Source organism: Aquimarina megaterium XH134, from assembly GCF_000520975.1.
Classification (GTDB): Bacteria; Bacteroidota; Bacteroidia; order Flavobacteriales; family Flavobacteriaceae; genus Aquimarina; species Aquimarina megaterium.
In genome coordinates, this window is record NZ_JACB01000016.1 from 57,672 (window position 1) to 114,969 (window position 57,298).

Consider the following 57,298-nt stretch of genomic DNA (forward strand, 5'->3'; position numbering starts at 1 on the left):
GAATGATTCCCCTCTGGGAATACCTACTCCTTTTTGTAAGGATACTATCGAATCATACATTCCTTGATCCTCATCAGAAGCATCTGCCAAAACAGATACAAAATCAAACTGTTCTAACAACTCCAGAATAAAGGGTAGTTTATCTTTTTCGACATCTACAATTATACGTTTCATCTTTGCTTTTTTTAATCACCTAAAAATACTAAAATAAAACTACCCAACTTTCGGTTTGCCAGAATTTAACGTATTTTAAGTTCTGTTTGGTTTTTAATAGGATTATGCACTAATTCTACAATACCACTATCAAAAAGTCTTATCACTTTTAGTATCATTACTCTTTATAGTTTGTATTTTTGTGTGTGCAAAAAGAAAATTATGAGTAAAGGAGTTCTCCTTGTTAATCTTGGATCACCAGATAGTACTGATCCAAAGGATGTAAAAAAATATCTTGGTGAATTTTTGATGGACCCCAGAGTAATCGATGTTCCGTTATGGGCGCGAACATTACTGGTAAAAGGGATTATCTTAAATACCCGACCAAAAAAATCGGCTGAAGCTTATAAAAAAATCTGGTGGGACGAAGGTTCTCCTCTAATTGTACTATCAGAAAGATTACAGAAAAAAGTAGCAGATCGCACTTCGATCCCTATTGGTTTAGCAATGCGCTATGGTTCGATGAATATCAAAAAAGGATTGCAGGAATTACACGACAAAGGCGTAAATGAGGTCATGATTATTCCGCTTTACCCTCAATTTGCTATGGCAACTACCGAAACTATTTTAGTTCTTGCCGAAAAATTGCAAAAAGAACATTTCCCAAATATGAAACTTGTTGATGTTCCTGCTTTTTATAATAAATCCGAGTATATTGAAATCTTATCCAAAAGTATAACCGAAAAACTAGAAGGTATCGAATATGAATATCTTTTATTTAGTTACCATGGGGTACCCGAGAGGCATATTAGAAAAAGTGACATTAGCAATGGAAATTGTAAAATGGATGGCAAATGTTGCTTTAAAAAAGGATCAGAACAACATAAGTTTTGCTATCGTCATCAATGTGAAATGACAACTGTACAAGTAGCAAAAAAACTTGGGCTTAAAAATGGAACTTACTCTACTTCCTATCAATCCCGCTTAGGCTTTGATCCATGGTTAAAGCCTTATACCGATCGTACTATAGAACGTATGGGAAAAGAAGGAATAAAAAAAATGGCTATCGTAACTCCCGCATTTGTATCAGATTGTCTGGAAACTTTAGAAGAAATAGCCATGGAAGGGGAAGAAATTTTTCACGAAGTTGGGGGCAAAGAATTCACAACCATTCCTTGTCTTAATGATCGTGATGATTGGGCAGATCTACTTGCAAATTGGGTAAATGAATGGGTTACTGTTAAAACCCAAACGGTATAATGGCAAAAATAACTTCTGAAGCTCTGGGGATAGAGCCTATTGGGAAATTACTAATAAAACAAGCAGTCCCAGCATCTATTGGGATATTGGTGATGTCACTTAATATTCTAATAGATTCGATCTTTGTTGGTAATTGGATCGGTTCTATCGCCATTGCAGCTATTAATGTAGTACTTCCCGTATCCTTTTTTATTGCTGCATTAGGGATGTCTATAGGTGTAGGAGGTTCTAGTATAATTTCTAGAGCATTAGGCGCTAATAATAAAGAAAAAGCGCTCAAAACCTTTGGAAACCAGATTACTCTTTCCCTGCTTTTTATGGTTTCTTTGGTTGTCTTAGGTTTGGTTTTTGTCGATGATATTATTCCAAAATTTGGTGGTAAAGGAGATATTTTTGAACCCGCAAAAATCTACTATACTATTATTTTATATGGTGTACCCATCCTCGGTTTTGCTATGATGGGTAATACGGTGATCAGAGCAGAAGGAAAGCCCAAATTTGCTATGACGGCTATGATCATCCCTACAGTTGGTAATCTGTTTATGGACTATCTTTTTATTAACGTAATGGATATGGGAATGCACGGTGCTGCATGGGCGACAACAGGCTCATATCTTGCTTGTTTTTTATATATTTTTTGGTTTTTCAGTTCTAAAAACTCTGAATTAAAGATTAGTCTTCGTCATCTTGGTCTACAAAAAGAGATCGTTTCAGAAATTGCTTCACTTGGTGGAGTAACCCTGGCCAGGCAAGCCGTAGTAAGCATTACCTATTTATTAATGAACAATATTTTATTCGACCTCGGGCAAGAAGGCTTGGTAGCTGTATATGCTATTATTGGTCGAATGCTAATGTTTGCTTTGTTTCCTGTATTTGGAGTTACACAAGGGTTTTTACCCATTGCTGGATATAATTATGGTGCGCAACATTATCCTCGTGTTAGAGAATCTATTAATACCGCAATCAAATATGCTGCGATTTTGGCATCATTAGTTTTTATTGGGTTAATGATTTTCCCGGCAGAAATAACAACTTTATTTCTGAGTAACAACCCTAATCTAGCTCCCAAAGAATTAGCTCTAAATCAATATGTATTATCTCATACTGCAGAACCTATGCGATGGGTGTTTGCAGCTACTCCTATTATTGCGCTTCAGCTTATAGGAGCAGCCTATTTTCAGGCTGTAGGAAAAGCAATTCCTGCTTTATTACTTACCTTATCAAGACAAGGGTTCTTTTTTATTCCTTTGATTTTGATTCTTCCTAAGTTTTATGGTGAATTAGGAGTTTGGATTTCTTTCCCGATTGCAGACATATTAGCAACCATTGTTACTGGGTATTTCCTGAACCGGGAAGTGAGAACTAAACTTATTACAAAAAGTAATTAGTTATTTTTACTTTTTGGTTGTAGCAGCTTTGCTAATAATTTTCCACTCTCCATCAATCTTTTTCAGAAGAAAAATATCGATATATCGTACATCTTTACCTTCTATTAAAATTTCAGCTTTTGCCATAGCAATATCATTTTCTCTGTCTACAGATAATATTTTACCTGTTCTGCCATTAAATTTTCCTTGCTCCCTTTTTTCAAACCATGAAGCATATTCTTTAATGGGTACAATCCATAATTTTTTCTCTTTATGAGTAAGAAACAAATTCGCTTCATCATAAAAAGCTTCTTTAATCACTTCTGGTTGGCTGTATGAGGTTCCCTTCAGATATTTATTAATCGAAGAGCGTATATTATCATCTTCTGATTGTGCAATGGAGATGTTACAACTAACTAAAAATAGGGTTATCCAAAAATAGGTTTTCATGTGTTTTTGTTTATTTATATTAAGGTTATTGATTATTTTTTATTCTTAAGATTTTTCCATTAGATTCATCGGTTAGCAAATAAAGTTTTCCTTCTGGGCTTTGCGCTATTTTTCTGGATCGTATTCTATCGTTAGTAAATAATTCTTCGGTACTTTTTATAGTTTTATTTTCAATTCTAAATCTCCACATACTTCCTCTACTCAACCCAGGAACCAGTAAATCATTTTTCCATTCGGGAAATTCATCACCTGTATAAAATAGGAGTCCAGTAGGTGCAACAGTATGCTGCCAATACCAAATGGGATCAATAAATACAGCTCCTTCAATTTTAGGAGGATAATACTCTTTACTTCGATAGCCTCCTGTAGTTATAATAGGCCAGCCATAATTAGCTCCAGGTTTTAGCATATTAATCTCGTCCCCTTGTCGGGTGCCATGCTCGCTAAACCATATTTCACCTGTTTCTGGATGTGTTGTTATCCCTTGTGCAGCTCTAATTCCGATTGCATAAACTCCAGGAACCGCGGTTGTACCAAAATCAGGGTTATCATCAGGTATACTTCCATCAGGGTTTATTCGATAGATTTTCCCTCGTTTATCGGTTATATCTTGAGCAATAGGCATTTCGGGCTCATCAATTTCTTTATATAACCGTTCCCCTATGGTAATGTATAATTTACCATCAGGTCCAAAAGTCATCCCTCCTCCATAATGAAAATATTCTCTTGTAAAAGGTCCCGCTTCGAGCAATGTTTTTATAGTAACTAAGGAATCATTTTTTAGTACTGCACGCACTACTTTTGTGGCACTTCCTTCTCCTTTTCTTTTTGCAGCATACGAAAGATATACGTATTTATTGTTGTTGAAATCGGGATCCAACAATACTTCAAAAATACCAGAATTATCGCCTCCTGTAATGACTCTAATACTATCAGTAAGGTCACGTGGAAACCCTTTAATACTTCTTTTTTCTTTTGAAATAAGGTTTACTTTAACCAAATCTCCATCCTTTTCAGATATCAGAACTTCATCTTCTGATAAAAAAGCTATACTCCAGGGATGCTTAAGGCTATCTATTATGATTTCTTTTGTTGGATGTGTTTTTGTTTGTAAAACTTCTGAAGGTTTTTCAATTTTAGTGCAAGCTATCACAATCAAAAACAGTAAGAATATTGATTTATTCATTGATGTCATTTTAAATTTTTCTGAACGCAAAATCCAAAAGACTAGATCAAAATCCTTTAAAAAACACGATCTTTAAAACGAAAAAATCAATTAAGCAGCACTATATTGAGTTCTATACTGTGAAGGTGTAAGCTTAGTTTCAGCCTTAAAAGCAAGATTAAAAGATGTAACATTACCAAAACCGCAATCATAAGCTATGGTTGCAATTTTTTCTAATGCATACTCAGAATCTACCAGCAATTTTTTGGCTTTTGTTATTCGAAAATGATTTACAAACTCAGAGAAATTCTTTTGCTCATTCTCATTAATCACCTGAGATAGTTCTCTAGAGGGAACTGATAATTTTTCTGCTATAGTCTTTAACGAAATACTACTATCTAAATAAATCTTCTCATTCTCAAATAGTTCCTTTACCCGATGAAGTAATTCTTTAGAGGTTTCTCGATCAATTTTAGAGTTGCTATATTTTTCTAAAGCAAAAACATGTCTTTTTAAAAGCAAGTAAGAAAACATATATATTAAAAATGAAAAAGAAATAGCACCTAAAATATAAAATGGAATAAGCCTTAGGAAAATACCTACATACAGTGCCCAAATCAAGCTAACTCCAACCACAATATTTCTATACCATTTTAAAAGTTGAGGATTTGCGCCGTTTGTGATTTTTAAAATAGTTTTCCAGCAAATGAATAGATAGATACCAAAATGAAGGAGAACCAAAGAGTACGCAACAAATGAGAGCACATCCCCATTATTAGGAATAAAAGGACTACACAAAACAAATAATCCAAAAGGCAGTAAATGAATATAATGTTGGTTCGAAAATATTTGTTGTTTCTCAAAAAGAGCTTTTCCATAAAACCAAAGAAAAGGACCTACTGCCAATATAGTCGAAATCGCTAGATTCCTTAATCTGGGATCAACATCTATATAATTATGAAAAACAGATTTCCCTATTCTTATTGTTAATCCTAAGAGCACCAAAGCCAAAAATATATTCGCTTTTCTATTTCCTTTTTTAAGCGTAAAAAGATAAAAACATAAGAAAAGAGCCTGGATAACTCCCAAACAACTTAAGACAAGTATAAAACCTTCTATAACCATGCTTCAAAATTAGAAATGATCTCAATAGCTAAGGTTAAAATTACGTGAAAATCTTTTGGAATAATTTTTAATTCCTGACTTTAGTATCCCATCAAATCTATTTTATCTATAATTTCTCTGAAAATGCAAAGCTTTTAAATTAAATCTCAGCTAACTATGTATTCACAATTCGGTAGAGTTATTCTCATGCTCTTTTTTGCTTTCTCAAGTATTTTCACATCCAACTCTCAAACATATAATAAGGAACTTTATGACGCTCTAGAATATAGACTTATTGGACCGTTTCGTGGCGGTCGAAGTGCTGCGGTAACCGGAGTACCGGGAAAACCTAATCTATTTTATTTTGGAGCTACTGGTGGCGGAGTATGGAAAACTACAGACGGAGGACGTACCTGGAAAAATATCTCTGATGGTTTCTTTGGAGGATCAATTGGTGCTATTGCCATATCTAAAAGTGATCCTAATGTAATCTATGTCGGTGGTGGAGAAAAAACATTGCGAGGAAATGTATCTTCGGGTTATGGTATCTGGAAAAGTGTTGATGCTGGTAAAACGTGGATACAAGCTGGTCTTCCTAAAAGCAGACATATCCCGAGAATAACTATTCACCCTACTAATCCTGATATTGTATATGCTGCAGTCTTGGGTAATATATATAAACCTACTCAAGATCGTGGTGTATATAAAAGTATTGATGGAGGAACAACATGGAATAAAGTACTGTTTGCAAATCAGGATGCTGGAGCAGTAGATCTAACTTTAGACCCTAATAATCCTCGAATTTTGTATGCTTCAACATGGAATGCAAGAAGAACACCATATAGCCTTAGTTCTGGAGGAAAAGGTTCTGCTCTTTGGAAAAGTACAGATAGTGGACAAACATGGAATGAGATTTCGCAACACAAAGGATTCGCCAAAGATACTTTAGGAATAATGGGAGTAACTGTTTCTCCTGTAAATAGTGAACGGGTGTGGGCTATTGTAGAAAATAAAGAAAAAGGCGGGGTATATCGCAGCGATGATGGAGGAGACACCTGGAGCCAATTAAACAGCAGCAGAAGCTTACGTCAACGTGCATGGTATTATAGTCGTATTTATGCCGATCCTCAAGATATCGATGTTGTCTATGTCGTTAATGTATCTTATCATAAAAGTAAAGACGGGGGTAAAAATTTTAGCAGTTATCGCGCTCCGCATGGGGATCATCACGATCTATGGATTGCTCCAGAAAATCCAAAACGTATGGTAATTGGCGATGATGGTGGTGCACAAGTTACATACGATGGTGGCGAAACCTGGAGTACGTACCACAATCAACCCACTTCACAGTTTTACAGAGTGACTACCGATAATAGCTTTCCATATAGAATCTATGCAGCTCAGCAAGATAATTCTACTATACGTATCAATCATAGAAGTACAGGATGGAGTATTTCTGAAAATGATTGGGAAAGTACTGCCGGAGGGGAATCTGCCCATATTGCTGTCGATCCTAAAGATAACGATATTGTTTACGGAGGAAGTTATGATGGCTTTCTTACCCGGGTAAATCATAAAACAGAAACCGTACGCTCTATTAGTGTATGGCCAGATAATCCTATGGGCCATGGAGCAGAGGATATGAAATATCGTTTTCAATGGAATTTCCCAATACTATTCTCTAAACATAATCCAAACAGACTATATACATTCTCTAATCATGTTCATGTCACCGAAAATGAAGGACAAAGCTGGAAAGTGATTAGTCCCGATTTAACCAGAAATGACCCTGATAAACAAAAATCTTCTGGAGGTCCTATTACACAAGATAACACATCTGTAGAATATTATTGTACTATTTTCGCAGCAGCAGAAAGTCCTGTCAAAGAAGGTTTACTTTGGGTAGGAAGTGATGATGGTCTTGTGCATGTAAGTCAGGATGGAGGAAAATCCTGGAACAATGTAACGCCAAAAGGCATGCCAGAATGGATGATGATCAATAGTATCGAACCCAGTGCTTTTGCAGAAGGTACATGTTATATCGCCGGTACGAAATATAAATCAGGGGATTTTGCTCCTTATCTATATAAGACTACCGATTATGGTAAATCATGGACAAAAATTACAAACGGAATCAAAAACGAACATTTTACACGGGTGCTTCGTGAGGATCTCAATCAAAAAGGATTATTATATGCAGGCACAGAAACAGGTATGTATATCTCTTTTAATGATGGAGCAAACTGGGAATCTTTTCAATTGAATTTACCTATTGTACCTATTACAGATCTAACCATTAAGGATAATAATTTGATTGTTGCTACGCAAGGAAGAAGTCTCTGGATAATTGATGATTTAACAGTCTTACATCAGTTAAACAATACTATGAAAACTCAAAATCATATTCTATATAAACCTAAGAATTCGTATCGTATGGGTGGAGGAAGTGTTAAAGATTCTAAGACAGCAGGAACTAATCATCCCGCTGGTGTTATGACATATTTCTATCTCAAAAATTATGATACAGCAAAAGATACAGTTTCTTTAACCTATTTTAATACTAAAAATGATACCCTAAAATCATTTAGTACCAAAGCAAAAGAGAAAAAAGATCAATTAAAAATAGAGAAAAAAGGAGCACAACTATTTACCTGGAATATGAGAGGTGATGGAGCAGAAAAATTAGATGGTATGATTCTCTGGTGGGCAAATCTTAATGGTCCAAAAGCTGTCCCTGGCAACTATAATGTAAGCCTTGCAGTAAATGGAAAAGAAGTATCTAAACAACCTTTTATTATTGTTTCCGATCCCAGGACAGAAGCATCACCACAACAAATGAAATCACAATTTGATTTTATTACCAGTATTAATAAAACAGTCGACAGAGCGCATAAATCCATAAAGAAAATCAGAAAAATTAATGCTCAACTTAAAGCATTTTCAACACAGTACAAAGACAACTCTGCAACTGAAGATCTAGTTAAAAAAGCTTCAGATTTGCAAAAACAATTTGGAGAAATCGAAAAGGCATTATATCAAACCAAAAATAAAAGTAACCAGGATCCTTTAAACTTTCCTATTAAACTTACCAATAAACTAGGGCATCTAAATTCTTTGGTAGGGATGGGAGATTTTGGTCCTACAGAACAAGATATTGCTGTAAAAAATGAACTCACTAAAAAGATCAATGATCAATTAGTCAATTTTGACAAATTAATTACCGAAGAAATTAAACGTTTTAACACAGAGTTCAATACCTTGCAGCTTAATTATCTTTTTGTAGAAAAATAAATGCTCGAATATTATAATTATATAAAATCCCTGCACCTGATCTTTGTGATCACATGGTTTGCCGGGCTATTTTATATTCCCCGACTATTTATCTATCAAATAGAAGCTTCTCAAAAGCCTCTACCCGATCGAGACATACTAGGCAAACAACTTAAATTAATGGCTAAACGTCTTTGGTTTATTATCACCTGGCCTTCTGCTATATTAGCAACTTTATTTGCAATTTGGTTACTTATTTTAATGCCTGCTTGGCTACAACAACCTTGGATGCATGTTAAGCTTGGATTTGTAGTGTTACTTATTATGTATCATCTTAAGTGCCATCATATCTATAAACAACTGCAGCTTGATATAGTAAAATGGTCATCTGGGCAAATGCGAATGTGGAATGAAGGTTCAACAATTATTCTCTTTTCGGTCATTTTTCTGGTTATCGTTCGAGATGCAGTGAACTGGATATATGGAGTTGTAGGCATACTATCACTTGCAATTATACTTATGATGGGCATTAAACTTTATAAAAGAATTCGGGATAAGAATCCTGACGCATAATATCGATTGAACTTTATCTCGAAAACATATCATACCAAATTAGGAAAACCTCTTTTAATTAGAGAAGCAACCTCGGCAGATGCCAAGCAATTATTAGCATTAAAACTAGAGTATCTTAAAGATTCTAATACTATTCCTTTGTTTGATTACGAATACTCTAATACGATAAAAGAAGAAAGTGAGCTTATTCAAAACCTTCATCAACAATCCAATAGTTTATTATTAGTGGCCGAAAGTGACGGTGATATTATTGGAAACATAGACCTTACAGGTAGTTGGCGTAAAAAAATGCAACACACTGCCATGATTGGAATGGGAATTCATACCCAATGGCAAAACCAGGGCATAGGTACTCTTTTGATTCAAAATGTATTAGAATGGTCAAAAGAAAATGAAATATTAAAAGCACTATGGTTAGAAGTTTATGCCACCAATCTTCCTGGTATTAGTTTATATAAAAAAATGGGATTCAAAGAATCCGGAAATATTGAGAATTTTTTTCTAGAAGAGGAAAAATATATAGATAAAATCACGATGATTATTAATCTTTGAGATTACTTTTTCTCGAAGTTTGGTAGTAACACAAAAATAAAAAGACTGTCCAAAATATTTTTTTCAGACAGTCTCTTAATTTATTAGTGTATTCGATTAGTTACACAATCTGTTATTTCTATTGCTGTACATTCGTCTTACAGCTCTTATGTCAAAATTCGAAACATTATTAGCATTAAATACCACATTCGGGTTTGATCCAGAAGTCATAATCGAATTAGGATCTACATTAGGTGTTCCTGGTATTTGTGTGCCAAAAAATCCTTGTTCTGCATGAAGAAACCCAATATTATGCCCAATTTCATGAGCTAATATGTTCCCCCATTCTCTAGCCGTTACCGCATCCCCATCTATACTAGGTTCATTAAGGTTTAATATAATCAAACCTCCTTCTACTCCATTAGTAGGGAATTCTCCAAGACCCCAGCCTCCTATTTCACCAGGATTCGACAAACGAACCAAAATATCGGGATTGTTATTTACAGGTATCAAACGTAAAGTTGTTCTATTAACTCTATTCCATAAGTCAATACCTCTTTGAAACCCTCTTCCGGCGGCATTATTACCTAAAGCATTCTGAATACGAATATTACCCGCCCTGTTGCAATCAACAATGGTATAAAAAGCTTGTTTTTGAAAGTTATTTTCTTTCAATGTTTCTTCGGTGATAAAAATATCTCCGTCTACAATATATCCTCCTTTAGCGGATGCAACGGATGTTTTATCCGTGTCAAACCCCATACGCTGTAATTTTGATAAAATTTCGGGAGAGATATCCTCTTGTGTAATTGTAGTGTCTTGTTGAATATCATTTTCAACGTCACTGGAACATCTTGTCATACCGATAGCAATAACTACCAGCATAGCTAATTTAATAGTTTTCATAATGAGTATATTTAAGTTGAACCCTAAAACTATTAAAACACTAATTATAAAACAAATAAATTGTTACATATTTAACTTTTTTGGGTTATTTGTATATTTTTAAACACTTCGTTTTTAGCTAATCAAAAAAATAAAGACAACGGTCATGGATTATCAAACTTGGTTTTATGAGTTAAGATGCCGTTGTTAAGACTTTTCATTATCTTCGTGCAACTTTTAGCATAATTCTATGATCAAATCTATGACAGGCTTCGGGAAGTCTATCCTTCAGCTACCTACAAAAAAAATAACGATTGAGGTTAAATCACTTAATAGTAAAAACTTAGATCTTAATGCAAGAATCCCTTCACAATACCGCGAAAAGGAGCTTGAAATGCGAAATACTATTGCAAAAAAACTAGCAAGAGGTAAGGTTGATTTTGGATTATATGTTGAAGCGACAGGAGAAGAAACATCAAACAAGGTTAATGAAGCTATTGTAAAAGAATACATTAGGCAATTATCAAATGTACACGAAGGTGATACTATAGAGTTATTAAAAATGGCCGTTCGTATGCCTGATGCTTTAAAAACAGAACGTGAACAAATCGATGAGCAAGAATTTAATGCGATAAAAGATGAGCTTACCAAAGCGTTAACAGCGATAGAGAATTATAGAATCGATGAAGGAAAAGCATTAGAAAAAGATTTCAATATTCGTGTTAAAAATATAAGCGAACTTCTTGATAGAGTTATACAAATGGATCCCGAACGTATGGAAGCGGTTAGAGAACGACTACACAAAGCTGTATCTGATTTAAAAGAAGAGGTCGATCAAAATCGTTTTGAACAGGAGTTGATTTATTATCTTGAGAAATTTGATATTACAGAAGAAAAAGTTCGATTGGCAAATCATTTAGAGTATTTTACTACTACGTTAAATTCTTCGGATTCTAATGGAAAGAAGCTTGGTTTTATCACTCAGGAAATAGGTCGTGAAATTAATACTATTGGCAGTAAATCTAATTATGCTCCTATGCAACAACTAGTAGTTCAGATGAAAGATGAACTCGAAAAAATTAAAGAACAATTACTAAACGTGTTGTAAATGAACCAAGGTAAACTTATTGTACTTTCGGCACCTTCTGGAAGTGGAAAAACTACTTTAGTTAAATACTTGCTTAATCAAGAAGAATTAAATCTCGGATTTTCTATTTCTGCAGCTTCTCGACAGCCTCGCGGAGGAGAAGTTCATGGAAAAGATTATTACTTTTTATCATTAAGAGAGTTTAAAGACAAGATTAAAGCCGAAGAATTTCTAGAATGGGAAGAGGTATATCGGGATAATTTTTATGGAACATTAAAAACCGAAGTACAACGGCTTTGGGATAACGGCAAACATGTGATTTTTGATATCGATGTTGTGGGTGGTTTAGATATTAAAAGCATATATCCAGATCGTACGTTGGCAATTTTTGTAAAACCACCTAGTATTGAAGAACTCAAAATTCGTTTGAAGAAACGTAAAACTGAATCCGAAGATAAAATCAATATGAGAGTTGCCAAAGCCTCTACCGAAATGGCTACTGCTCCTCAGTTTGACGCTATCATAACGAATGATGATCTAGAAAAAGCTAAAAACGAAGTATATCAACTGGTTAAAAAGTTTCTTTTCAAATAGGTTTCCAGACGTAGGAGTTCTTGTTTTACAGGAATAAAAAAATGATTGTTTTCTATGAAAAAAATCGGATTGTATTTTGGGACGTTTAATCCCATTCACATCGGTCATTTAGCAATCGCCAATCATATGGCTGAGTTCTCTGATCTTGATGAGTTATGGATGGTGGTAACTCCTCATAATCCTCATAAGAAGAAAAGTTCGCTACTAGATAATCATCATCGCTATGAGATGGTATATCGAGCAACACAATCGTATCCAAAATTAAAACCTAGTGATGTAGAATTTAAACTACCACAACCTAATTATACCGTGCATACACTTGCACACTTACAGGAAAAATACCCGAAGGATCAATTTCATCTTATTATGGGAGAGGATAACCTAAAGAGTTTTCATAAATGGAAAAATCATGAAGTTATTCTCGAAAACCATAACATCTATGTATATCCAAGAATTGCTGAAGGAATTGTAGCATCTCAATTTACAGATCATCCCAAAATACATCGAATTGATGCTCCTATTATGGAAATCTCCTCGACATTTATTCGAAAAGCTATTTCTACAAATAAAAATGTAAGACCTTTACTTCCACATCCTGTATGGGAATATATTGATGAGATGAATTTCTACAGGTAGGAGAATATATTAATTAGGTAAAAAAAAGACCTCATGATTATATACTTATGAAGTCTTTATCCTTTTTATTCATCTAATTTATTTTCCTGGGAAATCAGCTCTACGTTTCTCTAAAAACGCTGTAGTTCCTTCTTTAAAATCTTCGGTACCAAAACAGTTTCCGAATTGTTGAATCTCTGTTTCATATCCATTTACACCATCTTCATACCCAGAATTTATAGCTTTAATGGCTGCACCAATTGCTACAGATGAGTTTCTCATAATTTTTCCTGCTAACTTTTCTGCTAATGGTATTAATTCATCCAGAGCGGTTACATAATTTACCAACCCGTATTGCAATGCATGATTAGCATCGATCATTCCTGCAGTCATTATCATCTCCATAGCTCTGCCTTTACCAACTAACTGTGGCAAACGCTGTGTGCCACCATAACCAGGTATTACTCCTAAAGAAACTTCTGGTAATCCCATTTTTGCATTATCACTAGCAATTCTAAAGTGCGCCGCCATAGCTAATTCTAAACCACCACCCAGTGCAAATCCATTTACAGCAGCAATTACTGGTGTAGAAAGATTGGCAACAAAATCAAAAAGTAACTCTTGTCCTTTTGTGGCCAGGTTCCCTCCTTCTGATACCGAAAAATCTGCAAATTCACTAATATCTGCACCTGCAACAAATGCTTTTTCACCACTTCCGGTAATGATAATAACTTTAGTATCTGTATCGAGATTGGCAACTCTAAAAGCAGCATGCAATTCCTGAATAGTTTCTTTATTAAGAGCATTTAATTTTGATGGACGATTGATCGTAATCTTAGTAACCCCGTTATCCTGAGATGTTAGAATATTATTATACATTGTAATTTATGTTGTTTATTATATGTTGTTTATTGTTTTATAAATCTCTTTCAAAATACAGGCAAAAATACATCCATATTCCAAAATCTTCTGTATCAGTAGATGATAACATTTGTATTAGAAATCATCGAAGTAAGGTATTATTCTTTTGGAAATCTAACTTTAAAAACAGTGCCTTTTCCTTCTTTTGATGTAAAGGTAATACTTCCATTATAGGTTTCCACAATATTTTTCACCATTCCTAATCCAAGTCCCATACCGCTGGTTTTGGTTGTGAATTTAGGTTCGAAAACCTTCTTCGTATTTTCTTCGGTTATCCCAATTCCATTATCAGCGACTGTAATAAGAACTTCTCCATTCTCTGAGAATACATCCACAATAATTTTGGGGATACGATCCTCGGGAATTGCCTGTATACCGTTTTTTACTAAATTGGTGACTACTCTTATCAATTGTGTTCTATCAAACTTAGCAATGATTTTTTCTTTTTCTGAAGGAAAAATAATATAGTCTTCGTTAAAAATATCCAATGCCAGCCCTATAATCTTTACCACATCTAGGGTCTCACTTTTTTGTGCAGGCATCTGTGCAAAATTAGAAAATGCAGAAGCGATAGAACTCATCGTATCGATCTGCTGGATCAAAGTATCGCTATATTCCTGAACTTTTTGTTGAATTTTAGGATCATTGGGATCAAATTTACGTTGAAAACTCTGCACTGTTAATCGCATTGGTGTTAAAGGATTTTTAATTTCGTGCGCTACCTGTTTTGCCATTTCTCTCCATGCTGCTTCTCTCTCGCTTTTGGCAAGCATTGCAGCACTTTGTTCAAGTTCATCGATCATACTATTATAGGCATTTACCAGTGAATAAATTTCTTCACTTGCATCACCAATATCTATTCGTTTATTTCGCTTATCTAATCGGGTCTGGTCTATAGTTTCGGAAATTGTCTTTAAGGATCTCGTAATGTACTTTGACAAAAAATAAGCCAGAACAATTGCCACTAAAAGCATTAGTAAATACACCTGCCCCAGACGTTGCAAAAACTCTAACAATTCTCTTGTGATTAAATCATCATCTTCAAGATATGGTAAATGTAGAATCCCTAAAGGTTTTGATTTAACATCTGTAATATAGGTATAGGATGTTAAAAATCGTTCTCCATTTTTTTCAGATTTTACCAAATACTTCTTATTATAAAGCGAAGCCAATGTATCTAAAATAATAGGGTTGATTTGGATATCGGTAGTATCTTTTGCAAATCCACCTTCTGATTTAACCAATAATTTTCCCGTAAGCCCATAAATATTAATAGGCATAGAATGTTCTTCAGAAATTTGATAAATACGATCTTTTTCTCTAAAAATTAATGCTATATTTTCCTTATTTACAGGATAAGTTGTCCTTTTTAATACATTATTAATTGTGATCTGAATTCGTTCTTCTTTTCTTTCTAATCGTCCCTGATGATATTCTTCTGCCTCTTCTTTATATTGATAGATCGTAACGGCAGCAATCAAAATTGAAGCTAGTAATACCAAGATAGTCATGGAAATAAAAATTCGTGTACGAAGAGAAAGTTTTAGTAGCCTCATAATATATTTTGACAGGTAAAGATAACAAATATCACACCAAAATAGTTGCAAAAAGAAATCTGTGAAAGCGTTGAATTTCCTAAATTTACCTAACGTTTAAGTTATGGATAATACTACACTGCTTTCTGTACAAAATCTTTGTGTCTCTTTTTTATCTGAAGAAAAAGAAAATCAAGTACTCTACGACATCTCTTTCGACATTCATAAAAATGAAATATTAGGAGTTGTAGGTGAATCTGGAAGCGGAAAATCTGTAGCTTCATTAGCCATCCTGGGGCTACTACCTAATAAAATTTCTAAAATCACTAAAGGGAATATTATCTATGATGGTATCTCTTTATTAAGTTTTAATGAAAAAGAATATAGGGCGATTCGTGGTAATGAGATCGCTATGATTTTTCAAGAACCTATGAGTTCTTTAAACCCTTCTATGAAATGCGGAAAGCAAGTTGCAGAAATCTTATTTCAGCACACATCACTGTCTAAAGCAGAAATAAAAACAGAAGTACTTTCTTTATTCGAAAAAGTAAAACTTCCTGAACCTGATCGGGCATACAAATCATATCCTCATCAATTAAGCGGAGGTCAAAAACAACGCATCATGATTGCTATGGCTATTGCTTGTAAACCAAAGCTTCTTATTGCAGATGAACCTACAACGGCACTTGATGTAACAGTACAAAAAGAAATTATCGGCTTATTAAAAAGCCTGCAGGAAGAATATAAAATGAGTATTTTATTTATTTCTCATGATCTCTCACTAGTTTCAGAAGTTGCAGATCATGTTTTGGTTATGTATCAAGGAAAGATGATAGAATACGGAACAACCGATACTATTTTTCACACTCCTCAAAAAGAATACACCAAAGCATTAATTAATGCAAGGCCCCCAATGAATGTTAGATATCAAAAACTACCAACTATTGCGGATTTTTTTGAGGATACAGATCAAAAAAAGGAAATCATTACTAAAGAACAGCGACAACAGCATCATCAAAACTTGTATAGTCAACCACCCCTACTAGAAGTTATAAATGTAGAAAAAAGTTATTTTTCTAAGGTTGGTTTATTTGGAAAAGCAGAATTTAAAGCTGTAGATGATGTGAGTTTTAAGCTCTATGAAGGTGAGACTTTGGGACTCGTAGGAGAATCTGGTTGTGGTAAATCCACTTTAGGAAATACCATTTTACAATTAGATAAAGCCAATAGAGGTCAGGTTATATACAAAGGGCAAGATATCACACAATTATCATCTTCTGAGATACGAAGTCTTCGAAAAGAAATTCAGTTAATATTTCAAGATCCTTTTGCATCGCTCAATCCAAGATTAACTGTTGGAAAAGCAATTATGGAACCTATGCAGGCACATAATTTATACGACAATGACAAAGAACGAAAGCAAAAAGTAATAGAATTGCTAGAACGAGTAAGCTTAACCGAGGAACATTTTAATCGTTACCCGCATGAGTTTAGTGGTGGACAACGACAACGCATCGGTATTGCACGTACAATAGCTTTACAGCCAAAACTTATTATCTGCGATGAGTCTGTAAGCGCGTTAGATATCTCTGTACAAGCACAAGTACTTAACTTACTAAATGAATTAAAAAGTAATTTTGGTTTTACCTACATCTTCATATCACATGATCTGGCTGTAGTAAAATATATGTCTGATCAGTTATTGGTCATGAATAAAGGTAAAATAGAGGAACAAGGAGATGCAGATTTGATTTATGAAAGCCCAAAAAGAGACTATACCAAAAAACTAATACATGCGATCCCGCAGGGAAAATAAGGCGTGAGTCCCCACAATTATTCAAGAAACGAAACGCCGTATATAAAAAAAACCTGTTAAACTTATACAGGCTAACAGGTTTCATTCATCGCGACTTGGGGAGGTTGCGATTAATTAACAACAAAAAATCACATCAACAAAAATACTTTTTTCGCCACATAAACACAGTTTGAAATCAATTCCATTGTAGGTTTGATCGATTTCTGTAGACGATTTATACGTTTTTTCATAATAGGGGAAACTTGTGTGGGTTAATAATTTTTTTAATCCTTATAAAAAATAATGTTTATAGGGGGCATTATTTTTTATCGGGACACTAATATGCAAAATATTTTCAACAATAACGTTTAAATACACAAAAAAATCGATAAAATACACTAAATTTTAACATTTAAATGCGTATTGTTAGTTTTTAAGGCTTAAAGCAAAGGTTTAAGGGTATACGAATCCACTTGAAAGTGTAGTATTTTTCTTTCAAAAACAAGATAATAGGATCCTGTTATACTTAAACGACTCTTTTATTAATTTATTATTCGTAGAGACTTAATTATTATTCGTTACCATATTCCTAGAATTAGATTTAAATCAATCTAATATCATTTCAGGAATATCCCCTTCAATTATGAGGTTTCCTTCTGTGGCATTCTTAATTTCTTCTACAGATACTCCAGGGGCTCTTTCTAAAAGTTTAAAACCTTTATCGGTGATTTCTAGAAAAGCCAGGTTTGTAACTATTTTTTTTACACAACTAACTCCTGTAAGCGGAAGTGAACATTTTTTTAGCAATTTAGACGCCCCTGCTTTATTGGTATGCATCATGGCCACAATAATATTCTCTGCACTTGCTACTAGATCCATTGCTCCTCCCATTCCTTTTACCATTTTACCTGGGATCTTCCAGTTTGCTATATCTCCTTCTTCAGAAACTTCCATCGCTCCTAAAATTGTTAAATCAACGTGTTGTCCTCGAATCATCCCAAAACTCATTGCAGAATCAAAAAATGATGCTCCCGGCATTGTGGTAATAGTTTGTTTTCCTGCATTTATAATATCGGCATCTTCTTCTCCTTCAAAAGGAAAAGGTCCCATTCCTAGGACTCCGTTTTCACTTTGAAACTCTACTTCTATACCTTGAGGGATATAATTGGCAACCAATGTAGGTATACCTATTCCCAGGTTTACAAAATATCCGTCCTGTAGTTCTTTAGCAATACGCTTCGCAATTCCGTTTTTATCTAACATAATTATTTTCTTCTAATCTTATATGAATTAAAATGATTGGTTGACTTACTTTCCTGAATCCATATTAATAATGGTATAGAGATCACAGCCAAGGCCATAAGACCATAAAAACTTAAAAGAACAATAGCTACTACTCCACTTATTATAAGTGCAAAGAGTATTTTTCTATTATCAACAACCGCATCTATTCTATTAATATGTTTTTTATCTTCTTTATTACAATACTTGCATGTAACCTGTACTTCATCACCAATTTTCATTTGTAATTCACCTCTGGTTGCTGTTACTGGTTTAAATTTATTTTGAATCTTACATTGAGAGCATGTAAATTCTAATTTCATCTGTTTATATATTTATTGTTTTTTAATGGTCAGATGGAATCGCCATAGAATCATTTCGGTTGGGTATCAACCTAATTGTTATGGCTTATTTCATACTTACTAATTTAAATTGGGCTGAGGCGTCATCCTTAAATAAGGTTTTATCTCTTTATGCCCTTTGGGGAATAATTCAGCTATTTCTTCATTAAGTACAGAGGGCACAATAACGCAATCTTCTCCAGGGTTCCAATTTGCTGGTGTAGCTACTTTATGATATGCCGTTAACTGAAGCGAATCAATAACGCGTAATAACTCATCAAAATTTCTTCCGGTAGAAGCTGGATATGTTATTGTAAGTTTGATCTTTTTATCTGGTGCTATCACAAAAACAGAACGTACTGTTAGTTGACTATCTGCATTAGGATGAATCATATCATATAATTCTGATACTTTTCTATCCTCATCGGCGATGATAGGAAAATTAACTGTTGTGTCTTGTGTTTCATTAATATCTTTAATCCACCCATGATGAGATTCTAAGCCATCTACACTCAATGCAGCAACTTTTACATTGCGTTTATTAAATTCATTTGTGTATTTTGATACTGTCCCTAATTCTGTAGTACAAACAGGAGTATAATCCGCCGGATGCGAAAATAGAATTCCCCAGTCTTCTCCCAACCAATTATGAAAATCTATTTCTCCTTCTGTAGTTTGCGCAATGAAGTTTGGTGCTTCATCTCCTAATCGTAATGCAGCCATGATTTGTGTGTGTTTAAGGTTTTAAAAACAAATACTATTATTTTGAAGTGGTTACTCTTTTTTCAATAGACGATAAAAATAATTTTACATCTATCAAAAAAGATTAAACTTCTTCTTTTTTACGAACGGTACGTTGCTCGATTCTTTTTTCATAATCTTGTCCTTGAAAAATTCGTTGAACGAATATACCTGGAATATGTATATGGTCTGGATTTAAGGTTCCTGCTGGAACTAATTCTTCTACCTCGGCCACTGTTATTTTTGCAGCACCGCACATACAAGGATTAAAGTTTCTTGCCGTTCCTTTAAAGATCAAATTCCCAGCTTCATCGCCTTTCCAGGCTTTTACAAATGCAAAATCGGCTTTAAATGCGTGTTCTAACACATACATTTTGCCATTAAACTCTCGAGTTTCTTTTCCTTCGGCTACTTCGGTGCCGTAACCTGCTGGGGTATAAATTGCAGGAAAACCTCCCTGAGCTGCACGACATCTTTCTGCCAACGTTCCTTGTGGGATAAGTTCTACATCCAATTCGCCACTAAGCATCTGACGCTCGAATTCATCATTTTCTCCTACATAAGAAGAGATCATTTTTTTGATTTGTTTCTTTTGAAGTAGAAGCCCCAATCCAAAATCATCAACCCCTGCATTATTGGATATACAGGTAAGACCTTTGACATTTGATTTTACAAGCTCTGTAATAGTATTTTCAGGAATACCGCATAGGCCAAACCCTCCAAGCATAAAGGTCATATCATCTTTGATACCAACCAAAGCTTCGGTAACATTGGATACCGTTTTACGAATCATAGTGTTCTAATTTTAGCAGACTAAAAGTACTAAAAAAAACAGTATCTCATCTTTTGAAATTAGATAGTTTTAAGATTTTTTTAATTAACAGACAAAGCTCTTTTAAAGACTAAATTCTTCTATGTTCTCGCCTTGTACATTATTCCTCTTAAAAGCTTTACAATCTACTTCGATAGTTAAGTTTTCTGGTTTAGGAAAAGCTTTTGTAGAAATTTTTAATGTTTTATCTCCATAGCATTTTTTCATGAATAACGCCCAGACCGGCAATGCCATTGTAGCTCCCTGCCCAAAGGTAGTTGTTCTAAAATGTGTAGCTCTATCATCTCCTCCGACCCAAACTCCTGTACAAAGGTTAGGAACAATGCCCATAAACCAACCATCACTTTGATTTTGTGTTGTTCCTGTTTTACCCGCTATAGGGTTTGTAAATTTATATGGGTGACCAGTAACTACATTTTTTATATCATATCTAGATGAAGGTCCTGTACGTAAGCGTACTCCAGAACCAGATTGAGTAACACCCTCCATTAGATTAATGGTAACATAGGCCGCTTCTTTACTAATCACATCACGTGTTTCGGGAACAAATTGATATAAAACAGTTCCATTTTTATCTTCAATACTAGTAATGGTTACCGGTTTGGTATATATCCCCTGATTAGCAAATGTACTATACGCTCCTACCATTTCTGACAATTTCAAATCTACAGATCCTAATGCTATAGAAGCTACTTCAAGAATATCTGATTCTACTCCCATTTTCTTTGCAAGACGAACAATAGGCTCTGGCCCGATTCTATCCATTAAACGTGCAGAAACAGTATTCACCGATTTGGCTAACGCTTCTTTAAGACTCATATACCCTGTATAGTCGGCATCACTATTTTTTGGTGTCCATCCCTTATCAATGACACCATGAGAACCTGGAGGAATTGTTATTTGCGATTTTGGTATGGTATCACAAGGCGAAAGTTTAAGTTGATCGATTGCAGTTGCATACACAAAAGGTTTAAACGTAGATCCTACTTGTCGTGCTCCTTGATATACATGATCATATTGAAAATGCTTATAATTAACTCCTCCGACCCAAGCTTTGACATGCCCTGTTTGTGGTTCCATAGACATTAGTCCCGAGCGTAAAAACTTTTTATAATATAAGATAGAATCTTTAGGAGTCATTATTGTATCTATTGCTCCTTTCCAACTAAATATGCTCATCTCTGCCTTTTCATCAAAAGATTTTCTTATTTCTTTTTCACTTTTGCCCTGACTAAGCATCTTTTTCCATCTGGCAGACGATTTAATACTTCGATTCAGTATTCTTTCTACTTCAACTTCTGTTAAATCTCTAAAAGGGGTGGTTTTATTATCCTTTTCTTGTTTATCAAATTCTTTCTGAAGATTCGCCATATGTTCTTGCACCGCTTCCTCGGCATATTTTTGCATACGAGAATCTATAGTTACATTAATTCGTAATCCGTCTCTATAGATATCAAAATATTCGGGATCGCCCTCAGCATTTTCCCCTTTAGGGTTCTCTTTTACCCATTTTGACATCCAACTTCTTACATATTCTCTAAAGTAAGTTGCAGTCCCATCATTATGGCCTTCTGGAGAGTAATCCAGTTTAAGTGGTAACTGTTTTAAACTATCTCTTTGTTTTTCTGTAATGTACTCATATTTCTCCATCTGATTTAGAACCACATCTCTTCTTGTTTTTACCATTTCTGGTCTACGAAGCGGATTATATAGTGATGAATTTTTTAACATCCCTACCAATACAGCTGCTTCTTCTACATTAAGGTCTTTAGGGTTTTTTCCGAAATAAATTCTCGATGCAGAACTTATCCCAATTGCCTGATTAAGAAAATCATATTTATTAAGATACATCGTTACAATTTCTTTCTTGGTATATTGTCTTTCTAAACGAGTTGCAATTACCCATTCCTGTATTTTTTGCAAATATCGCTCGATCTTATTCTTTGATCCTCCAGTAAATAATTGCTTTGCCAGCTGTTGTGATATTGTACTTGCTCCACCCTTGGTTCCTAAAAAAACAAATGCTCTTAATGTTCCTCTGGCATCTATTCCGGAGTGATCATAATATCTTGCATCTTCTGTTGCCACCAAGGCATCAACCAAATGTTGTGGTAGATCTTCATAATTTACAGGAGTACGGTTTTCTTTAAAAAAGGTTCCTATTTGCACCCCATCTGAAGAGATAATCTGGGTTGCCAAGTCATTCTGTGGATTTTCTAATTCTTCAAATTTAGGCATTTCTCCATAAACTCCCCAACTAGCCAGGAGAAAGAGTAAGGCTATTAAAAACAATCCTGATCCAAATAGTATCCAAAATGCTTTTATGTATTTTATGGTATTACTCGCAGGAGTTTTTGCTCTTTTTTTTGTTGATTTGGGTTTTGCCTTTGCCATATCTCAGCTATTTAAATCTATTTTTTAAAAGATCAGAAGAGGTTTTTTCCCTTTTTGTTGATGTCCTCCTTATCTGGTCTTTCTCTAAAAGTATTTTAACGATATTTTTTTGTCTATCTACGATAGAAGATAGATTCTATCTTTTATAATTTATTAAGGATTTTGAGCATTTTCTATTCTAAATCCTATATCTGTAATCCCTTCTAATGACGATATCCCATTTACATCACCATTCTTTCTCATGGCATGCTCTATAGTTATCTTATAATTTCCTTTTTCTTTAAAACTTACATTTTCTTTATACCACAATTTATTTTCTTTAAGATCAGAAAAACCTGTTCCTAGCCATTTCCCATCAGGAGCTGCAAGACGATACTCTAATGTATCGGTGAGTATTTTACCATTTGGAAATTTCATTTCACTAATTAAAAACAAATTGCTGTATTTATATTCATTATTGTTACGAATATTTATAAATAAATTATAGGATTGTGTTGTGTCGAGTTCTGGAAGTGTAAAACTCACTTTCTCATCCATTTCCCATGCATTAGCTACTGTATGATAAGTATCGAAAACCTGTTTATCATCGCAGGAGATCATACCAATTACAATACATACTATTAAAAAAAACCTAAGTTTTATCATTATTCCTATTACGAGACCTACGTTTTTTATTACCTCGATTATTTGATTTATTTGTTTTATCAGAATTCCCTTCTTTTGATTTGTTTGAAACTGCCACTTGTTTCTCTGAAGATCTCTTGTTTTTATTTTTTCTTTTGTTACGATTTCTTCTTTTACTACGTTTGGGCTGATCAAATCGCGTTAAGCTATCTTGTCCTACAACGTTCTCAAAATCTGTTTTAGTATCTTCTATTAATTCTGAAGCAAAATCTTCTAAGCTTGCTACTTTTTCATTGTTCTTATTTGCCGCAATAATTTCATTAACATCTTCGGTAGATATTCTGTGCCAATTCATCCATTCGCCTTCATAGGCATACCACAATAATCCTTTAAAAATATCTATTTTTTGACACACAGCAGTCCCTTTATCTGTTCGAAGCTTTATATCTGTTTTAGGAAAATTATTAAGTGCATCAATATATGCATCTAATTCATAATTAAGACAACATTTTAGTTTTCCGCATTGACCGGCTAGTTTTTGCGGATTTAAAGATAATTGTTGATACCTAGCTGCACTAGTATTTACCGATCTAAAATCGGTAAGCCAGGTAGAACAACATAGTTCCCGCCCACAGGACCCTATACCTCCTAACCGTGCGGCTTCTTGCCTAAAACCTACTTGTCGCATTTCTATACGAGTATTAAACTCGTGTGCAAATTCTTTTATTAACTGCCTAAAATCCACTCGCTCTTCTGCTGTGTAATAAAAAGTAGCTTTAGATCCATCTCCCTGAAATTCGATATCAGAAATTTTCATTTGCAGCTCTAATCTAATTGCGATTTCACGAGCACGAACCTTCATAGCTTCTTCTCTGTCGCGAGCTTTCTGCCATATATCAATATCTTTTTGAGATGCTTTCCGATATACTTTTTTTATGTCTTCACTATCAAGTTCTACTTTCTTTTTTTTCATCTGGATACGAACTAACTCTCCAGTAAGAGTAACAATTCCTACATCATGACCAGGAGAGGACTCTGTTGCAACAATATCCCCAATGCTTAAAGAAAGATTTTCTGTATTTTTAAAGAAGTTTTTTCTACCATTCTTAAATCGTATTTCAACATAAGAAAAAGGTAATGATCCACTAGGAAGTGACATATTGGATAACCAATCGAAAACTGTTAATTTATTGCAACCATCTGTACCACAGGTACCATTATTCTTACAACCCTTGGGTTGCCCGTCTTTTGCGGAGGAACAACTGTTACACCCCATATTTTTTATCTATATTGAAATTTGTCTGCGATCATAATCGCAACAAATATGGTTCTTACTAAAGTTAGAAATATATCATTTCTAACGTATCAATCGTTAAAGATACTATGAAATGAGGATAAAAAAAACTATCTGCTATAGTATCTTCACCTTTTTAGGTGTTACTTTTTATATTTTAATGCTTCAGAACGACCTTTTTTAAAGATTTTATTACTATTTCCTTTTCCTTTTCGCAGTGCTTTTTGTTCTTCAAATGATAGTCTATTAACTTCCATACATTCTTTCGAACAACAGTTTTCTAGCTCTGCCGCGCAATTTTCACATTGTATAAACAATAGATGACATGCTTCATTTTCGCAATTCACATGGGTATCACACGGGGCACCACATTGATGACAACTAGCTATTACATCTTCAGAAATACGCTCTGCTCTTCTATGATCAAATACAAAGTTTTTACCCAAAAATTTATTTTCTAAACCCTGAGCTTCGACTTGTCTTGCATATTCTATAATACCTCCTTCTAATTGAAATACATTTTTAAATCCTTTATGCTTATAATATGCACTGGCTTTCTCACAGCGTATACCTCCGGTGCAGTACATTACAAGTTTTTTATCTTCTTTATGATCTTTAAGATCTTCTTCGATAATATCCAAAGAGTCTCTAAACGTATCTACATCTGGTGTAACAGCTCCTTTAAAATGGCCTATTTCACTTTCGTAATGATTACGCATATCGACCAGTACCGTATCAGGATCTTCGATAAGTTCATTAAATGCAGAAGCATCAACATGTACTCCTTTGTTGGTAACATCAAATGTGTTATCATTTAATCCATCGGCTACAATCTTTTTACGAACTTTTACTTTTAGCTTCAAAAAGGATTTTGCGTCTTGCTCTCTTGCGATATTAAGGCGTACGTTTTCTAGAAAAGAAATACTATCCAGGTGTTTTTTAAAAGCCTCAAAATTAGGTGCTGGGACAGATAATTGCCCATTTATACCTTCTTTGGCCACATAAATACGACCCAAAACCTCGAGTTCGTTCCAATGAATAAAAAGATGATTTCTAAAAATTTGTGGATTACCAATATGTGCATATGCGTAGAAAGATAGCGTAAGTCGGTCTGTACCGGCTTCATCGATAAGAGCTGCTCTTTCTTTTGCACTTAATTTGTTGTACAGTTGCATGCTATACTTACGTTTTAAGTTAGCCCCAAACAATATATATATGGGGTAAAAGAAATTTTTTGGCAAAAATACAAATCATAAAGTAATATCCAAAAACTGCTTATTTGAGTTTGTGAATGGTCAAACTCTAATCTTATTTTTTTGTTAAAAAAATCTCAGTCCTGAAAAATGGAACTCGCAACCTATACTTTTATCTGAAGTAATTCATCTTTTCGCGAAAGATTGACACAAACCTTGAGTGTCATTAAATGTTCAGGGAACATAAATTCTTTAAAAGAAATTATAATGAAAAGCTTAAAAAACCTAATGGGCGCAAAAGTGCTTAACAAAAGACAACAACAAATCATTAGTGGTGGGTATATTACGGGAAGCGGTAATTGTGACGATTATTCTGCAATTCCATTATGCAAACCTAGAGACACAGATAATTCAGATAATGCAAATCAATAAATTCTAATTTCTGAATATAAAAAATGCCTTGAAACTTATTCCAAGGCATTTTTTTTGGGCTAATTCGTTATTAAATAATTTAACGATTAAAAAATATAATAACGAAGCTAGCCACCTTCTACTATACAATTACTGATTTTAGTAATTGTGCAGCCATCAAGATTATGTCTTACGACCTTTTTAAGAAATTTCATCTCTCTCTTTCCTTCTGCTTTTGTTCATGTTTGCTTTTTATGTAGATGCTATAAAAACAAAAGGGTTGCGCTATACTCTTGAAAAAAAATGTAATCGATGTCTAGTACAGGTTTAAAAACTCCAAATCTTAAGATAAAATACAGGTAATTGTTGTTAATAACGATTTTAGAATCCATATCCCAACTACAAAAAGAAATAGTACTTTAGCAAAAAGTTTATTACCAATGTCAAATCCCGATATATTTGAACAACAAATGAGTACAGAGAAAGACGCAAAATTAAAAGCATTAAAACTTACCCTTGATAAATTAGATAAAGCCTACGGAAAAGGAACTGTAATGAAGATGAGTGACAGTTCTGTACAAGAAGTAGACGTAATCCCTACAGGCTCTCTTGGTTTAGACCTTGCATTAGGTGTTGGTGGGTATCCTAGAGGAAGAGTCGTTGAAATCTACGGACCAGAATCTTCTGGTAAAACAACACTTACTTTACATGCCATTGCACAGGCACAAAAGGCTGGAGGTATTGCAGCATTTATTGATGCAGAGCATGCTTTTGATCGTTTTTATGCAGAAAAATTAGGTGTTGATATAGATAATTTAATTATTTCTCAACCAGATCATGGGGAACAGGCTTTAGAAATTGCTGATAACCTGATCAGGTCTGGAGCTATCGATATTATCGTTATTGATTCTGTGGCAGCACTTACTCCTAAAAGTGAAATTGAAGGTGAAATGGGAGATTCTAAAATGGGACTTCATGCACGATTAATGTCTCAGGCACTTCGAAAATTAACCAGTTCAATTAGCAAAACCAATTGTACCGTAATTTTTATTAATCAGCTTCGTGAAAAAATCGGAGTAATGTTTGGAAATCCTGAAACGACGACTGGTGGTAACGCTCTAAAATTTTATGCTTCGGTACGTTTAGATATTCGTCGTTCTACACAAATCAAAAATAGTAATAGTGAGGTACAAGGAAACAAAACACGGGTTAAAGTAGTAAAAAACAAAGTAGCACCGCCTTTTAGAACTGCAGAATTTGATATCATGTATGGAGAGGGTATTTCTAAAAACGGAGAAATTATTGATATTGGTGTAGACTACGAGATTATCAAGAAAAGTGGTTCCTGGTTTAGCTATCAAGACACCAAATTAGGACAAGGACGAGATGCAGTGAAATCTTTACTTAATGATAATCCAGAGCTTATGGAAGAACTTGAACAAAAAATCAAGGAAGCCATAAAAATTGCAAAAGAATAAAACTTTCTTAATAAAAATATTAAAATCCCGAAGCTTCGGGATTTTTTTATACCTTAAAAGCAACCTTATCTACATTAGAGCATCTACCTAATGGATAGGTTATACGATCTCTCAAAACCCCAAGAAAATGAGAAGGATAAAAATAGTTTTAACATTTTTTCTTGTAGTTATCTTAACTGGATGTTCTGATGACGACAATGGAACAAGTTTCTTTTATGAATTAGCTACTGTACAGGAAGTTTCACTGCCCGATCAGTTTAATCGAGAAGAAGTATACACAATTACTGTATCTTACTACAGACCAACTGATTGTCATTCTTTTGCAGGATTTGATTATGACAGACTAGGAAATGAACGAACGGTATCTGTAGTTAATTTGGTAGTTAATAGAGGTAATTGTAACGATTTAGAAACAACAGATCTAGTCGAAGTGTCTTTTGATTTTTTGGTAGGAAATGAAGATTCTTACATCTTTAGATTCTGGCAAGGAAGAAACGAAAATGGAGATAATCAATTTTTAACTGTAGAAGTACCTGTATTATAAATTATACCCATTTTCTAATGCATAAAAATGGGTAAACTAAAAATAGTTGTTAGTGGGTTTAGACCAACTCATAAAAAGATGTAAGAAAAAAAATGCTCAGGCGCAAGAACAATTGTATAGATTATACAGCAGTAAATTGTTTTCGATTTGCTTAAAATATTCTAGTGATGCTTCGAGTGCAGAAGACACCTTGCAAGATGCTTTTATAACCATTTTTGATAAAATCGGTCAATATAAAAACCAAGGCTCTTTTGAAGGGTGGATAAAACGAGTAACTATTAATACAGCATTACAGAAATATCGAAAACAAAAAGTTTTTGATATCATTAATGAAGAACAGATTGAAGAAGTTGAAGTTGAAGTAGATGAAGAAGAGATCTCGCTGGATTATCTTTTAGAGATTATACAGCAACTACCCGATCGATATCGATTAGTATTTAATCTTTATGTGTTAGACGGTTATTCTCACAAAGAAGTTGCAGAGATGTTAGAGATATCTGTAGGAACTTCTAAATCTAATCTGGCGAGAGCAAGAAATATTTTAAAAGAAAAATTACAAACCAACCAAGAGCTTTATGTTCGACCAATTGAAGAACGAAGATGAGTGATAAAAAAAATATAGATCGTTTATTTCAGGAAAAATTCAAGGATTTTGAAGTCATTCCCGATGAAATAGTTTGGGAAAAAATAAAGGCACGCCAAAATAAAAACAAAAAAAGAATTTTTCTGATACCATTTTGGTATAGAGTTGCGGGTGTTGCAGCATTAATTGCACTTATATTTGGCATAAGCTCCCTACCGTTTAATACTAATGATCTACAACAAAATGATACCATCACCGATTCTGATACTCAAAACATAATTGAACATACAAAAACGACACCTAACAAGCAGGTCAAACCTCTTATAGAAGATGTTATAGTCACTTCAGAAGAAAAAGAAACCAATCCCGCTAATCAAAAAACAGAAAATACTAATCTTGATCAAGACAATGATGCTGGTCAACATAATTATTTTGAGCCATCTGCTACAAAAGAAAATGCGGTTGCTAAAACTCTGGAGCAAGTACCTTCTCAACCCAAAAATGATGATGAATTGGACCCTACCTTCCATTCTGCCACTAAGAATCCAATAGTGAGTCATCCTGCAACAAATAATAACAATACAGCACAAATCTCTTCTAAGCAAAAAGAAGACCCTATTGTTACGCAAGAGAACACAATCGAGAAAACTACTATTGCTAATCAACAGGATAAAAAGTCTATTTCAGAAAAAGAACATCCTCTTTTTACAGCACCTAATGAGAAAAGTAACACAAACACTCAAAGTTTGGCAGAAAAGAGCGTTGATAATGATATAAAAAACAAAACTCCCGAAGAAGATGTTGAGAACACAAATGACAATGGTAAGAAATCTATCTTTGATGTTATAAATAAAGACGAGGAAGAAGAAATAGCTGAAGAATCCACATCAACCAAAAAATGGAATGTTGCGCCTAATGTCGCCCCTGTATATTATAGTTCTATCGGAAGCGGATCTTCGATCGATGCTCAATTTGCAGATAATAATAAAAACGGACAAGTAAATATGAGTTATGGTGTGCATGTTTCTTATGCCATAAACAAAAGATTTAGTGTGCGTTCTGGAGTAAACAAAGTAGATCTTAGTTATAATACCGAAGGTGTTGGTTTTTCTCCATCGGCAGTTGGGCAAAACCTAGAAAATGTAAGCTATAATTCTACCGCTGGAGCAATTTTGATTTCTGACATCGGAAACGTAAGAAACACAGATCTCGGATCTGAATTTTCGGATCTTAATAGAAATGCGATAGAACAAAAACAAAATGTAGGATTACTTAACCAAAGTATTGCCTATCTAGAAGTCCCTGTTGAAATGAAATATGCTTTGGTTGATAAAAAAATTGGAGTAAATATGATTGGAGGTATAAGTACATTATTCTTACAGGACAACGAAATTTCTATAGAGGCTGGTGATTTTGAAACTCCTATAGGAGAGGCCAACAATCTTAACGATGTAAGTTTTAGTGGTAATATAGGGGTGGGTGTCGATTATAAAATATCAGATCAATTTGAGATTAATCTTGAGCCAATTTTTAAATATCAGTTTAATGCCTTTAATGATAATGCCAATAATTTTAAACCATACTATTTTGGGGTATACACTGGAGTAAGTATCAAATTTTAAGAACTATAAAGATTTTTTAGTTGGTTAGGTAGTTATTGCTTTAAAAGCAATGATGAACAAAGCCGTTTCTGGGGAGAAACGGCTTTCTATTTTTTAATAATGCATCATTTAATTCAATGAATTTATCTCATAAAACGTTTTTTGCTTACTTTAATATTAATCAACCTGCCTAATTAATTTATAAGAAAACCCCTTGTCATCATTTCCTAAAACTGATACGAATAGTTCATTTTTATTAAGGGTTTTATATCTAATTTTTTTCGGAAAATCATGCTTCATATTCTCGAAAGAAAATAAGTTGTCTTCTGGTTGTTTTAATGTAAAAGAAATCCCTTTTCCTTCATTTTGATTCAAAACAGTTGCAATGTAAACTATATGAGCATCCACCAGTTTTATTTCTAATTTTTCAGAAATATGTTTTTGTTTGTTTGAGATTTTAAATGCTTCTCCTACTAATTGATTGTCAGTTTTTTTCCAAATTTCATAGTTTTCTTTTCCTTCCATTTTCCAGGTTCCTATTAAGAAATCAACTTTATGTAAATTAACTTTTTGGCCATGAGCATTATGAAAGATCAATATCATCAAAACGACACTTAGCTTTACCACCCTCATTACTTTTAATTTTATGTTTTCCATTTTTTAAAAGTAGTTTCTAAAAATTCATAACGATTGTAAAAAACCGACATTTTATTTTTTCAAAAATAAATTTGCCATATTTTTTTCAGAAAACTTGTATTTATTTGGTTCTTCTCCTGTAAACTCTTTAAAATTTTTAATAAAGTGAGATTGATCATAAAACCCAGATAGGAAAGCTACTTCTGCCCAATCTATACAACCCTTCTGAGTCAATTGAAAAATATATGAAAACCTGATAATCCTGATATAAAACTTTGGAGATAAACCTATATACATCTCAAAATAACGTTCTAAACTTCTTTCACTAATCCCAACTTTATTTTGAATCTCTTTTAGACTAAGTCTTCCTTTGTTTTTAATAATCAGTTCTACAGCATTTCTACCATTAAATCGTTTTATATTTTGTCTAGAAATAAACTTTAGGAACCAATTTTCGATGTGTTTTATTTTTTCATCAAAAGAAAGAGAACTCATAGCTACTTCTTTAATCGGTTGTAGTGTTACTAAAAGTTTTTGAGGAATCTCAATTACCTTATCTGTTAGCGTTTTCATTTTGATATCTAATAATTCAGTGAGCGCCCAAGGTTGAAACTTGATCGCAAACATTTTTGATTTTCCTGTATTTTCAAGAAAAAAACAATTTTTGATTTGGCCTGCAATTAAATATTGGCTTTGTTGCTGCCATACTCCGTTTATATTTATTTTATAAGGATCCCCCAGATGAAAAATAAGTTCAGGGTAGCCGTCAGGAATTATCTTTTCTTTCCTCAAAGCTATATCTTCCTGATAATCAACAAGCCAAAAACTTTTTATAATCCTTAATAGTTTTGGCGATGCTTTCTTTAGGGTGTAGATTTTATCCATAATTGCTACTAAACAATTAGATAGCTTCGACTAGGAGGTTTTATTTTCAAGGTCGACTTCTAATGTCTTTAAAATAAGATCTCTTGTGTTTTCTTTCAACTCTTTTTTATGATCTTGTGTTAATCCTTGGGTGGGAACCTCTTTAAGAACACGAGCTCTCATAATTCCGGGGCTTCCGCTAAAAAAAGTATATGAAAATCGCTTTTTATTATCTAGAAACGCTAATGGTACTATAGGAATTTGGTGATCTATTGCTAATCTGAAGGCTCCATCTTTAAATTCATCCAAAATCACAGATTCATCATCGGGAACCCCTCCTTCTGGAAAAATACAAATACTTGTACCATCATGTAACCTTGCCTGTGCACGATCAAATACTTCTTTCCTGCTTCGTTGGCTATTTCGATCTACTAATATACAGGTGCGTTTATAGAAAAATCCAAAGATCGGGATTTTTGCCAGTTCTTTTTTCCCTACAAATACAAAAGGATTTTTTATAGCATATAGCATTAACATAATGTCGGTCATCGAAGTATGATTAGCAACAAACATGTAACTTTTTTTACGATCTGGTTCTGCTTCTTTGATAACTTTGGGTAAAAAACCTGATCCGTACAACACAATTTTTGCCCATAACCTAGCAACTACAAAAAATTGCGAATACCATTCTTCTCTCGACGAAAGCACTAATAACACAGGAAACATAATAAGTATAGGAATACCCATAACGATATAAAACCAGATACGCCATAGCAGGATAAGTATGTTTCTTAGTATATGCATCTCCCCAAAAATACACAATTGGTTTGAGCTATGTGAACAAAAAAATTACCTTTGCCGAAAATAGTATAGTTATATACTCGAAGTATAAGTAGGCAGAATCTCGTTTATGACACTAAAATCTGTAAACTAAATACTTCATTAAATTTTAGAAATTAATAAGATACTTAACCAGGGTTTAAAACTTAAAACCGTAATAAAAGATAATATATCACCATGTCCAGAATTCTAACAGGAATACAGAGTACAGGCACTCCGCATTTAGGAAACCTCTTAGGAGCTATCATTCCGGCAATCCAAATGGCCAATGAGCCAGAAAACGATTCGTTTTTATTTATTGCCAATATGCACTCGCTTACACAAATCAAGGATGCCAAGACATTACGAGAGAACACCTACTCTACTGCTGCTGCCTGGTTGGCTTGTGGGCTGGATATAGAAAAAACAGTTTTTTATCGGCAAAGTGATATCCCGCAGGTGACAGAATTATCTTGGTATCTAAGCTGCTTTTTTCCTTATCAGCGACTAACACTTGCACATTCATTTAAGGATAAAGCGGATCGTCTAGAGGATGTAAATGCTGGATTGTTTACATACCCTATGCTAATGGCTGCGGATATCCTACTCTATGATGCAGAAATTATACCTGTAGGAAAAGATCAACTACAACATCTTGAAATGACTCGTGATGTAGCTTCGCGAATGCACAACCAAATGGGTGAAATGTTTGTAATACCCGAAGCCCAGGTACAAAAAGAAACTATGTATGTGCCAGGAACAGATGGTAGCAAGATGAGTAAATCAAAAGGAAATATCATTAACCTGTTTTTGCCAGATAAGAAACTACGTAAACAGATTATGTCTATCGAGACCGATAGTACTCCGCTAGAAGAACCAAAAGATCCTGATACCTGTAACTTATTTGCTCTATATAAGCTTATCGCTACTGTAGAACAACAAGAAGAAATGCGTAAGAATTATCAGGGAGGAAACTACGGATATGGACATGCGAAGCAAGCTTTTTATGAATTATTGATTGAAAAATTTGCTTCTGAACGTGAGCGCTATGCCTATTATATGGATAATCTTAATGAAATAGACGAAGCCCTTGCTATCGGAGCTCAAAAAGCTACTGCTATTGCCGATACTGTATTGGCAAGAGTTAGAGAAAAGGTTGGATACTAGATGTAAGAAGTTATCATGGAATTTCTATTCGAAATTACGTATGACTTTTTAAAATTTTTTGAAAAGCTTACTGGTTTTTCTTAATTCCTTTTACCTGGATGTTTTTATTAGATAAGATCACAGAAAAAAACTATTTCAAAATTGGATTTTTCGCAATTGTTCTCATTATACTAATAACGATTCCTGATTTTGAGAATTTTGCCAATTGGTCATTTAATAGTTCTGTTGATTTTTTAAATCTTTTCAATAATATTGGTAGTAATTACAAGACTTCTTCTGTTGTGATTTGTTTATTAATTCCATTGTTAATCTACGGTTTACTCATTAGAAAGGCATATTTCAAAAAAAGATAATCACTTTTACCTTATTATTTCATATGATAAAAAATCAATTCAGGCCCATCAAAGAAGCGTTGGGAGTACTAACTTCGACAAACCTGACTTGACAATCATATAATGGAGATTATATGATCTGTTAAAATAAGTTGATCATTTTACCTTTAGGATTACATTATATGTCTTATTCTTTTTATTAAAAATAACAGGGTATTTTCCTTCTTTTATCAAATTACCCTTAAGTCCTAGCTTTTTAGCATAAGATGTGTCCAAAGTCAAATTGTTTTTAAGATAAAATATATTGGTTTCTGGCTCTGGATCACTATATTTTATTGACATCAAATCATTTTCACCATAAAACTGCAATCCAAGGATACTTTCGTTCATAGCAAACGGCATGGCTTCCATATTGGATTTGATATCCAATTTAAATGCATCTTTAATAGAATCTAATACTCTGGGATCAATCTTATAGACTAGGATCCAAGGATCATTATAATCCCAACCACAAGGTATTATTTTACAAGGATTCAAAATGTCTAGTGGAGGAGTAATTGCGAGTCCAGGGTTTGTTTCACATTTCCATTCTACACATGTGCTATCGGGATCAAATTCGCAACTTTTCTCACCGGTGAAAGAATTTATAACTTCTTTAGCATTAAATTGAAAATGAGTTATACAAATCTCTCCCCAACCCTTTGCATTGATCTGAATATCTTGATCAATTACAGTTTGTTCTTCTATACTGTTTTCTTGCTCGCAAGCCCATAGGGTAATAAGCAATACAGCCATAATATTTAATGTTACTTTTTTCATGATTAATACGGTTTTAATAAGAGTTATTTCTTTGTTTGGCCGAACGTTTTATAATCAATTGATCGAATACCATAAAGTTATAAAGCATTATATCTGGATAGTATCATAGATGTAACCAATCCTAAAAAATATGTAACATTGAAATAAAGGGGGATTTACCCCCTATTTTTGAAGGGGTTACAACTAGTTTTAGTCATTATTTTAAATAAATAATAGTTAAAATGTATAGTTCATATAAAAAAAATTAATACATCTCATACGGGTTCCCGTAAGAAGTGTAAGAGTTTTCGTCGTAATTTAAGATCAGGGAAAATTCTTAAGAACATGTTTAGAAATTATATACATCGAAAATTGGTAGTTTTCAGAAAATACACTTTTTAAACAGTTTCTTAAGCGGGATCAATACCTATACCTAGAATAAAGTATATGTCTATAGGTTAGGTTTTTAACAATTTTTAATACTACAAACAGAGATATAACTATTCGTATATCCTATCGTTAGTATTTGAATTTAAAAAAGTCAGAGAGAGGATACTCTAATGTATTGCAGAGCAACCTGATTACTTCGACAGAAGGTCTGGTGTCTGCTTTTTCGATATCAATAATAGTTCGGTAACTTACTCCGGATTTTTCGGCTAATTCTACCAATGTCAACCCAGCGTCTAGCCGTAAACTTCGCAGTCGATTGCCTAATGCTTCTTTGAATTTATCATCTTTAGCCATCCTCAAAAATGACTAATTTCCTGTTAGCAAAAATACAGCAGGCACCCTTATTTTATTAATCACTTGATTATCTGTTATAAATATGCATTATATTGCATATTATAAAATAAAAAGATATCTCAAGTTATGACCAAAGAAGAGTTGTATCACTATATGTTGGCGTACCAAAAAGAACATCTATTTAGTGAAAAAGACCAAAGCAATTTTATTGCATTATTAAAAACTTTAAAACCAGACAGCAATCCTAAAGAAGAATTATATCACTATATGTTAGCATATCAAAAAGAACATCTGTTTAGTGAAAAAGACCAAAGCAATTTTATTAAAATATTAAAAACCTTAAAACCAGATAACAATTCAAAAGAAGAAGAAATATGAAAATATAAATTAAAAATCAATAGTCATGACAGAGAAAAAATTATACGAGAGGTTAATGCGTTACAAAAAAAAATATGGTGTAACCCAGGAAATGTTACAACATTATAAGTGGGCTGTAGAGCTACTTAAACAAAGGCAACTTACAGTTAATGGTAATAACCCAGAAGAAAGTATTTAAGCAAAATCATAGTAGTAACAGAATATTACTTTGTAGCTATAAAAGGTTACTAACGTATTTGTACTATATGGAAACGATTTTTCATTACTGAAGTACATATCAAACAAAAAAAACAGATATTTTGTTTTTTTAGCTACAAAGTAATTCTATACATTAGTCAATCTAAATAAAGAAAATTAAACCGCTATGATTCTGAAAAGAGGTCATTCTTTGGCGCCGATTTATAAAACATATGATTTTAATGATTTTTTAATCGGCACCAGTAATTATCAAAATCCTATTGAAACCGGTGTTTGGCATTCTCATGAAAAACCAGTTATCAGTCTTGTTCTTTATGGAACAAATACAGAATACCGCAAAGGTAAAGAGATAGAAAGAACCAGTGGATCTATAAACTACTATAATTCGTATGAATTACATAGAAATATCTACACTACTTTTCCTTCTAAACATATCAATTTGGAAATAGATGATACTTTTTTAAAAAAATATGGTTTTACTGAAGAATCAATTGAGTTGGCTGTGGCAAAAAATTATTATGCCCGTTTCACTTTTATAAAATTAATGAATGAAGCAGAAATTAATGACTTACAATCTTATAACGCTATAGAGATGTTATTTGTCGCTTTCATAGAAAACTCTCTCAATTCTAAGGATGAAATATTATTTCCAAAATGGATGTTATCTGTTAGAGATCTTTTAAATGACCGATGGGATGAGAATATTTCTCTAAAAGAAATTGCCAACAAAGTTAATGTGCATCCTACAACCATCTCTAAGAATTTTAGAACCTATTTCCAATGTACATTGGGTGAATATTCACGTAAATTAAAAATAGATCGATCACTTGATTTGTTAAAATCAAAACAATACTCTCTTACCGAAATAGCATACATATGTGGTTTTTCTGACCAAAGCCATTTTACTCGTGTTTTTAAATCTATTTCTGGTTATCTACCAAAAGAATACGTCAAAGTCTAGCTTAAGGCAAATTCTGTTCTATTTTTTTAAATAGCCCTACCTTTTATTTGTATGATCATTTCTTAATTAATGTTATAGATATCTTATAGTGTTAAGCAAAACAACTTATAATCAAATACATTATGATAATAAAAGGTTTATCAATCATCACTTGTTTATTTGGGTTATTTTTTTTTTCGAGTTATTCTCAATCTAAAGCAGATTCATCTATTTATGAACATCCTTTACTAATAGACAAAATTGAATCTTATGTAAAGGAGCAGGGAAACAAAGGGTTTAAAGGAACGGTATTAGTTGCCAAGAATAATGAAATCATCATAAACAAAGCTATAGGCGATTCGAATCTAACAACTAACTCTGTCTTTTATATTGCTTCGGTAACCAAACAATTTACAGCAACAGCCATTCTTAAACTTCAGGAACAAGGTAAACTATTAGTTAATGATCCAATAGCCAAATTTATCGATGAAGTTCCTTTGGATAAAAAAGGAATCACTATTCATCATCTTCTCACTCATACTTCTGGTCTCGCGAATAATTATGTCACAGATGGTATTAAAAACAGGCAAGAAGCAATCAATGTGATTTTATCTTCTCATTTAGATTATAACGTTGGTGAAAAATATAGCTACTCTGCAGAAGGATACAATCTTTTAGCTATTATAATTGAACTTGTTTCGGGAGAGACTTATGAAAACTACATATCACAAAATCTACTAGCTCCATCAAATCTAAATCATACTGGTTTTTGGGGATATGAAGGTAATAATACCTCGAGTATAGCCTCATTTAATAATCTAAAAACAGTAAAATCATTATCCAGAAAAGTTTATCACAAAGGTGTTAGTATTGCGAATTACGGCTACAAAGGAGGGACCGGGATTTTTAGTACATCGCAAGATTTGTATAAATGGATAAATACCATTAAATATAGTGATTTTCTGAGTCCAAAAAGTATACAACAACTATTCAAACCATATAAAAATCTAAAAGGGAATATCATAAATGGTGTTTCTTATGCTTATGGATGGCGTGTTGAGTATAAAAATGGTGAATTAACACAAATCAGACATGGAGGTTTAGAAGATGGTATACACGACGTTTATGTTCGTAGCTATACTAATGGTGAGATTATTATCGTTTTTTCAAATTCCGGAGTATATAAAGGAAAAGGGAAATTTAATGGCAAAGAATGTTGGAGTATTGTTTTGAGCATGGGTTTACAAGATATTCTTGAGAAGAACAAAATAAAAGTTACTGCTAAAAAATAAGAAATCTATTAAAAGATATATCGAAAGCTGACATACAGTTGTCACTACCCTATTTTAATTTTGTTTCAAATTAATTTACTATTTACAATGGCAGAATTATTGAAGCATATTTACACTCATGAGTTTTTTGAAAAATTTACAACGGCTCTTCAAAAAGTTGTTCTGGATTTTGATACTTCATCTTTTTTTAATCAAATTTTTGATTCCGAATGGCAACACAGAGAACTGAAACAACGAATGCGTCATATTACTATCACATTGCAATATCATTTATCGCATGATTATACCAAAAACATAGATGTTCTATTACAGGTTATCAAACAGCTTCAAAAAGAAGGAATTAAAGAGAATAGTTTAGAGTATATGTTTCTGCCGGATTTTGTAGAGTGTTATGGAATGGATCATTATGATACTTCTATGCTTGCAATCGAAAAAATTACCCAATTTACAAGTTGTGAATTTGCTATTCGCCCTTTTCTCATAAGACACCCTAAAACAGGAGTTTTACAAATGAAGAAATGGTCAAAGCATAAACACCCTATGGTAAGAAGATTATCATCTGAAGGTTGCAGACCTCGTTTGCCCTGGGCTATGGCACTTCCATTCTTAAAAACCGATCCAACATCTATCCTTCCTATTCTCGAACATTTAAAAAATGACACCTCAGAAACTGTACGAAGAAGTGTCGCCAATAATCTAAACGATATTGCAAAGGACAACCCCGATATTGTTATTGGCCTCACAAAAGAATGGTACAAAAATTCAAAAGAAACTGATTGGTTAGTAAAACACGGGTGTAGAACCCTTTTGAAGCAAGGAAATACAGAAATCATGAAATTGTTTGGCTTTGGTAATATTCAACATATCAAAATTGATGAATTACAGATTCTTACACCAAAAGTTAAGATTGGAGATGTGTTAGAGTTTACGTTTCAACTTAATAACACCAGCAATTCTACATCTAAGCTACGATTAGAATACGGGCTTTATTACCAGAAAGCTAATGGAAGCTTGTCTAAAAAAGTTTTCAAAATAAGTGAAAAAATATATCCCGAGAAATCCATAACGATTATTAACAGAAAGCAGCCTTTTAAAATAATTACCACCAGGAAATTTCATACAGGATTACATCAATTGTCAATCATTATTAATGGGAATGAGTTTGAAAAATACAATTTTGAACTTATCACCTAAATAGGTTTTTCTTTAGTATTTTTATACATAGATAACATCTTGCAATTCTTAAAATGAAGCGATATGTGGACAGAACGGTTAGCATTTTATGACAAGCTTATAGCTACCAATCCAAATTTCGAAAGAAAAGGAAAAACAATGCCGTATACATCTGTTAATGGCCATATGTTTTCACAATTAAATAAAGCGGGTGAAATAGGTCTTCGATTGTCTAAAGAACAAGGAATACTATTTATGCAAGAACATCAAACTACCGTGTTCAAATCCTATGGTGCAGTGATGAAAGGATATGTATTAGTTCCCAAAAAATTGATGGAAGATTTTGAATTACTTTCTTCCTATCTTAATGATAGTTTTACCTACGCAAAATCATTAAAACCTAAAGGTGCTAAGCAATAAATACGAATTCTGCGTATAATATGCAGTTCTTCATTTTATTCTATTTTAAATTTCCATTTTTTTAAACCACCAATTAGAAATAGTAGACCAATAATTACTGCTATGATAGATTGAATGGTTTCGGATATTGTAGTAGTCTGTTGACTTATATTATACAATTGTTCTGCAATCCCACGAAAAAGATATATCGAAGCAATTGCATAGATTCCAAATTTTAAGAAAGGAAGCTTTTTAATTTTTTCGCCTGCCGAAAGCCCATAAAGCCCAAAAATTAAAAAGATTAGTGCAACAAAAACCGTTAACAGGTATGGAAGAGAAAAATGAATTTGCGCCAGTGTTTTCATTCCTTCTAATGCACCAGTTTTTTCAAACATTTGTTCTGGCCAAATGAGTCCTACTAAATGACCTATGCCAATTAATATATTTATATATCCGCCGATTTTAAGCATTAGTCTTTGATTTTTTAGTTCCAATAATTCCTAATATCCCAATAGGGAGAAGTAAAACCCATTGAGAGGCTAATACTGATTTATATACACTTGAAAAGATAAAAACAAATGAAAAAGCGATGTATAAATAGCTTATGAAAGAAACTAATTCTATGTTCGCTTTCTTTGCTGTATTAAAGCCATATTTAAAATAGAGTATTGAAGAAGCAAATAAGACACAAGTAATCACGTGCCAAACCCCTAGTAGTTCAGTTTTTATTTGTAGATCAATGCTGCTTTCCATCAAAGGATTAATTAAATCTATTTGACCTCCGATTAGATGCAGGATTGCCGTAAAAATGTTAATTATCCCTGCAATTATCCAGTATTTATTTTTCTTCATTATTTAGTTTATTTGATGTATTATTAATTTTGTTACTAGTGTAAAGCATATAAATTGCATGTGGTAGCATTAACAAAGTCATGCCAGAAAAAGGAATCATGTACACCCCAATACTCACGATTATAAGATATATCCACATGAAGTTTTTGGGAATTTGTCTATTCGTTTTCTCTACATGATTTACTAGAATCCCAATAGGAATAAGTAAAAGCCCGAAATAGAAAAACCAAAATGCCGCGAAATTTTCATAGTTCATTTGTCCATTGAGTAAAGGAAATTCAAAAAGACCTTCGCTTATTTTGAAAAAGAACTTGTCTGCAAATACTGCAAACTGTTTCCAAAATGCCCATGGCGAAATCCCTAATAGTGAATGAATAATTCCAAAGAATATTAATATTTTTCCGTGTACTATCTTCATATTGTTATAAAGTGTTTTAACTCTTTCTTTACTTCTATGAGGTAATCTTTAGATTGTTTTTTGTTTTTTATCATTTCGTGATACCCAATTAAGTATTTATAAAAAATACTCGCTTTTATAGCAGCATCTTTCTTAGAATATCCGATTTCCTCAAACAACTGAGTTGTAAATTCTAATCTTCTAGTATCAATTTCATCTATGATAGCTTGCACTTCCTTATTCTTTATGGCATAGCGTTTTAAGAAAAAAATGAATTCTAAATAAGGGTCATTTTTAAAAGTGATTTTCAAAAATTGTTCAATTTTTTCTTCCGAAGATTTTGCTTTTTCGGCCTGCTGTATAATTTGATCTGTTTCTGAAGTGATCCAAAAGCTTATAAGCTCACTGATGAATTTCTTCTTGGATTTAAAATGCCAATAAAAACTTGATTTATTGCATTCTAACTTTTTGGCCATCTTTTCAATGACAATACCAGAAATTCCTTCCTCAGAAAAGAGTTTGTATCCCAGTTTTATCCAATCATTTCTTTGTGCTATTACTTTTGGCATTATTAGACGGTTTCGTTTAAAAAACAAATATACAACAAAATCTTTATTAGACGTTATCGTTTAATAAAGATTTTATATTTAATAATTAATTGAAGATAAAATAAGCTGGATTAAATTGATCTATGGCTTTCTTAAGAGCAAAATTTTACAAAAACGTCGAACTACTGTATTTAAAATCATATAGAGAATAATACAAGGATATGTATTAGTATTCAAAAATATAAATACGAGTTTTGTCTATAAAATCTGGTAATAAAGCTTAAGGAAATTTAGGTCATAAAGACTTAGTCAAAGTCTTTGGTAAAGAAATCTTTCGGAGATATTTCAAAATACTGACAGATTTTAAAAAGAGTAGAAAAAGAAATATCTCGTTTACCTTGTTCAATTCTTCCGAAGTGAATTCCGGTATCATTAAGCGCGTCTTCTTGGGTCACATCTTTTTTTGACCTCAATTCTTTTACACGTTTAGCTAATATATTAAGTAGCTCTTTTTTGTCATATTCTTCCACAATGGAAAATTCAGCTTAATAAAACACAAATTCAATTACCGATCGGTAATTTTTTATTACATTTGTTACATCAGATGATTATGTATGACCCAAGAAGAGTTATATCAATATATGTTAGCCTATCAAGAGGAGCATCAGTTTTGTAAAAAAGAACAAAGCTATTTTATTGCTATGCTAGAAGCACTTAAGCCTGACAACACTGATACAACATCATCAGAGCTTTCGGGTTCGTAAGCCTGTGCATTTCTATGGATGTATAAAAGATACTAATATCAATATAGTTTTTAACCAAAATCAATATGTATGACAGAGAAAAAACTTTATGAACGCCTTATGCTTCACAAAAGTAAGCATGGTGTCACCCAGGAAACACAACAACATTATTTATGGGCATTAGAAACTTTACAAAAAACCAATGCGGCCCGAGAATCTCATCCGAAATTTTAGCCTACAAAGAGCCCGTATATTAAATACGGGTTCTTTTACTTTGGTAAGTAACTAGTTTCCTGATGTTTTTTTGAATAAATAAATTTAAGAGTAGTTTCATACCCTAAATCAGGGTCATCATATTCAATGGTAACTACCAGATCTCCATTTTTGACAGTCACATAAGATTTATTAAATAATAAGATTTCGCTCTTATCATACATAAAATAAAAATTACCATCTGATTCTTTTTCCCAACTTCCATGGGTATCTTCAGTATCCTTTATACATTCTCCTCCTGTTCCAAAATTATCATAAAAATTTTTCTCAATAAATCTACCATTCTTTAACACTTCCAGAGTTGTCATTTTTTCACAAGAGGAAAGCGGGAATTCTTCTAATGGCGCATTCTCTTCTTCATTACTAAATTCTTGCTTCAATTGCCATATGCCAACTATCATAATATTAGAAGCATTAGAATCACCTTTTCCGCAAGAATATATTCCAAAAAGTGTCAAGACCAAAAACGTAGCATAAGCCGGTAAAAGTCTCTTCATATGTTGTATTTCCAATTACAGCTACAAAAATCAGAAAAATACTTCTTATTAACAAATAATTAACGTTAAAATGTGTATTTTATCGATTATAATAGCATTTTATCGATACGTATTAGTCTTCTTTACTAATCATAACTTACAACTGAAGTTTAAATTAAATCGTTATTTATAAGAAACCATATTAAAAAAGAACGATCGCTAAAAATTGGGCAGCATAGATCTAGTACAATACATATCTATCTAGGGAAGAATAGACAGTAGTATCAATGTTCAATGTAATTACTGTAACTAAAAATTAAGATACTTGGAAACCTTTAGAGGTATTAAGGTACTATTACTGTGCAAAAAAGAAGATTATCCTGCAGTAGGAAATCATTCTAATTTACATCCCTGATATATTGAAGGTGGTATAAATGGCATTATTTTACCAATACTCCCAATTGATCCATTACTGGCAAATTCTGAAAAGCGTTTTCATTTATAGTATGTTTTCTAAACACATACTTTTTATCATACATTTTACTTTCTGCAAAGAAAGTGACAACAAATTCATTATTCATTCCCAGTAATTCTTCCTGAAGCATTTCGATTTTGGCAGAAGATTTTGCTTCCATTGTCCCTATACCATGACGTAGCAATGAAGTTTTCCGATCCCCATCGTATCCTTTGGTTACCACTAGAACCGTTTCTATTTCGGTCTCACGATCATTAATAATATAGGAGTTCCAATGTTGAGCAAGAAATTCTTCATCCCATTCTTTGATCACTGCAATATAAACACCTTCTACAATAGGTATTTCAATATCTTTCTTCATGTTGTGCTCTATAGTGAAGATTTAAATTGTTCTAGGAAACGTACATCATTTTCGCTAAGCATTCGAATATCAGACACGCCATATAATAAAAGAGCAATACGATCGATTCCCATCCCAAATGCAAAACCACTATATTCCTGAGGGTCTATATTACAATTTTTAAGCACATTAGGATCCACCATTCCACAGCCCATAATTTCTAACCAACCTGTTCCTTTGGTCATTTTATAATCGGTCTCTGTTTCTAATCCCCAGTATACATCTACCTCTGCACTAGGTTCGGTAAACGGAAAATACGATGGGCGTAATCTAATTCTTGATTTACCAAACATCTCTGTAGTAAAGTATTGAAGTGTTTGTTTTAAATCGGCAAACGACACATCTTTATCAATATACAATCCTTCTACCTGGTGAAAAAAGCAATGTGATCGTGCAGAAATAGCTTCATTACGATATACTCTTCCTGGAGAAATTGTACGAATTGGCGGTTTATTATTCTCCATATATCGTACTTGAACCGACGAGGTGTGAGTACGTAACAAAATATCTGGGTCTGTTTGAATAAAAAACGTATCCTGCATATCTCGTGCCGGGTGATATTCTGGTAAATTAAGTGCTGTAAAGTTATGCCAATCATCTTCTATCTCTGGACCTTCACTTACATTAAATCCTATACGTGAGAAAATATCGATAATTTGATTTTTCACCAAAGAAATAGGATGCCTGGATCCCAAAGCAATAGGTTCTGCCGGTCTTGTAAGATCACCATAAAGTCCTTTTTCTTCGTCTTTGGATTCTAATTCATCTTTTAAAGATTTTACCTTTCCTTCTGCTGCTACTTTAAGAGCATTAATAGCTTGTCCAAATTCTTTTTTCTGGTCATTAGCTACATTTCTGAACTCTGCAAAGAATTCGTTAATCAATCCTTTTTTACCCGAAAACTTAATTCGAAATGCCTCAACATCTTCTTTAGTTTTAGCTTTAAAACTATCAACTTCTTCTATATACTCTTTAATCTTATCAATCATCACTATTTTCTTAATAGAACGGCAAATTTACGCAATTTAGGTTAATAGAATAGTACATTTATATTCTTAATTCCATTTCGTACTGATCAATTATGTTTTCGACATGTATCGAATTCAAATAGTTTATTTTCTCGACAAGTCTTGTATCAATATTATTAATTTTTATAGTCTCACAGATACTTTTAATCCCTAAAAACAGACGATGCCATCCTAATTCATTTTTATTCAAAAGATCAAATTGAGCTACATATCCATTTACTGGATTTATAACAAAATAAGATTCGGGAATTTGATCTTTTAAAACTTGAAAATATCTATAATTTCCATCTTTGATTGAGTTTTTGTGATTGTCCCAAGAGTAGTATTCCTGATTGGGTAAATTTATCGCATCAAATTGATTAAAATCAATTTCATTTAACTCAACAACCTTCTCATTCTCAATTTGTATTTTACCTTTAAAGCACTTATAATTTTTACATTTCTTAAAACCAACATTTTCATAGGATTTAATAGCAATTGTATTTTCTTTTATTACTTCTAAAGAACATTGAGTAACACCATTTTGTTTTAAATCTTTAAGCGCATACTCATAGATAGATTGTACTATCTTCTTTCCTCTATATTCAGGAATCACACCCGTTCCTGTGTTAAATGCTATTAAATTTCCGTTTCTTTTGTCAATTCCATTTATAATAAACCCTACAAGTTTTTCATCATCAAACATCCCATAGGATAGATCAAACCGAACTTTGGCATTATCCCACCTTTCTTTGTAATACTCTAAATCTGTTGGCATTTCTACAAAGTAGTTTTTAAATGAAATTAGAAAGCAATCTATTATCGATTTAAATGTAACTTCTTCTAGGGTTCTAACTACCATACTATAAATCTATCTGTATTTTATCATTATTAAATAAGCACTCTAAATATAATGAACTTCATAATCATCATACGATAATGCTTTCATAAATATGAATTAATTACAGTCCTAGTTGTGATTCTAAAATTGAATAAGGTAACATTCCGTTTTTTAAAATGTTTTTGTGAAATTCTTTAAGGTTAAAGTTTTGATTTTTTTCGAGTTGTGATTTCCATTGAAGTATTTTATTGGATCCATATTTATACGTGATAACTTGTACTGGCCATCTTTTCATTCTAGCTATTTCACGAAAAGCAATATCATCTTGTCCTTTGATATATTGTTGCCAAAATTTTAACGCTTTTTGGTCACTCCAGCCATAATAATTAAGCCCCACATCTAATGCTACTCGTACAGAACGAATAATATCCCATTCCCATTTTCCTAATTCATCATATATATTTTGATATGCTCCTATTTCCTCTCCTATTTCTTCTACATATGCAGCCCATCCTTCTGCAACTCCTCTATATCTAAACATTTTTTGAATATCAGAACGATGCAATAACGTTTCAACCATTGCCTGATAATGATGTCCTGGCATTCCTTCATGAACGTATAACCAACCTACTTGTCGCTTATTAAAAGGTGTATTGAAATAATTATAATAAAAGGTACCATTTGTATAAAACCCAGGAACTTGAGACAAATTTTTATTCGTTCCTTGTTTAATTTTTACTTCTGGAATTCTATCTGTAAACGGAAATATTTCTGGTAATTTATTAGCTACAGTTTCTCTGATTTGTAAAAAACGCTTTTGAACCATTTCAACATTGAAATAAAAAAACACAGAATCCTTAATATGTCTGTTAAAATCCAAACTATCCATCCCGGATTTGATCTGCATTTCTTTGATTTTTGAAGTTACCTTTTCTATTTCTTTTACTCCCAAAGCATATATCTGGTCTGGTGTTGCTTCTTTATCTACCCACTTTTTTAAGAAATATGCATACCAATCTTTTCCGTTTGGCACATCAAATATTTTAGTGGTTGGGATACTATCTCTAATTGCATTTAACCATTTTTTTTCGATAATAATTCTCTCCCGATTAAGTTCACATTCATAAAGCAGCACTTCATAATCCAATTTATCACGATTAGATAATTGATTTTTGTCTATTTTTTGTAATGCATTTTCTAAAGAGATAAATACTTCTTCCTGGTTTTGAACAGATTTCTTGTCCCTAATGTTCTTAAGGTTTTCTACAAAAGAAAGTTCTAATCCTTGAATATCTAGTTTTTTATAGTTCTTTATAAATTCTTTGGTTATAGTTTCCCATTCAATAGATTGGCTTTCGGTTTTGTTTTGGCAACTAAATAGAACGAACATAAATATCTGTACTATAATTCTAATATCTCTACTTACCATATTAATTTGATTTTTAAAATCTGTTTTAATACAATGATACTATAGAAATCTCACTATAATTTGTGCAATCTTGCTATTTTATATAGAATTGAGAATAGTTTAAATCACTTCATATTGTGAAGGCGGTATTTTGTAATATTTTTTAAATCTTTTAGAAAACGAAGCTAAATCTGCATACCCTAATTGATATGCTATCGAAGTTAAAGAAATCTTACCACTATGTAATAGTTCTCTGGCTTTTTCCATTCGCAACTGTTCCTGCATTTGTAACGGAGTCATTTTAAAACAAATTTTAAACACTCTGGCAAAATGATACTTAGAGATGCCTGATATACTGGCAAGGATACTTAGCGAAATTTTATGTGCATAATATAAATGAATATATTCTCTTGCTTCAAAAAGTTTTGAAACAAGAAGTTTTTGTGTGTAACTCCTTTTGGTTATGTTTTGTAAACCATTTCCGATTATGGTCAGATCATTTTGAAAGCAGAGTAAATCGTCTTTAAGCTTAGTAATAATCTCTAAAGGTTTTTGCGCAAATTTAGTCTTCGTACTGGTGTTAGTAAAATCGTATAAAGATTTCCCTAATGAAGTAGATAAAATTCCTGAAAATGGTTGATTAAATAATAAATCATTTTTCAAAAAATCTGATATCTCTATATCTAATAATTCTGGATTGATATCTAGACAGAAACCTTTGGTACTTATATTTTTAGAATACACTTGGTAGTCAATACTTTCTCTCAGGATAATAAATTGATTCTTATATACATTTAATCGATTTATATTCGTTTCATAATGTTCTTTTCCTTCTATCACATATTTTAAAGCAATACCTGTTGTTTTACCATTGTAAATTGTTGGCATATTACTTTGAGAGAAATTTATTTTCCCAAAATCGCGATGTTGATATCTTGTTTTATTCTCGATACTGTAATTATACGATATACCTACTTACCAAAAAATAACTTACAATAGCTTCTTTCATCAAAACAGATTGTTCACCTGCTTTAAGACTAGGTAATTGTTCTTTAATCTTATAATGTGGCCAACCGTCATCATCATAATAGTCAAATTCATAATATCCATAAGGCTCTAAGAGCCGACATATGGCAATATGCATTAAATCTAATTTTTCGTCTTTTTTAAACTTACGGTGTAATTGACCCAATTCTTGTACTCCTATTAGATATATAATCCCGTCGAGGTCTAAATCTTCTCCATCTGCAAATTGATTCGACAGTTTTTTTACCAGGATCTCCCAGCGTTCTTTTAATTTTTCGTCTCTTGCCATTCTCCTTACTCAATTATTGTTGTCAAATGTACTTTAGATATTTAAAAAAATCACTTTTAAGCAAGATGAATTAGATTAATAGTTCGAATACTCTCAATCATAATTTTACCTGCTGGATTTTATTAAAAAGTTAAGCGCTACAAAAGTAACGCTTAACCTAAAAAACTAACAATAAATAAAAGGGAATATCTTATAATTCCCATAGAACACCTATTCCTGCATATTGATTTCTATAATTTCTGAAAGAACGGGCATCTATATCTGTATAATTTGTACTTCTCACTCTAGAATATAATGTTGCGATTAATGAAAACCCATTTCCTATTTTATGTGAAGCATTTAGATTAAAATTTGCATATTGATATTTCAAATTTTCTCCTATTGCCATTTCGGTATTTCTGGCTTCAATTTCTTTGTATTTTCTGGTAATAAAAGACAGAGAGGTTCGCACTTTGGTTGTTTTATTTTTATATCTCATATTGATTCCCGGACCAAACTGATTAAATCCAGAACGCCCGGTAGAGTTATCGATCCTTGTGTAGTACACAAAATTGGGCTTTATTTTAAATTTCTCGCTAAACGGTAATTCATAAAACAAACCTCCTTTTATGTAGTCCCAATCTCTTTCACCGTCTGTATCTATTTCGCTAGCATTAAAAGTATCATACTTTCTTTTTTTGAAATATGTATTCACCCCTAGCTTGTGTTCTAATCGATTTACAGTAAAGGATTGCACACTGGAGAATTGAACTCCAAACTCATCAAATTGTAGATCTCTTACTCCAAAAGCATCAAAATTTTTGAAGTTATAAAACCCTTCTAATGTCATCTCATTAGCATTAAAAGGCATGAGTTTTATTCCTGCAGTAGCACCATAGTTTGTATATCCTAATGGATTAATCAATACATCTTGATCTCCGCCCAAACCTTCTCTATTCATTCTTCTAAATCTAACTTCGGTCAAAAAAATAGTTTTTTTAGTAAATCTATGATCATATTTTGCTCTTGTATCCAAGCTCCAATAACTATCATCAAAATTCTCATAGAATAGTCTTGAAAAAGGATTTAAAGACAACCTTATTCTGTTTTTTTTCCATTTATAGCGGTACTTATAATTGATTGAGATATCCTGATAGATGCTACTTGATATCAAATCCTCTTTTGAAAGTACACTATCATTCACTCTTACTTCTTTAGGGCTTTTAAAATAGTTGTATTCATACCCTCCCTGTGTTTCGATATCGAAAGTGTTTTTACTCTGCGAAAAGCCTACAGCGTATATAAAAAGGATGAGTACAGCAAGTATTATATTTCTGTTTTCCATTACAATTTTTCTTCTTTTGTTTAATGCGTTATTTAAATAGCTTCTTTTATTACTTCTTTTAATCCGGTTTTATTTACTAGCTGAATCCCAAGGCCAGGTCGAACATTGATTTCCATAATTTGCGGGCCTTTATTTTTATCGATCACAATATCAATCCCCAGATAGTTTAATGGAAATGCCTTAGCCGTTGCTATAGATATTTCCAAAATTTCTTTCCAGTATGGTATGGGGGTACCATTAACCAAAAATGTACTATCTGGGTGATGATTGCTATATTCTTTGCCATCATATACTTCTAATAATCTTCCTTCTTTCATGTCGATACCTATACCTACTCCATTTTGATGAAGATTGGCTTTACCATCAGACCTATCTGTGGGCATTCTTAACATTCCCATTAATGGTATTTTATTAAGTGTTATGATTCTAAAGTCAGGTACTCCCTGTGGATATATCTCATAAAAAAAAGGATGTGGCTCTATGCATTCTTCGATAAGTACCCTGTCGTGAGAACCTAACGAAAAAAATCCCATAATTATAGATGCCATATGTTGAAAAACTTCTCGATCGGTAATCATTTCACCGTTGCATATCCAATTATCTTTCTTGTCCTTTTTAAGAATTTTAATTCCGCCACCACCACAACCATTTGCTGGTTTTATTGCTACAGAAGGATAGTGTTTGCAGGATTCCCATGCTTCTTTAATATCACTATTATATTCGATTACTGCATAGGTTTCTGCGCAAGGGATATGGTATTGATGCAATATTTCTTTGGTAAGTACTTTATCATCGGCTAAGGGATAATGCCTTTTAGGGTTATTGGGATAAATAAGCTTTATGTTTCTTTCATTCAAACCAATTACGCCAGATGCTGCAGTTGATTTTTTATTGAAAATTATTGAGAACATATTTGTGTCTTTTAGTATTATCTTATTTGTTTGCTATAGAAACAGGTGAGTGTTTATATACCCTACCTAAAAAAGGCAGTTTTTTATTTTTCTGCTTTCAAAAGAGGCTTGAACCTAAATAATTCTACCCATCGTATCCCGATATATCTCCCTAACGATGTGGACAATGCTATTATTAAAAGAGCTACCTCAGGAAATAAAACCAGTACAGATGGCAACCATGACCATGATAGTATGAGATAAGAAATTGATGTAGCTATTAATGTTTGAAACAATTTATCTATAGCTTTTATGTATCCGTCTTCAAGAGTAGAGCGTGAGAAGCGTTCTGCCGAAATGGTAAGGATAATAATAGGGAAGAATGTTAACTTAGTAAGCCACTCTATGTTATTCTTAACTCCAAAATGTGTTGCCAAAAGGATCACAGATACCATTGTAGTAAGTGAGATCACCACTTTTGGAGTGTATAATAACCCTAGTTTATCAAAAGGATATGATATTAATCCAATAAACATAATAAGTCCCACAAAAATTGCAATTCCAGAGATAAAACCTGTATGCAATAAAGAAAAGGCTATCAACACTGGTAGGAATACTCCAAAAGTTTTTAATCCAACAATATTTCTTAAAAAAGCAACCAAAAATCCCCCAATAGGCAGTAATAATAAAAGATGTAAAGCTCCCGTTGGTATTACATTTTTATCGATCAGGTGCCAAAGAGAAAAACCTGGTAGGTTACCAATTTCTTCAGAATTCATTTTTAAGAAAGAAATATGATGTACCTGTTCCATCTTATAGGTATAATCAAACTGAATGCCCGCAGTATGAGTAATCAAAGATTTATCTCCTCGATAAAGTTCTAAGTAATTGGCAGGTAAAAACCCAAAATGATTATTTAATGCATCAAAAGGAACCCATGTTTCATTAATCAATACTTCTACCCAGGCATGGGATGTTCTTTTATCTGTATTTTCTACAATAATTCCACCTTTTATTCTTGCTGGATATCCCAAATTTCTACTTAGCGCTACAAATAATCTGCTTTTTCCATTACAAGAAGCCCTATTCTGTTCGATTGTAGTTACAGCATCTGTGAGTGTAATGATTGGTGCCGAAGGAATAGCATATACATACTCAAAAACATTTTTGATTACTTCTCTGTCATTTTTAGTATTTTGTCCGAGTTGAGTCGCTAATTCATTGATAATTTCATTATCAGATTGTATATTTTCTGTAGGTTTAAGATATTTTCTATACTTGCCTGATGCAACATTAAAGACTTTTGGGATTCTAAAACTTCTATCTTTTCCTTCGAAAACAAATTCATAATCTACAGAATGATATGTATTTCTCTCACTGGTGTTCCAAATTGCTCTTATATTTTCGCCAATTTCTTCTTTCTTAACAAAAGACAGAGTACTGTCATTTTTGATATTTTCATTAGAAATTCTTTGTCTGGAGTTGCTACTGGGGATATATGTTTTTAATGAAGTGTTTTTATCTCCTGATTTAAAAAAAAACCTGTAGCTTACTTTATAAACTTTTTCAGGATTAAAATTGTCATAATTATTGAGAATTGGTTTTATTTTAAATCCTATTGCGATTATGGCAATTATTGAAATTATAGTTAATGCGATTTTAAGATTTGTTTTCGAATTCATAATCAGCTATTTTTGGATTAATAACAGGTAGGAACTGTTTCACCCTACCTCAAATCGAAAAAAATTCTTTTTTTATGACCCAATCCTCAAAATCTGTTTGTGAACAACCCGTATTCACCAAGCTATTCGAGACACATGCTGAGGATATAAGAAATTTTATTTACTACAAATGTGGGGATAAGGAACAAGCAGAAGATGTAATGCAAGAGGCATTTATAAAACTTTGGGATAACTGTAAAAAGGTAATCTTTGAGAGAACTAAAGGTTTTTTGTGTACCGTTGCTAATAACTTGTTCTTAAATCAAGTTGCTCATAAGAAGGTAAGACTAGAATATGCAAAAATACCTCGTAGCACCAAAAATATAGAGTCTCCGGATTATGTGATGGAAGAAAAGGAGTTCATGGATAAGCTTCAGAATGCCATTTCCGAACTTTCTGATGGCCAAAGAGAGGTTTTTCTACTCAATAGAATTGATAAAAAGACATATAATGAAATTGCCGAAATGCTAGACATTTCGGTAAAAGCAGTAGAAAAAAGAATGCATAATGCATTAAAGCAATTAAGAAAATTGGTTAAAAATATATAAAAGACGGTAGGGTATTTTACACCTTAGCTGTTATTCTCCTGATACAAGGTAGAAATTATGCTCGACGAAAAGGAAAATACATATCTGGCAAAGTGGTTAAATAACGATCTTAGCCCCGAAGAATTAGAAGAGTTAAAAAAGCTTCCCGAATATGACGATTATAAAAAAATCGTAGAAGGGCTAGCCTATTTTAAAGCTCCTTCTTTTGATCTACAACCGTCATTAGCAACAACTTTAGGCAAAATTTATCGGCCCAAAAAAGCAAAGGTAATTAACCTAAAGCCAATCGTATATACTTTTACAGCAGCAGCCTCTATAGTATTAATTATTGGACTTTTCTTTAATACGGTGAGTTATACAGCAGATCCCGGACAACAATTGGCTGTTGTTTTACCCGATGGAAGCTCTGTCGATCTTAACGCTGCATCAACGCTTACTCATAGACGCTTTTTCTGGTCACAAAATCGAAAAATCACTTTAGAAGGAGAAGCATATTTTAAAGTAACTTCTGGTTCTAATTTTACGGTAGCCACCAAATTAGGAAAAATCGAAGTTTTAGGAACTCAGTTTAATGTAAAGAGTAGAGCTACCGAATTTAGTGTAGCTTGCTATGAAGGAAAAGTTCGGGTATCGACACAAGATAACCAACAAAAGATATTACAAAAAGGGAATGGTGTTTCGTTAAAAGACAAAAAACTTATAGACGAAACCATAACAGATCAGGAGCCTTTGTGGAAAAAAGGAGAGAGCATTTTTAATAGTGTTCCATTAATACATGTATTGGATGAATTAGAGAGGCAATATGATATAACTTTTAGACGTGATAAAATTAATCAGAATCAGTTGTTTACAGGTGGGTTTAATTATAATGATCTAAGTATTGCCCTAGAATCAGTATTAGTTCCTATGGGGATAGAATATGTAGTTAACGGGACTACTGTTTTACTATCGGTACCCTAGTTTCAGAAATCAATCAATTCGCACATTAATTATTTAAGAATCTTAACGTTTTAGAATTCTCTAAAACCCAACCATACAATGAAAAAAACTCTGCTACTCTTACTTTTTTGCACATGTTCTATACAAGCACAAATCACCAAAAGCTACAATGAGGCACCTTTACAACAGGTGCTTAACGAGTTATCAGAATCGTATGATCTCATTTTTTCATTCAGTAATGAAACCGTAAAAAACAAGGTCATTACATTGGCTATTAACAATACTCCGTTGGACGAGGTTTTGATTACTTTAAAAACACTAACACATCTTAATTTTAAAAAAATATCAGATAGACAGGTGGTTGTTAGTTCTCCCAGCAATAAAGTTGAAGTTTGTGGATATCTCTTCGACGAAACTACCAACGAACCTCTCTCCTATGCCTCTATAAGTATTGAAAGTACTAAAACAGGTACAATTGCTAATGATGATGGTTTTTTTCAATTAGGAACTATCGATCAGAACGAATCGATCACCATACAGTATGTTGGTTATAAAGACAAAGTGATGAAGGCTTCTTCTTTTAAAGCTTCAAGTTGTCCCAGAATTCCACTTTTTATCGAAAGCACCTCTTTGGCAGAAGTGCTTATTGTAGAATACATTACTACCGGAATTGACAAAAACATTGACGGCTCATTTAGAATTTCGAATGAAGAAATTGGTATTCTTCCCGGTCAAAGCGAACCTGATATTTTTCAAAGTATCCAACTTATTCCTGGAATAAACAGTCCCGACGAAACCGCAACAGGAATACAAATTCGAGGTGGATCACCAGATCAGAATCTGGTACTTTGGGATGATATAAAAATGTATAACACCGGTCATTTCTTCGGAATGTTTTCTGCTTTTAACCCTAATGTAGTTAATAGTGCCAAAATATTTAAAGGAGGTGCAGATCCAAAATATGGCGATAGAGTATCGGGTGTTATTGATATTTCTAGTGATAAAAAGATACCAAAAAAGTTTAGTGGTGGTGCAGGAGTCAATGGTACTCATGCCGATATTTTTATGAAAGTTCCTGTGACAAAACCTGTAGGTTTGATACTTTCTGCTAGACGATCTTATACCGATATTTTTGAAACACCAACCTATAATGCACTTTCTGAAAAAGTATTTCAGAATACAAAAATAGTCGAGAACCCCAATCAAACACCTGTAACAGGTGAAGAAGAGGATGACGATGAAGAAGAACGCGAAGAAGCAATTGCCGAAAATAACTTTTTCTTTTATGATGCCAGTGCAAAACTCATTATTGACGCTTCAGAAAATGACAAAATTTTAGCAAGTACCATTTATACCAACAATGATCTTGCTTTCGAAATTAACGATGAAGAAGATTTGATTACCGATGATCTTGAAATTCAAAATAAAGGAGCTAGTCTTTCCTGGGAAGGCGATAAACTAGAGCATTTTCATCATAGTTTAAAAGCATATTATTCTAAGTATGATTCTGATTACCTGTTTACCGAAAGGCAAGAATTACAAATAGAAAGACAATCGGTTAGAAAAAATACCGTAAAAGATGTTGGATTAGATTTTAATATCACATATGACCTTAACCCCAAAAATTCACTCATGCTGGGATACCAATTTTCTAATAGTGAAGTGTCTTATGCAATCACAAGAGAAGCTGAATTTGAAACACCGATAAATGAGTCAGGCAGCGTAAAAAACAATGCAAATACTATATATGCAAGCTATAAGTTTTTACCAAAAAACAAGAGTTTTATCAATCTTGGAATAAGAACATCCCATTATTCAATAATCGATCAATTGTATATTGAGCCCAGAGTAAATATTGAGTATCCTATTACTAATCTTTTAAGAATAAAAGCAACGGGAGAACTTAGATATCAACCAATAAGTCAATTAATCGAGTTTGAAGACACCCAGCTTCGCCTGGAAAATAATTTATGGATACATGCCAATCAAGAAGTTCCTGTATTAAAAAGTACTCAGTTTTCTACAGGGCTATTATTCTCTAAAAAAGGTTGGAATTTTGAGGTTGATGGTTATTATAAAAATATTGATGGTCTAACATCGGTCACCAACGGATTTAATACAATTAATAGTGATTTATCTACAGGAGAAAGTATAATTTATGGAATCGATGTATTATTAAAAAAGAAGTTCGAAAATTTTCGAACCTGGATAGGATATACTTTTAACGATATCAAATATACTTTTCCTGAAATACAGGAAACCTCTTTCTCTGGGAATAACGACATCACTCATAATTTTAGAATTTCTAATACATATGAAATTAATGATTGGGAATTTTCTTTGGGTTGGTTATGGCGATCTGGAGCTCCTTTTACCGATGCTGATCTTGTAAACGACGAGATTGAATATGGAGCTGCGAATGCAAAGCGTTTACCAGAATATCATAGGTTAGATATCTCTGCCATTTATCGATTTGATTTCAACAAAACTAGTAATTGGAAAGGGCAAATAGGAGCTTCAATACAAAATATATATAATAGACAAGTGCCTATCTCTATAAGCTATAGGGTAGATGATAATGCGACTACCGGAGAAATAGAATTGGATAGATTGCAGCAAGAATCCTTAGGAATTACTCCTAATGTAGTTTTAAGAATCTATTTTTAGGTGTTTTTAATGATTTGCAGAACCTCATCCCGATGTAATAATCGCATCAATGTTATTTCCTGTTCTGATGTTATAATTCCTACCAAATAGTAAAACCCTATGCCCATCTTGT

General features: G+C 32.9%; 62 protein-coding genes (2 of these 62 only partly in view). 26 read left to right on the plus strand and 36 right to left on the minus strand.

Annotated features, from left to right (window positions below; translation table 11 throughout):
* Positions 1-174, minus strand: the 5' portion of a protein-coding gene (locus tag Z053_RS0111915) for a hypothetical protein (protein WP_025665239.1). Its footprint begins 6 nt before the window's first position; 174 of the gene's 180 nt are visible here — the first part of the coding sequence; the start codon lies at positions 172-174; its stop codon lies beyond the left edge, outside the window.
* A gap of 201 nt (positions 175-375) precedes the next feature.
* On the opposite strand from Z053_RS0111915, the gene hemH reads away from it, so the two are divergent.
* A complete protein-coding gene (gene hemH / locus Z053_RS0111920) occupies positions 376-1,413 on the plus strand; it encodes a ferrochelatase (RefSeq protein WP_025665240.1) in 1,038 nt (345 codons plus the stop codon).
* Positions 1,413-2,801 carry an MATE family efflux transporter gene (locus tag Z053_RS0111925; RefSeq protein WP_025665241.1) on the plus strand — a complete coding sequence of 463 codons (1,389 nt, stop codon included), beginning with the start codon at positions 1,413-1,415 and terminating at the stop codon, positions 2,799-2,801. Before hemH ends, Z053_RS0111925 begins: the two co-directional genes overlap by 1 nt.
* Positions 2,802-2,807: 6 nt before the next feature.
* Here Z053_RS0111925 and Z053_RS0111930 read toward each other — a convergent pair whose 3' ends face one another.
* From Z053_RS0111930 to Z053_RS0111940, 3 genes are all read right to left on the minus strand, one after another.
* On the minus strand, positions 2,808-3,230 hold the full coding sequence (locus Z053_RS0111930; protein ID WP_025665242.1) for a nuclear transport factor 2 family protein: 423 nt from the start codon (positions 3,228-3,230) through the stop codon (positions 2,808-2,810).
* 25 nt (positions 3,231-3,255) lie between these two features.
* On the minus strand, positions 3,256-4,416 hold the full coding sequence (locus tag Z053_RS0111935) for a PQQ-dependent sugar dehydrogenase (RefSeq protein WP_025665243.1): 1,161 nt from the start codon (positions 4,414-4,416) through the stop codon (positions 3,256-3,258).
* Between the two features lie 90 nt (positions 4,417-4,506).
* Positions 4,507-5,520 carry a helix-turn-helix domain-containing protein gene (locus tag Z053_RS0111940; RefSeq protein WP_025665244.1) on the minus strand — a complete coding sequence of 338 codons (1,014 nt, stop codon included), beginning with the start codon at positions 5,518-5,520 and terminating at the stop codon, positions 4,507-4,509.
* Positions 5,521-5,676: 156 nt separating this feature from the next.
* Between Z053_RS0111940 and Z053_RS0111945 the strand changes: the two genes are divergently transcribed.
* From Z053_RS0111945 to Z053_RS0111955, 3 genes are read left to right on the plus strand one after another with little or no spacing between them, the layout of a single operon-like run.
* Positions 5,677-8,790 (plus strand): WD40/YVTN/BNR-like repeat-containing protein, encoded by a 3,114-nt coding sequence (locus Z053_RS0111945; RefSeq protein ID WP_025665245.1) that lies wholly within the window; start codon positions 5,677-5,679, stop codon positions 8,788-8,790.
* Positions 8,791-9,342: a CopD family protein gene (locus Z053_RS0111950; RefSeq protein ID WP_025665246.1), complete on the plus strand. Its 552-nt coding sequence runs from the start codon at positions 8,791-8,793 to the stop codon at positions 9,340-9,342.
* A gap of 6 nt (positions 9,343-9,348) precedes the next feature.
* The gene (locus Z053_RS0111955; RefSeq protein WP_025665247.1) at positions 9,349-9,894 is read left to right on the plus strand and encodes a GNAT family N-acetyltransferase; all 546 of its coding nucleotides are present in this window, start codon (positions 9,349-9,351) and stop codon (positions 9,892-9,894) included.
* 96 nt (positions 9,895-9,990) lie between these two features.
* Here Z053_RS0111955 and Z053_RS0111960 read toward each other — a convergent pair whose 3' ends face one another.
* Positions 9,991-10,779: a zinc metalloprotease gene (locus Z053_RS0111960; RefSeq protein WP_025665248.1), complete on the minus strand. Its 789-nt coding sequence runs from the start codon at positions 10,777-10,779 to the stop codon at positions 9,991-9,993.
* 229 nt (positions 10,780-11,008) lie between these two features.
* Between Z053_RS0111960 and Z053_RS0111965 the strand changes: the two genes are divergently transcribed.
* Genes Z053_RS0111965 through nadD form a run of 3 tightly spaced genes read left to right on the plus strand, consistent with a single transcriptional unit; the run spans position 11,009 to position 13,075 of the window.
* Positions 11,009-11,866, plus strand: coding sequence for a YicC/YloC family endoribonuclease (locus tag Z053_RS0111965; RefSeq protein WP_025665249.1), 858 nt, complete (start codon positions 11,009-11,011; stop codon positions 11,864-11,866).
* Positions 11,867-12,439 carry a guanylate kinase gene (gene gmk, locus Z053_RS0111970; RefSeq protein WP_025665250.1) on the plus strand — a complete coding sequence of 191 codons (573 nt, stop codon included), beginning with the start codon at positions 11,867-11,869 and terminating at the stop codon, positions 12,437-12,439.
* Positions 12,440-12,493: 54 nt separating this feature from the next.
* Positions 12,494-13,075, plus strand: a complete 582-nt coding sequence (gene nadD / locus Z053_RS0111975; RefSeq protein WP_025665251.1) for a nicotinate (nicotinamide) nucleotide adenylyltransferase — start codon at positions 12,494-12,496, stop codon at positions 13,073-13,075.
* A 78-nt stretch (positions 13,076-13,153) separates the two neighbouring features.
* Here nadD and Z053_RS0111980 read toward each other — a convergent pair whose 3' ends face one another.
* Complete coding sequence (locus Z053_RS0111980; RefSeq protein WP_025665252.1) at positions 13,154-13,933, minus strand: enoyl-CoA hydratase/isomerase family protein; 780 nt, start codon at positions 13,931-13,933, stop codon at positions 13,154-13,156.
* Between the two features lie 140 nt (positions 13,934-14,073).
* Positions 14,074-15,531 carry a sensor histidine kinase gene (locus Z053_RS0111985; RefSeq protein WP_025665253.1) on the minus strand — a complete coding sequence of 486 codons (1,458 nt, stop codon included), beginning with the start codon at positions 15,529-15,531 and terminating at the stop codon, positions 14,074-14,076.
* A 103-nt stretch (positions 15,532-15,634) separates the two neighbouring features.
* On the opposite strand from Z053_RS0111985, the gene Z053_RS0111990 reads away from it, so the two are divergent.
* Positions 15,635-17,326, plus strand: coding sequence for an ABC transporter ATP-binding protein (locus tag Z053_RS0111990; protein ID WP_025665254.1), 1,692 nt, complete (start codon positions 15,635-15,637; stop codon positions 17,324-17,326).
* 585 nt (positions 17,327-17,911) lie between these two features.
* Here Z053_RS0111990 and Z053_RS0111995 read toward each other — a convergent pair.
* The 8 genes from Z053_RS0111995 to trhO all read right to left on the minus strand — a co-directional run bounded on the left by Z053_RS0111995 (position 17,912) and on the right by trhO (position 25,987).
* On the minus strand, positions 17,912-18,568 hold the full coding sequence (locus tag Z053_RS0111995) for a CoA transferase subunit B (RefSeq protein ID WP_025665255.1): 657 nt from the start codon (positions 18,566-18,568) through the stop codon (positions 17,912-17,914).
* A gap of 2 nt (positions 18,569-18,570) precedes the next feature.
* Positions 18,571-18,909, minus strand: a complete 339-nt coding sequence (locus Z053_RS0112000) for a hypothetical protein (protein WP_025665256.1) — start codon at positions 18,907-18,909, stop codon at positions 18,571-18,573.
* Positions 18,910-19,008: 99 nt separating this feature from the next.
* Positions 19,009-19,650 (minus strand): peroxiredoxin, encoded by a 642-nt coding sequence (locus Z053_RS0112005; RefSeq protein ID WP_025665257.1) that lies wholly within the window; start codon positions 19,648-19,650, stop codon positions 19,009-19,011.
* A gap of 103 nt (positions 19,651-19,753) precedes the next feature.
* Entirely contained in the window at positions 19,754-20,461 is a 708-nt protein-coding gene (locus Z053_RS0112010; protein WP_025665258.1) for a CoA transferase subunit A, read from the minus strand.
* A 102-nt stretch (positions 20,462-20,563) separates the two neighbouring features.
* Entirely contained in the window at positions 20,564-22,894 is a 2,331-nt protein-coding gene (locus Z053_RS0112015; protein WP_025665259.1) for a penicillin-binding protein 1A, read from the minus strand.
* Positions 22,895-23,047: 153 nt separating this feature from the next.
* On the minus strand, positions 23,048-23,539 hold the full coding sequence (locus Z053_RS0112020) for a gliding motility lipoprotein GldH (protein ID WP_025665260.1): 492 nt from the start codon (positions 23,537-23,539) through the stop codon (positions 23,048-23,050).
* Complete coding sequence (locus Z053_RS0112025) at positions 23,526-24,794, minus strand: PSP1 domain-containing protein (protein ID WP_025665261.1); 1,269 nt, start codon at positions 24,792-24,794, stop codon at positions 23,526-23,528. The genes Z053_RS0112020 and Z053_RS0112025 overlap by 14 nt, the downstream gene beginning before the upstream one ends.
* 161 nt (positions 24,795-24,955) lie before the next feature.
* On the minus strand, positions 24,956-25,987 hold the full coding sequence (gene trhO, locus Z053_RS0112030) for an oxygen-dependent tRNA uridine(34) hydroxylase TrhO (protein WP_025665262.1): 1,032 nt from the start codon (positions 25,985-25,987) through the stop codon (positions 24,956-24,958).
* 285 nt (positions 25,988-26,272) lie between these two features.
* Between trhO and Z053_RS31485 the strand changes: the two genes are divergently transcribed.
* The 5 genes from Z053_RS31485 (at position 26,273) to Z053_RS30085 (ending at position 30,643) form a co-directional block, all read left to right on the plus strand.
* Positions 26,273-26,437, plus strand: a complete 165-nt coding sequence (locus Z053_RS31485; RefSeq protein ID WP_160170081.1) for a hypothetical protein — start codon at positions 26,273-26,275, stop codon at positions 26,435-26,437.
* Between the two features lie 449 nt (positions 26,438-26,886).
* Entirely contained in the window at positions 26,887-27,894 is a 1,008-nt protein-coding gene (gene recA, locus Z053_RS0112040; protein WP_025665263.1) for a recombinase RecA, read from the plus strand.
* A 127-nt stretch (positions 27,895-28,021) separates the two neighbouring features.
* The gene (locus Z053_RS0112045; RefSeq protein WP_025665264.1) at positions 28,022-28,438 is read left to right on the plus strand and encodes a lipoprotein; all 417 of its coding nucleotides are present in this window, start codon (positions 28,022-28,024) and stop codon (positions 28,436-28,438) included.
* 52 nt (positions 28,439-28,490) lie between these two features.
* Positions 28,491-29,042, plus strand: coding sequence for an RNA polymerase sigma factor (locus Z053_RS0112050; protein WP_025665265.1), 552 nt, complete (start codon positions 28,491-28,493; stop codon positions 29,040-29,042).
* A complete protein-coding gene (locus Z053_RS30085) occupies positions 29,039-30,643 on the plus strand; it encodes an outer membrane beta-barrel protein (RefSeq protein ID WP_025665266.1) in 1,605 nt (534 codons plus the stop codon). The genes Z053_RS0112050 and Z053_RS30085 overlap by 4 nt, the downstream gene beginning before the upstream one ends.
* A gap of 156 nt (positions 30,644-30,799) precedes the next feature.
* Here the strand turns inward: Z053_RS30085 and Z053_RS0112060 are convergent, their stop codons facing one another.
* The 3 genes from Z053_RS0112060 to Z053_RS0112070 are packed head-to-tail and all read right to left on the minus strand — an operon-like array spanning position 30,800 to position 32,926.
* On the minus strand, positions 30,800-31,279 hold the full coding sequence (locus tag Z053_RS0112060) for a DUF6265 family protein (protein WP_025665267.1): 480 nt from the start codon (positions 31,277-31,279) through the stop codon (positions 30,800-30,802).
* Positions 31,280-31,330: 51 nt separating this feature from the next.
* A complete protein-coding gene (locus Z053_RS0112065) occupies positions 31,331-32,143 on the minus strand; it encodes a helix-turn-helix domain-containing protein (protein ID WP_025665268.1) in 813 nt (270 codons plus the stop codon).
* Positions 32,144-32,173: 30 nt separating this feature from the next.
* A complete protein-coding gene (locus tag Z053_RS0112070) occupies positions 32,174-32,926 on the minus strand; it encodes a lysophospholipid acyltransferase family protein (protein WP_025665269.1) in 753 nt (250 codons plus the stop codon).
* A gap of 213 nt (positions 32,927-33,139) precedes the next feature.
* On the opposite strand from Z053_RS0112070, the gene trpS reads away from it, so the two are divergent.
* On the plus strand, positions 33,140-34,108 hold the full coding sequence (gene trpS / locus Z053_RS0112075) for a tryptophan--tRNA ligase (RefSeq protein WP_025665270.1): 969 nt from the start codon (positions 33,140-33,142) through the stop codon (positions 34,106-34,108).
* A gap of 488 nt (positions 34,109-34,596) precedes the next feature.
* On the opposite strand, the gene Z053_RS0112085 is transcribed toward trpS, so the two are convergent.
* Positions 34,597-35,259 carry a hypothetical protein gene (locus Z053_RS0112085; RefSeq protein ID WP_025665272.1) on the minus strand — a complete coding sequence of 221 codons (663 nt, stop codon included), beginning with the start codon at positions 35,257-35,259 and terminating at the stop codon, positions 34,597-34,599.
* A gap of 498 nt (positions 35,260-35,757) precedes the next feature.
* Positions 35,758-35,982 (minus strand): helix-turn-helix transcriptional regulator, encoded by a 225-nt coding sequence (locus Z053_RS0112090; RefSeq protein ID WP_025665273.1) that lies wholly within the window; start codon positions 35,980-35,982, stop codon positions 35,758-35,760.
* A 126-nt stretch (positions 35,983-36,108) separates the two neighbouring features.
* Between Z053_RS0112090 and Z053_RS0112095 the strand changes: the two genes are divergently transcribed.
* The 6 genes from Z053_RS0112095 to Z053_RS0112120 all read left to right on the plus strand — a co-directional run bounded on the left by Z053_RS0112095 (position 36,109) and on the right by Z053_RS0112120 (position 40,383).
* Positions 36,109-36,360 carry a hypothetical protein gene (locus Z053_RS0112095; protein ID WP_025665274.1) on the plus strand — a complete coding sequence of 84 codons (252 nt, stop codon included), beginning with the start codon at positions 36,109-36,111 and terminating at the stop codon, positions 36,358-36,360.
* A 25-nt stretch (positions 36,361-36,385) separates the two neighbouring features.
* Entirely contained in the window at positions 36,386-36,538 is a 153-nt protein-coding gene (locus tag Z053_RS31490) for a hypothetical protein (protein WP_160170082.1), read from the plus strand.
* A 186-nt stretch (positions 36,539-36,724) separates the two neighbouring features.
* Positions 36,725-37,519 carry a helix-turn-helix transcriptional regulator gene (locus Z053_RS30090; RefSeq protein ID WP_025665275.1) on the plus strand — a complete coding sequence of 265 codons (795 nt, stop codon included), beginning with the start codon at positions 36,725-36,727 and terminating at the stop codon, positions 37,517-37,519.
* Positions 37,520-37,641: 122 nt separating this feature from the next.
* Positions 37,642-38,790, plus strand: a complete 1,149-nt coding sequence (locus Z053_RS0112110; protein ID WP_025665276.1) for a serine hydrolase domain-containing protein — start codon at positions 37,642-37,644, stop codon at positions 38,788-38,790.
* 87 nt (positions 38,791-38,877) lie between these two features.
* A complete protein-coding gene (locus Z053_RS0112115) occupies positions 38,878-39,984 on the plus strand; it encodes a DNA alkylation repair protein (RefSeq protein WP_025665277.1) in 1,107 nt (368 codons plus the stop codon).
* Between the two features lie 63 nt (positions 39,985-40,047).
* Positions 40,048-40,383 (plus strand): hypothetical protein, encoded by a 336-nt coding sequence (locus Z053_RS0112120; protein WP_025665278.1) that lies wholly within the window; start codon positions 40,048-40,050, stop codon positions 40,381-40,383.
* 35 nt (positions 40,384-40,418) lie between these two features.
* Here the strand turns inward: Z053_RS0112120 and Z053_RS0112125 are convergent, their stop codons facing one another.
* The 5 genes from Z053_RS0112125 to Z053_RS0112145 all read right to left on the minus strand — a co-directional run bounded on the left by Z053_RS0112125 (position 40,419) and on the right by Z053_RS0112145 (position 42,689).
* On the minus strand, positions 40,419-40,832 hold the full coding sequence (locus Z053_RS0112125; RefSeq protein WP_025665279.1) for a hypothetical protein: 414 nt from the start codon (positions 40,830-40,832) through the stop codon (positions 40,419-40,421).
* Positions 40,825-41,214, minus strand: coding sequence for a hypothetical protein (locus Z053_RS0112130; protein ID WP_025665280.1), 390 nt, complete (start codon positions 41,212-41,214; stop codon positions 40,825-40,827). The genes Z053_RS0112125 and Z053_RS0112130 overlap by 8 nt, the downstream gene beginning before the upstream one ends.
* Complete coding sequence (locus Z053_RS0112135; RefSeq protein ID WP_025665281.1) at positions 41,201-41,632, minus strand: DUF6463 family protein; 432 nt, start codon at positions 41,630-41,632, stop codon at positions 41,201-41,203. The genes Z053_RS0112130 and Z053_RS0112135 overlap by 14 nt, the downstream gene beginning before the upstream one ends.
* Positions 41,629-42,180: a TetR/AcrR family transcriptional regulator gene (locus Z053_RS0112140; protein WP_025665282.1), complete on the minus strand. Its 552-nt coding sequence runs from the start codon at positions 42,178-42,180 to the stop codon at positions 41,629-41,631. The genes Z053_RS0112135 and Z053_RS0112140 overlap by 4 nt, the downstream gene beginning before the upstream one ends.
* 284 nt (positions 42,181-42,464) lie before the next feature.
* Entirely contained in the window at positions 42,465-42,689 is a 225-nt protein-coding gene (locus Z053_RS0112145; RefSeq protein ID WP_024769698.1) for a helix-turn-helix domain-containing protein, read from the minus strand.
* An 84-nt stretch (positions 42,690-42,773) separates the two neighbouring features.
* On the opposite strand from Z053_RS0112145, the gene Z053_RS31495 reads away from it, so the two are divergent.
* Together Z053_RS31495 and Z053_RS31500 are read left to right on the plus strand one after the other, a co-directional pair.
* On the plus strand, positions 42,774-42,923 hold the full coding sequence (locus Z053_RS31495) for a hypothetical protein (protein ID WP_160170083.1): 150 nt from the start codon (positions 42,774-42,776) through the stop codon (positions 42,921-42,923).
* A gap of 69 nt (positions 42,924-42,992) precedes the next feature.
* Entirely contained in the window at positions 42,993-43,136 is a 144-nt protein-coding gene (locus Z053_RS31500; protein WP_160170084.1) for a hypothetical protein, read from the plus strand.
* Positions 43,137-43,171: 35 nt separating this feature from the next.
* On the opposite strand, the gene Z053_RS0112160 is transcribed toward Z053_RS31500, so the two are convergent.
* From Z053_RS0112160 to Z053_RS0112205, 10 genes are all read right to left on the minus strand, one after another.
* Positions 43,172-43,672: a hypothetical protein gene (locus Z053_RS0112160; protein WP_025665283.1), complete on the minus strand. Its 501-nt coding sequence runs from the start codon at positions 43,670-43,672 to the stop codon at positions 43,172-43,174.
* A 419-nt stretch (positions 43,673-44,091) separates the two neighbouring features.
* Entirely contained in the window at positions 44,092-44,487 is a 396-nt protein-coding gene (locus tag Z053_RS0112165; protein ID WP_025665284.1) for a hypothetical protein, read from the minus strand.
* A gap of 8 nt (positions 44,488-44,495) precedes the next feature.
* Entirely contained in the window at positions 44,496-45,515 is a 1,020-nt protein-coding gene (locus Z053_RS0112170) for a phenylalanine--tRNA ligase subunit alpha (RefSeq protein WP_025665285.1), read from the minus strand.
* A 58-nt stretch (positions 45,516-45,573) separates the two neighbouring features.
* Positions 45,574-46,311: a GNAT family N-acetyltransferase gene (locus Z053_RS0112175; RefSeq protein WP_241459824.1), complete on the minus strand. Its 738-nt coding sequence runs from the start codon at positions 46,309-46,311 to the stop codon at positions 45,574-45,576.
* Between the two features lie 184 nt (positions 46,312-46,495).
* Positions 46,496-47,764 carry a DUF885 domain-containing protein gene (locus Z053_RS0112180; protein WP_206539212.1) on the minus strand — a complete coding sequence of 423 codons (1,269 nt, stop codon included), beginning with the start codon at positions 47,762-47,764 and terminating at the stop codon, positions 46,496-46,498.
* A 138-nt stretch (positions 47,765-47,902) separates the two neighbouring features.
* Positions 47,903-48,670, minus strand: coding sequence for a helix-turn-helix domain-containing protein (locus Z053_RS0112185; RefSeq protein ID WP_025665288.1), 768 nt, complete (start codon positions 48,668-48,670; stop codon positions 47,903-47,905).
* Between the two features lie 70 nt (positions 48,671-48,740).
* Positions 48,741-49,097, minus strand: a complete 357-nt coding sequence (locus tag Z053_RS0112190; protein ID WP_025665289.1) for a hypothetical protein — start codon at positions 49,095-49,097, stop codon at positions 48,741-48,743.
* A gap of 190 nt (positions 49,098-49,287) precedes the next feature.
* Positions 49,288-50,421 (minus strand): hypothetical protein, encoded by a 1,134-nt coding sequence (locus Z053_RS0112195; protein ID WP_025665290.1) that lies wholly within the window; start codon positions 50,419-50,421, stop codon positions 49,288-49,290.
* A gap of 32 nt (positions 50,422-50,453) precedes the next feature.
* Positions 50,454-51,332: a sugar-transfer associated ATP-grasp domain-containing protein gene (locus Z053_RS0112200; protein ID WP_025665291.1), complete on the minus strand. Its 879-nt coding sequence runs from the start codon at positions 51,330-51,332 to the stop codon at positions 50,454-50,456.
* An 83-nt stretch (positions 51,333-51,415) separates the two neighbouring features.
* Positions 51,416-52,993: a 7TM domain-containing protein gene (locus tag Z053_RS0112205; protein ID WP_025665292.1), complete on the minus strand. Its 1,578-nt coding sequence runs from the start codon at positions 52,991-52,993 to the stop codon at positions 51,416-51,418.
* A gap of 74 nt (positions 52,994-53,067) precedes the next feature.
* Here Z053_RS0112205 and Z053_RS0112210 point away from each other — a divergent pair, with 74 nt between their 5' ends.
* The 3 genes from Z053_RS0112210 (at position 53,068) to Z053_RS0112220 (ending at position 57,186) form a co-directional block, all read left to right on the plus strand.
* Complete coding sequence (locus Z053_RS0112210) at positions 53,068-53,580, plus strand: RNA polymerase sigma factor (RefSeq protein WP_025665293.1); 513 nt, start codon at positions 53,068-53,070, stop codon at positions 53,578-53,580.
* Between the two features lie 57 nt (positions 53,581-53,637).
* Positions 53,638-54,540 (plus strand): FecR family protein, encoded by a 903-nt coding sequence (locus tag Z053_RS0112215; protein ID WP_025665294.1) that lies wholly within the window; start codon positions 53,638-53,640, stop codon positions 54,538-54,540.
* Positions 54,541-54,618: 78 nt separating this feature from the next.
* Positions 54,619-57,186: a TonB-dependent receptor domain-containing protein gene (locus tag Z053_RS0112220; protein ID WP_025665295.1), complete on the plus strand. Its 2,568-nt coding sequence runs from the start codon at positions 54,619-54,621 to the stop codon at positions 57,184-57,186.
* On the opposite strand, the gene Z053_RS0112225 is transcribed toward Z053_RS0112220, so the two are convergent.
* On the minus strand, positions 57,183-57,298 hold the final stretch of the coding sequence (locus tag Z053_RS0112225; protein ID WP_025665296.1) for a hypothetical protein. Its footprint extends 160 nt past the window's final position; only the last 116 of its 276 coding nucleotides appear in the window; its start codon lies off the right edge, out of view — the gene reads right to left on this strand; its stop codon occupies positions 57,183-57,185. The two genes, Z053_RS0112220 and Z053_RS0112225, sit on opposite strands and share 4 nt — an antisense overlap.

What these genes read in the sequence shown, in the direction of transcription:
- Z053_RS0112140 (WP_025665282.1), bottom strand. Translation starts at nt 42,180, where the DNA reads ATGCCAAAAGTAATAGCACAAAGAAATGATTGGATAAAACTGGGATAC.
- Z053_RS0112060 (WP_025665267.1), bottom strand. Translation starts at nt 31,279, where the DNA reads ATGGAAAACATAAAATTAAAAGTAATGAGGGTGGTAAAGCTAAGTGTC.
- Z053_RS0112170 (WP_025665285.1), bottom strand. Translation starts at nt 45,515, where the DNA reads ATGATTGATAAGATTAAAGAGTATATAGAAGAAGTTGATAGTTTTAAA.
- Z053_RS0111965 (WP_025665249.1), top strand. Translation starts at nt 11,009, where the DNA reads ATGATCAAATCTATGACAGGCTTCGGGAAGTCTATCCTTCAGCTACCT.
- Z053_RS0112165 (WP_025665284.1), bottom strand. Translation starts at nt 44,487, where the DNA reads ATGAAGAAAGATATTGAAATACCTATTGTAGAAGGTGTTTATATTGCA.
- Z053_RS0112125 (WP_025665279.1), bottom strand. Translation starts at nt 40,832, where the DNA reads ATGCTTAAAATCGGCGGATATATAAATATATTAATTGGCATAGGTCAT.
- Z053_RS0112215 (WP_025665294.1), top strand. Translation starts at nt 53,638, where the DNA reads ATGCTCGACGAAAAGGAAAATACATATCTGGCAAAGTGGTTAAATAAC.
- recA (WP_025665263.1), top strand. Translation starts at nt 26,887, where the DNA reads ATGAGTACAGAGAAAGACGCAAAATTAAAAGCATTAAAACTTACCCTT.
- Z053_RS0111980 (WP_025665252.1), bottom strand. Translation starts at nt 13,933, where the DNA reads ATGTATAATAATATTCTAACATCTCAGGATAACGGGGTTACTAAGATT.
- Z053_RS0112090 (WP_025665273.1), bottom strand. Translation starts at nt 35,982, where the DNA reads ATGGCTAAAGATGATAAATTCAAAGAAGCATTAGGCAATCGACTGCGA.
- Z053_RS30085 (WP_025665266.1), top strand. Translation starts at nt 29,039, where the DNA reads ATGAGTGATAAAAAAAATATAGATCGTTTATTTCAGGAAAAATTCAAG.
- hemH (WP_025665240.1), top strand. Translation starts at nt 376, where the DNA reads ATGAGTAAAGGAGTTCTCCTTGTTAATCTTGGATCACCAGATAGTACT.
- Z053_RS0112070 (WP_025665269.1), bottom strand. Translation starts at nt 32,926, where the DNA reads ATGCATATACTAAGAAACATACTTATCCTGCTATGGCGTATCTGGTTT.
- Z053_RS0112175 (WP_241459824.1), bottom strand. Translation starts at nt 46,311, where the DNA reads ATGCCAACAGATTTAGAGTATTACAAAGAAAGGTGGGATAATGCCAAA.
- Z053_RS0111985 (WP_025665253.1), bottom strand. Translation starts at nt 15,531, where the DNA reads ATGAGGCTACTAAAACTTTCTCTTCGTACACGAATTTTTATTTCCATG.
- Z053_RS0112065 (WP_025665268.1), bottom strand. Translation starts at nt 32,143, where the DNA reads ATGGATAAAATCTACACCCTAAAGAAAGCATCGCCAAAACTATTAAGG.
- Z053_RS0111950 (WP_025665246.1), top strand. Translation starts at nt 8,791, where the DNA reads ATGCTCGAATATTATAATTATATAAAATCCCTGCACCTGATCTTTGTG.
- Z053_RS0111925 (WP_025665241.1), top strand. Translation starts at nt 1,413, where the DNA reads ATGGCAAAAATAACTTCTGAAGCTCTGGGGATAGAGCCTATTGGGAAA.
- Z053_RS0112025 (WP_025665261.1), bottom strand. Translation starts at nt 24,794, where the DNA reads ATGGGGTGTAACAGTTGTTCCTCCGCAAAAGACGGGCAACCCAAGGGT.
- Z053_RS0112190 (WP_025665289.1), bottom strand. Translation starts at nt 49,097, where the DNA reads ATGGCAAGAGACGAAAAATTAAAAGAACGCTGGGAGATCCTGGTAAAA.
- Z053_RS30090 (WP_025665275.1), top strand. Translation starts at nt 36,725, where the DNA reads ATGATTCTGAAAAGAGGTCATTCTTTGGCGCCGATTTATAAAACATAT.
- Z053_RS0111940 (WP_025665244.1), bottom strand. Translation starts at nt 5,520, where the DNA reads ATGGTTATAGAAGGTTTTATACTTGTCTTAAGTTGTTTGGGAGTTATC.
- trpS (WP_025665270.1), top strand. Translation starts at nt 33,140, where the DNA reads ATGTCCAGAATTCTAACAGGAATACAGAGTACAGGCACTCCGCATTTA.
- Z053_RS31485 (WP_160170081.1), top strand. Translation starts at nt 26,273, where the DNA reads ATGAAAAGCTTAAAAAACCTAATGGGCGCAAAAGTGCTTAACAAAAGA.
- Z053_RS0112200 (WP_025665291.1), bottom strand. Translation starts at nt 51,332, where the DNA reads ATGTTCTCAATAATTTTCAATAAAAAATCAACTGCAGCATCTGGCGTA.
- Z053_RS0112020 (WP_025665260.1), bottom strand. Translation starts at nt 23,539, where the DNA reads ATGATAAAACTTAGGTTTTTTTTAATAGTATGTATTGTAATTGGTATG.
- Z053_RS0111945 (WP_025665245.1), top strand. Translation starts at nt 5,677, where the DNA reads ATGTATTCACAATTCGGTAGAGTTATTCTCATGCTCTTTTTTGCTTTC.
- Z053_RS0112015 (WP_025665259.1), bottom strand. Translation starts at nt 22,894, where the DNA reads ATGGCAAAGGCAAAACCCAAATCAACAAAAAAAAGAGCAAAAACTCCT.
- Z053_RS0112120 (WP_025665278.1), top strand. Translation starts at nt 40,048, where the DNA reads ATGTGGACAGAACGGTTAGCATTTTATGACAAGCTTATAGCTACCAAT.
- Z053_RS0112180 (WP_206539212.1), bottom strand. Translation starts at nt 47,764, where the DNA reads ATGTTCGTTCTATTTAGTTGCCAAAACAAAACCGAAAGCCAATCTATT.
- Z053_RS0112195 (WP_025665290.1), bottom strand. Translation starts at nt 50,421, where the DNA reads ATGGAAAACAGAAATATAATACTTGCTGTACTCATCCTTTTTATATAC.
- trhO (WP_025665262.1), bottom strand. Translation starts at nt 25,987, where the DNA reads ATGCAACTGTACAACAAATTAAGTGCAAAAGAAAGAGCAGCTCTTATC.
- Z053_RS0112115 (WP_025665277.1), top strand. Translation starts at nt 38,878, where the DNA reads ATGGCAGAATTATTGAAGCATATTTACACTCATGAGTTTTTTGAAAAA.
- Z053_RS31500 (WP_160170084.1), top strand. Translation starts at nt 42,993, where the DNA reads ATGACAGAGAAAAAACTTTATGAACGCCTTATGCTTCACAAAAGTAAG.
- Z053_RS0112160 (WP_025665283.1), bottom strand. Translation starts at nt 43,672, where the DNA reads ATGAAGAGACTTTTACCGGCTTATGCTACGTTTTTGGTCTTGACACTT.
- Z053_RS0112000 (WP_025665256.1), bottom strand. Translation starts at nt 18,909, where the DNA reads ATGAAATTAGAATTTACATGCTCTCAATGTAAGATTCAAAATAAATTT.
- Z053_RS0112005 (WP_025665257.1), bottom strand. Translation starts at nt 19,650, where the DNA reads ATGGCTGCATTACGATTAGGAGATGAAGCACCAAACTTCATTGCGCAA.
- Z053_RS0112130 (WP_025665280.1), bottom strand. Translation starts at nt 41,214, where the DNA reads ATGAAGAAAAATAAATACTGGATAATTGCAGGGATAATTAACATTTTT.
- Z053_RS0112185 (WP_025665288.1), bottom strand. Translation starts at nt 48,670, where the DNA reads ATGCCAACAATTTACAATGGTAAAACAACAGGTATTGCTTTAAAATAT.
- Z053_RS0111930 (WP_025665242.1), bottom strand. Translation starts at nt 3,230, where the DNA reads ATGAAAACCTATTTTTGGATAACCCTATTTTTAGTTAGTTGTAACATC.
- Z053_RS0112135 (WP_025665281.1), bottom strand. Translation starts at nt 41,632, where the DNA reads ATGAAGATAGTACACGGAAAAATATTAATATTCTTTGGAATTATTCAT.
- Z053_RS0112110 (WP_025665276.1), top strand. Translation starts at nt 37,642, where the DNA reads ATGATAATAAAAGGTTTATCAATCATCACTTGTTTATTTGGGTTATTT.
- Z053_RS0112045 (WP_025665264.1), top strand. Translation starts at nt 28,022, where the DNA reads ATGAGAAGGATAAAAATAGTTTTAACATTTTTTCTTGTAGTTATCTTA.
- Z053_RS0111960 (WP_025665248.1), bottom strand. Translation starts at nt 10,779, where the DNA reads ATGAAAACTATTAAATTAGCTATGCTGGTAGTTATTGCTATCGGTATG.
- Z053_RS0111990 (WP_025665254.1), top strand. Translation starts at nt 15,635, where the DNA reads ATGGATAATACTACACTGCTTTCTGTACAAAATCTTTGTGTCTCTTTT.
- Z053_RS0111995 (WP_025665255.1), bottom strand. Translation starts at nt 18,568, where the DNA reads ATGTTAGATAAAAACGGAATTGCGAAGCGTATTGCTAAAGAACTACAG.
- nadD (WP_025665251.1), top strand. Translation starts at nt 12,494, where the DNA reads ATGAAAAAAATCGGATTGTATTTTGGGACGTTTAATCCCATTCACATC.
- Z053_RS0112220 (WP_025665295.1), top strand. Translation starts at nt 54,619, where the DNA reads ATGAAAAAAACTCTGCTACTCTTACTTTTTTGCACATGTTCTATACAA.
- Z053_RS0112085 (WP_025665272.1), bottom strand. Translation starts at nt 35,259, where the DNA reads ATGAAAAAAGTAACATTAAATATTATGGCTGTATTGCTTATTACCCTA.
- Z053_RS0112205 (WP_025665292.1), bottom strand. Translation starts at nt 52,993, where the DNA reads ATGAATTCGAAAACAAATCTTAAAATCGCATTAACTATAATTTCAATA.
- gmk (WP_025665250.1), top strand. Translation starts at nt 11,867, where the DNA reads ATGAACCAAGGTAAACTTATTGTACTTTCGGCACCTTCTGGAAGTGGA.
- Z053_RS0112095 (WP_025665274.1), top strand. Translation starts at nt 36,109, where the DNA reads ATGACCAAAGAAGAGTTGTATCACTATATGTTGGCGTACCAAAAAGAA.
- Z053_RS0112210 (WP_025665293.1), top strand. Translation starts at nt 53,068, where the DNA reads ATGACCCAATCCTCAAAATCTGTTTGTGAACAACCCGTATTCACCAAG.
- Z053_RS31495 (WP_160170083.1), top strand. Translation starts at nt 42,774, where the DNA reads ATGACCCAAGAAGAGTTATATCAATATATGTTAGCCTATCAAGAGGAG.
- Z053_RS0112010 (WP_025665258.1), bottom strand. Translation starts at nt 20,461, where the DNA reads ATGATTCGTAAAACGGTATCCAATGTTACCGAAGCTTTGGTTGGTATC.
- Z053_RS0111935 (WP_025665243.1), bottom strand. Translation starts at nt 4,416, where the DNA reads ATGAATAAATCAATATTCTTACTGTTTTTGATTGTGATAGCTTGCACT.
- Z053_RS31490 (WP_160170082.1), top strand. Translation starts at nt 36,386, where the DNA reads ATGACAGAGAAAAAATTATACGAGAGGTTAATGCGTTACAAAAAAAAA.